Origin of the sequence: Christensenella timonensis (assembly GCF_900087015.1) — a bacterium.
GTDB classification, from domain to species: domain Bacteria; phylum Bacillota; class Clostridia; order Christensenellales; family Christensenellaceae; genus Christensenella; species Christensenella timonensis.
The window spans coordinates 2,069,165-2,126,835 of sequence record NZ_FLKP01000002.1 but is presented as its reverse complement, the minus strand read 5'-3'; the positions used below and the strand labels follow the sequence as shown (position 1 = coordinate 2,126,835).

Below are 57,671 nucleotides of genomic sequence, written 5' to 3'. Positions count from 1 at the left end.
AGGACGGAGGCGGAGGCGGGCGACCTGCTCTTTTCCATCATCAATGTGCTGCGGCTTTTGAAGGCCAATCCGGAGGTGGCCTTAAACCGTACGTGCGAGAAGTTTATCAAACGCATGGAGGAGATGGAAAAAAAGGCTTGCAAAGGGCTTTATGACCTGGGTGTGGATGAACTGAACAACTTATGGGACGAGGCGAAAAAAATAATTCCCTAATTGCCAAAAAACCTTTAAAATAAGGTTGATTTATGGGTTTGAATGTATTATAATCGTTTTTGTAATCTAACCGGGCGGCTCCCCAGCCGTTGCGGAATATTATTTAAGGAGGGGAAGGTTTTGAATAAGACTGAACTCGTAGCTGCTATCGCGGCAAAAGCTGGTATCTCCAAAAAGGATGCGGACGCTGCTCTGAGCGCATTTTCTGACAGCATCATCGATGAAATCAAAAAAGGCGGAAAGGTACAGATCGTAGGATTTGGTACATTTGAAGCTAGGAAACGTGCTGCAAGAACAGGCATCAATCCGCAGACGAAACAGCAGATCAAGATCGCTGCTTCCACTGTACCGGCTTTCAAAGCTGGCAAAGCTTTCAAAGACGCTGTAAAATAAGTAATAAAACAATAAGGGACGTTCACTGTAAGTGTGAGCGTCTTTTTTGTTTTACAGACAGCGGTGGCGGGGCCGTCAGGAACAAAGCGGTTTTATGAGCCGCAAGGCGAAATAAAACAACTTTGAGCCAAGGGGGTACGCGGGGGAACAGCATGTTCCGCCCGCGAAGGGAGCGGAGCGACCGCAACTAAGCGCGTCTTTTTTGTTTTCAGACAGCGATGGCGGGGCCGTCAGGAACAAACCGGTTTTATGAGCCGGGAGGCGGAATAGCGCCGCAAGGCGAAATGGAGCAGGGAGGGCGAGGAGAAATGGGGGCCACGCGAAAGTTGAACGGAGCGGAGCGCAGTGAGTTTCGTGGGGTAAGAGGAGCGATCGCCTGACCAGCGGAATAGCGCCGCAAGGCGAAATGGAGCAGGGAGGGCGAGGAGCGACGAATGTTAAGAAGCCGTTAACATATATGCCCGTTGGTTGAATATTTTTGAAAAAATGGTATAATACGCAGAGTAGAACACGATGCCGGACACGATACGCCTGTTATGGGCGTGCTCAATCCGGCGCCAAGCATAGGAATGGGGAAATGCATTGAGACTGGATAAATATTTAAAAGTATCGCGGCTGATAAAGCGCAGGACGGTCGCGCAGTCGGCGTGCGAGGGCTCGCGCGTGCTGGTCAACGGCAAAGTGCAAAAGAGCAGCTATGGCGTGAAGATCGGCGACGAGATCACGATAGAATTTGGTTCAAAACCATTGAAGGTTCGCGTTTTGGCGATTGTGGAAACGACGAAAAAGCAAGAGGCAGACGGAATGTACGAGGTAATAGAATAGGGATGAAGATTTGTGCTGTGATCCTTGCCGCGGGCAGCGGAAGAAGGATGGAACTCGATACCAACAAGGTATTCATCAAGTTTGAAGAGCAGAGCGCCGTGATCCGGTGCCTGAAAACCTTTGGGGCGACGGAGTTGTTTTCCGATATCATCGTGGCGTGCAAGGCGCAGGAGCGCGACATCGTCAAGCGCAAGATCGAAAAGTATATCGGGGGCGGCGAAACGGTCATGATCTGCGACGGCGGCGCGGAACGCCAATATTCCGTGCGCAACGCGCTGGAATTTGTGCCCGGCGATGCGGATATCGTGGTCGTGCATGACGCGGCGCGCTGCTTTGTCACGGAGCGCATCATCCGCGACTGCGTTTCGAGCGCGATCCGCCACGGCAGCGGCGTGGCCGCGGTCAAGGCGACGGACACCATCAAGCGCGCAAAAAAGGGCGTCGTCACGGAGACGCTGCCGCGCGAGGAACTGGTATGCGTACAGACGCCGCAGGCGTTCCGCGCAGACCTGCTGAAGCAGGCTTATCAAAAAGCGGAGCAAGACGGCTTTTTAGGTACGGATGATGCGTCGTTAGTGGAGCGCCTGGGGAAAAAGGTGCATGTGGTGACGGGATCGCCGGACAACATCAAGCTGACGACGCGCAAGGATGTGGATCACGGCAGGCAGATCGTGAGAAACCAGGAATCTTCCGACCTGCGCATTGGCAACGGGTTTGATATGCACCAGTTCGCGCAGGGCAGGAAGCTCGTGCTGGGCGGCGTTACTATCCCCAGCGATATTGGGCTGGATGGGCATTCGGACGCGGACGTGCTGGTGCACGCCATCATGGACGCGCTTTTAGGGGCGGCGCGCCTGGGTGATATCGGCGGGCTTTTCCCGGATACCGACCCGCAATATAAGGACATTTATTCGATCGACCTGCTGCGCGGGATCGGCGATTTGCTGCGCAAGTACGGGTATAAGATCATCAATATCGACAGCACAATCATTATGCAAAAGCCGAAAGTCAGCGCGTACCGCGAACAGATGATGGACAACATCGCAGCGGCGCTCGATATGACGCGCGAATATGTGAACGTCAAGGCGACGACCACGGAATATCTGGGCGCAGTCGGAAGGGGAGAGGGCGCGGCGGCACAGGCCGTGTGTATTTTGCAAAAACAGAGAAGATAGTATGAAGAGAAGAAAACACAGGGGAATGAGCACGATCCGTAGGCCGATGGGCGTGGATCGCGTCAGGAGGAGCAACGCCTGGTCTATGTGGCGGTACATCGTCCTGATCGGGATCGCGGCGGCGGTCGTCCTTGTCATGATCTTTTTTGGGTTCCCGCTCATCGAAGACCTGTTGAAGGGGGTCGACCCATCCCTGCGCTACCAGCCCAAGGTGGAAGCGGAGTTTAACTTGGAAGAATCGAAGGTGGAGACGGGCACGGCCGCACCCGGCGAGATTTATATCAACGCGTTTACGGACAGCGACGCGCAGCAGTACAAGGTGCGTATCAAAAACGAGCCGTTTATCGACGGGGACAATATCATTTTCACCACGCAATTTTCACAGCAGGGCACGCTGGCCCTGGATACGGTGCTCATCTACAACACGCAGACGCAGGAAATCACCAAGCTGCCCAATGTGGAAAAGAAATACGACAGGCTCTTATCGCCCCTGCTGTCAGGGAATTACGCCGTATGGGTGGACTGCCTTGATAAGGGCGGCGGACGTATCGTGGGCTACGATATCGCGGCGCAGCAGCAGTTTTTGATCAAGGAATTCGCGTATGCGCAGCCGCAGATCTCCATTGCGGGCGACCTGATCGCCTTTATGCAGTGGGCGGGCGACACGACGCAGCGCCTGTATGTCTACAACCTGAAAACGCGCGAACCGGCGACGGTAAGGCTTTACGAGAATACGGCGGCAGGCAACAGCGCGGCAAGCATTTCCGCAAACGACCTTGTGTGGGCGGAATACGATACGCAGGGGAACGGGACGCTAAAGCGCATTGTTTTTGCGGACGGCGCTTCCAAAACGGAAAATTACGATTTCGGCAACCAGGTGTTCGAGCCAAAGACGAACGGCAAGGACATCGTGTTTGCCACGGCGAAGGACATCATCAGCGGGTCGCTCATGCTTTCCACGAACGGCAACGCCCCGGTGAAGATCGCGGAAAACGTGGTCAATTACGCGCTGGGCGATAATTTCGTCGCTTATACGAAGGACATGAAGGTAACGGTTTGCTATACGGATGCGCAGATGACGCAGACCATGACGGGGGAAACGTCGAAAAACCTGCTCGCGTGCGCAAACTTAAACGGCATCTGTTATTACGATACGACGGATACCGAGATCGCGGACGAGGCGGTGCTTTACGCCTACATGGAAAGCGCGCATACGCAGGCGCAGGACGGGGGAGCAAATGGTTAAGGCAAAGACGCAGTTCGTATGCTCGGAGTGCGGGTATACGAGCGGGAAATGGTCGGGGAAGTGCCCGTCGTGCAACGAATGGAACACGCTGGTCGAGGAAGTGGTGCAGGCAGCCCCCGCGGGCAAGGGCAAGGTCATTTGTGCACCGGCCAGGATCGTCACCTTTGACAAGATACCGCTGGAAAGCGAAAAGCGCTTTTCCACGGGCATCGGCGAATTTGACCGCGTCCTCGGCGGCGGCGTGGTGCCGGGCGGCGTATGCCTTGCGGGCGGCGAGCCGGGTATCGGAAAATCCACCTTGTTTTTGCAGGTGGCAAAGCTTTTGTGCGCGTACGGCAACGTGCTTTATGTCTCGGGAGAGGAATCCCCCGCGCAGATCAAGATGCGCGCGCAGCGCCTTGGTGTGGCGGATCACATTTACCTGATGGCGGAAACAGAGGTGGGCAGCATCTTAGCGGGCGTGGAGGAGCTAAAGCCCAAATTTTTGATCCTCGATTCGATCCAGACGCTATACGACGCGAACCTTTCCTCTGCGCCGGGCAGCGTGGCGCAGGTGCGCGGGTGTGCTTCGCGCATTACGCAGGCGGCGAAGCGCATGGGTATCGCTACGTTCATCATCGGCCATGTAACCAAGGAGGGCGCCATCGCGGGGCCGCGCGTTTTGGAGCACCTCGTGGACACGGTGCTTTATTTTGAAGGGGAACGCACCTCGAACCTGCGCATTTTGCGCGCGGTGAAAAACAGGTTTGGCTCCACGGACGAAATCGGTGTTTTCGAGATGCGCGATATGGGTATGATGGAAGTAAAGAACCCGACGATGCTCTTTGAGGGGGATTTTGCGGACGACTTATCGGGCGTCTCCATCTTTGCGGCCACGCAGGGCACGCGCCCCATGCTTTTGGAGATACAGGCGCTGTGCGCGCATACGCAGCTTAACATCCCGCGCAGGCTGTGTTCGGGCCTCGACAACAACCGCCTGTATATGATCTGCGCGGTGCTGGAGAAAAAGATCGGCTTAAAGCTTTACAACGAGGATATTTTCGTGAATGTGGCGGGCGGCATCAAAGTAAAGGAATATGCCGCGGACATGGCGATGGCGATGTCCATCGTCTCCTCCCTTAGGAACCTGCCCATTCCGCGGGACACGGCGTTCATCGGCGAGATCGGGCTTTCGGGCGAGATCCGCCACGTTTCCCAGCTTTCGCGGCGCGTGAATGAATGCGCGAAGATGGGCGTTAGGCGCGTATTTGTGCCGAAATACAGCATCGAAGCCGGCATGGACAGAAATATCAAGGTGGAGGGGGTAGGGACGCTTTCGGATGTGCTTGCGAGGGCCTTTTAGGAATTTTTAAGGTTTTGTTCATACGCAAGACATATTTTAATGATAAATTAATAAAAGGGTAAAGCGCGCCCGATCCGGCGGAGCGACGCCGGCGCATGCAAGAGCGAGTTTTTGCGGAGCAAAACCCGAGCGGTTTGCGTGTCGCCAGGAACGATCGGCGGTAACAAAAGCTGATAGAAAGCTTGCGCGCGGGGCTGCAAAAGCGCGCTGTTGATATTAATACAATTGAATAAGGAAAGGAGAAAGCAACATGTTTTACAAGCTGATGAGACTATTCATCATTGTACTGGGCTTTTTGATCGGGCCGGGGCTTGTGCTGCTGGGCGTGACCTTATATAATTACTTCGCGCAGGCCGACCTGTTCTCGAATTTCCAAACGTGGGTGCCGTTCGCTGCATATATTGCCAGTGGAATCATATCCGGAATCATATTTTCAGTTTTATCCCGCAGGATGGCGCAGGCGTTTGAGAGGAATACCAAAAGCATCGAGCAGAGGCTGGAGGCAACGCCCACGACCACGCTTTTTGCGGGGACGGTCGGGCTCATCGCGGGCCTTGTGGTGGCGGCGCTGATATCCGTCATCATCGGCCTCATACCCATTGCCTGGATATCCATCCCGCTGACGATCCTCGTTTACCTGCTGTTCGGCTCGATCGGCCTTTCGATCGGCGTGCGGCGCAGGGTGGACATCGCGGGGCTGATCCGGGGCAAAAAGCCGGCAGGCGGCAAAGCGCCGGACAAAAGGGGAGGCATCCCTCCCAAGATCCTCGATACCAGCGTGATCATCGACGGGCGCATTTTGGATATTTGCAAGACGGGGATGTTCGAGGGGGATATCGTGGTGCCGGAGTTCGTGTTGAAGGAGCTGCAAAAGATCGCCGATTCGGCGGATTCCATGAAGCGTACGCGCGGGCGGCGCGGCCTCGATATCCTCGGCGACATGCAGAAGGAGCTCAAAACGCGGGTCAAGGTGACGGACGTCGACTATGAGGACGTACCGGAGGTGGATATCAAGCTGCTGAAGCTCGCAAGGGACATAGGCGGCACGGTGGTGACCAACGATTATAACTTAAACAAGGTAGCGGCGGTGCAGGATGTGCCGGTGTTCAACATCAACGAGCTGGCGAACGCTGTCAAGCCGATTCTGATGGCGGGCGAGGAAATGAGCGTGACCATCGTCAAGGACGGCAAGGAACAAAGCCAGGGCATCGCTTACCTCGACGACGGGACGATGATCGTCGTGGAAGGCGCAAAGGGCATGAGCGACAAAACGTTGCAGGTTATCGTTACCAGCGTATTGCAGACGGCGGCAGGGCGGATGATCTTTGCGAAAATCAAATGAACGGGAAAAAAACAGGGTGCGGGACACAGCGCCCTGTTTTTACTTGAACAAAGTGAGCGCGCGGCCACGCACGCTTTCGTTATGTTCGTCAGGAATAAATCGGTTTTGCAGGAATCCCTGCCCGCGAAGCGAACAAAGTGAGCGCAAATAAGTGTTGACATCTTGATTTTGCTATGATAATATAGTAAACTGCATTAGCATAGTTGTACTGTGGAGTATTGTCCCGTCGCGCGCCCTTTTGGACGCGGGGAAAATCCGCTCCGGAAGCGGATTTTTGAGGGAACGGCCGTGCAAATGCGCCTTTGCTTGTATAATCAATTTTAATATAGGAGTTGTTGTTAAGTATGCAGGAAGTTAAGTTTGGAACAAATAAGAGGATGAGCTTTTCCAAGATCAAAGAAGTTCTAGACATGCCGGACTTAATCGAAATCCAGAAAAACTCTTACAAACGCTTTTTGGAAGAGGGACTGGGCGAAGTACTGCAGGACATCTCCCCTATTACCGACTATTCTGAAAACCTGGTGCTTGAATTCGTGGATTACAAGATCCTCGATACCCCCAAGTATGATGTGGAAGAATGTAAAGAGCGGGACGTTAACTACGCCGCTCCTCTTAAGGTGCAGGTGCGCCTTTTGAACAAGGAAACAGGGGAAGTCAAAGAGCAGGAAGTTTTCATGGGCGATTTCCCGCTGATGACCGAGAAGGGGACGTTCATCATCAACGGTGCGGAGCGCGTCATCGTTTCGCAGCTTGTCCGCAGCCCCGGCGTATATTACGGCGAGAGCAAGGACAAAACAGGCAAGGATCTTTTCAGCTCTACCGTGATCCCCAACAGGGGCGCGTGGCTTGAATACGAAACGGACTCCAACGACTGCATGTTTATCCGTGTGGACAGGACGAGGAAACTTCCCGTCACGGTTTTCCTGCGCGCGATGGGCCTTTCCAAGGACGCGGACCTGCGGGAATTTTTCGGCGACGATGAAAATATCGAAGCCACGATCAAAAAGGATAATACCACGACGCAGGAGGAGGGCCTTCTGGAAATCTACAAGCGCCTGCGTCCGGGCGAACCGCCGACGGTGGAAAGCGCGAACATGCTGATCGGGTCTTTGTTCTTCGACCCCAAGCGTTATGACCTCGCGCGCGTCGGGCGGTATAAGTTCAATAAGAAGCTTTCGCTTGCGCAGCGTATCAAAGACCAGGTAGCGGCTTCCGACGTGATCAATGAAAGCACGGGCGAGCTGCTTGTTTCCGCAGGCGAGGCGATCAGCGCGAAAAAAGCAAAAGAGATCGAAAACGCGGGCGTGAGCGTCGTGGAGCTTTCCGTGGGCGAAAACGTGCTGCGCGTACATGGCAATAACTTTGTGGATGCAAAGGGCTACCTTGATTTTGACCCGGCGCAGGTCGGCATCAACGAAAAGGTATATTACCCGGCGCTGAAAGAGATATTGGATGAGTGCGGCAAGGATAAGGCGCTCCTCAAGGAAAAACTGGAGCAGAGCATTTCCGTGCTGATCCCGAGGCACATCATCGTGGACGATATGCTTGCCTCGGTGAGCTATTTCTTAGGGCTCAAATATGGCGTCGGCGTGACGGACGACATCGACCACCTGGGCAACAGGCGCTTGCGCTCGGTAGGCGAGCTGCTGCAAAACCAGCTGCGCGTGGGCCTGACGCGCCTTGAGCGGGTCGTGCGCGAGCGGATGTCCATCCAGGATATGGATGTGGCGACGCCAAGCAACCTGATCAATATCCGTCCGGTGACGGCTTCCATCAAGGAGTTCTTCGGTTCCTCGCAGCTTTCGCAGTTCATGGACCAGACGAACCCGCTTGCAGAGCTGACGCACAAGAGAAGGCTGTCGGCGCTGGGGCCGGGCGGCCTGAACCGTGACCGCGCGAGCTTTGACGTGCGCGACGTACACCACTCGCATTACGGCCGTATGTGCCCGATCGAGACGCCGGAAGGGCCGAACATCGGCCTCATCGGTTCCCTTTCCACCTATGCGCGTATCAACGAATATGGATTTATCGAAACGCCTTTCCGCATGATCGACAAGAAAGCGGGCCGCGTTACGGAAAAGGTACAATATATGACGGCGGACCAGGAAGAAGACCTGATCGTCGCGCAGGCCAACGAGCCTTTGGCGGACGACGGCGTGTTCGTAAACGAACGCGTTATGTGCCGTGTGCGCGACCAGATCGTCGAGGTTTCCCGAAATGAAGTAGACCTGATGGACGTTTCGCCCAAGCAGCTGGTATCCGTCGCTACGTCGCTTATCCCGTTTTTGGAAAACGACGACGCGAACCGTGCGCTGATGGGCTCGAACATGCAGAGGCAGGCGGTGCCGCTTTTGATCCCCGAATCCCCGGTCGTGGGAACGGGCATGGAGTACAAGGCGGCTTACGACTCGGGCGTGTTGTCCATTGCCAAAAAGTCGGGCGTTGCGAAGAGCGTAACGGCGGACAAGATCGTGATCGCCAACGACGACGGGACACAGTCCGAATTCAACCTGATCAAATTTGCGCGTTCCAACCAGGGCACGTGCATCAACCAGCTGCCCATCGTGTATGAAGGACAGCAGATCGAGGCCGGGCAGGTGCTGGCGGACGGGCCGTCTACAGACCACGGCGAGCTGGGCCTCGGCAAAAACGTGCTCGTAGGCTTTATGACGTGGGAAGGCTACAATTACGAGGACGCGATGCTATTGTCCGAGCGCCTTGTCAAGGACGACGTATTTACCTCCATCCACGTGGAGGAATACGAAGCGGAAGCACGCGACACGAAACTAGGGCCGGAAGAGATCACGCGCGACATCCCCAACGTGGGGGAGGAAGCTTTGAAAGACCTCGATTCGCGCGGCATCGTACGCATTGGCGCGGAAGTGCGGAGCGGCGACATCCTCGTCGGCAAGGTTACGCCCAAGGGCGAAACGGAGCTGACGGCGGAAGAACGCCTGCTGCGTGCGATCTTCGGTGAGAAAGCGCGCGAGGTGCGCGATACTTCCCTGCGCGTACCGCACGGCGAAGGCGGCGTGGTCGTGGACGTAAAGATCTTCACGCGTGAAAACAAGGATGAACTGACGGCGGGCGTCAACAAGCTCGTACGCGTTTATATCGCACAGAAAAGAAAGATATCCGTGGGCGACAAAATGGCCGGACGCCACGGCAACAAGGGCGTTATCTCGCGTATCCTCCCGATGGAAGATATGCCGTTCCTGCCGGACGGTACGCCTCTTGATATCGTACTCAATCCGCTGGGCGTACCTTCCCGTATGAACATCGGGCAGGTACTGGAGGTACACCTCGGCATGGCGGCGCGCGCGATGGGCTACAAAGTCGCAACGCCGGTATTCGACGGCGCCAGCGAGGAGGACATCGAGGAGCTGCTTGCAAAGAGCGGCCTTACGCCGGACGGAAAAACAGTGCTTTATGACGGGCGCAGCGGCGAGCCTTTTGAAAACCGCGTGACCGTCGGTTATATGTATATCCTAAAGCTGCACCACTTGGTGGACGACAAGATCCACGCGCGTTCCACCGGCCCTTACTCGCTGGTCACGCAGCAGCCCCTGGGCGGGAAAGCGCAGTTCGGCGGACAGCGCTTCGGCGAGATGGAAGTGTGGGCCCTCGAGGCTTACGGCGCGGCGAATACCCTGCAGGAGATTTTGACCGTGAAATCGGACGACGTGGTCGGGCGTGTGAAAACGTACGAATCCATCGTCAAGGGCGAGAACATCCCCGAGCCGGGCGTGCCCGAATCGTTCAAGGTACTGATCAAGGAAATGCAGAGCTTAGGGCTCGATATCAAGGTGCTTTCCGAAGACCGCGGCGAGATTAAGATCAAGGAGACCGACGAAGACGACGGTATGCTGATCGACATCAACATTGCGGGGGCGGAGGACTTGCCAACTGAAGAAGGCGACTTTGAAGCGGGCGATATGGTGATCGAGGATTTGGGCGACCTTTCCATCGACGAGCTCGACCTGCCGGATATCGCGGAGCTTGAGGACGAGGAGATCGACTTTGACGATTTCGCGGACGACGTGATCCCGGACATGGAAGAGATCGAGGATGATATCGACCTCACGGAAGACCTCAATATCGATACGGACAGTTTAAAAGACGACGATATGGAGTAATTGGTTTAGTTAAGTAAATTTTTGGATAGAGCAGAGAGGAGAGGAGTTACCTTTGTTTGAACTCAATACATTTGATTCGATCCAGATAGGCCTCGCGTCCCCGGAAAAGATTCGCGAATGGTCTCATGGCGAGGTAAAGAAGCCGGAAACGATCAACTACCGTACGCTGAAACCGGAAAAAGACGGGTTGTTCTGCGAACGTATTTTCGGGCCGACGAAGGACTGGGAATGCCATTGCGGAAGGTACAAGAGGATCCGTTACAAGGGGATCGTGTGCGAGAAGTGCGGCGTCGAGGTGACGCGCGCAAAGGTGCGCCGCGAGCGCATGGGCCACATCGAGCTGGCTGCGCCCGTTTCGCATATCTGGTATTTCAAGGGAATACCGTCGCGTATGGGCCTGCTTTTGGATATGTCCCCGCGTTCGCTGGAAAAGGTGCTGTATTTCGCGGCGTTCGTCGTGACCGACCCCGGTGAGACAGGGCTTGAATACAAGCAGCTTTTGACGGACAAGGAATACCGCGAAGCGCAGAGCAGGTTCGGCGAGGATGCTTTTTCCGCCGGCATGGGCGCCGAAGCGGTCAAGGTACTCTTAAAACAGGTAGACCTGGAAGCGGAAACGCTGCAATTGCGCGAAGAGCTCAAAACGTGCACAGGCCAAAAGCGTGTGCGCGCGATCAAGCGCTTAGAGGTCGTGGAAGCGTTCCGCCAGTCCGGCAACAAGCCGGAATGGATCATCATGGACGTTGTCCCGGTGATCCCGCCCGAGCTGCGCCCCATGGTACAGCTTGACGGCGGCAGGTTCGCGACGTCCGACTTAAACGATTTGTACCGCCGCGTGATCAACCGCAACAACCGCCTGAACAGGCTGCTGCAGCTTCGCGCGCCGGATATCATTGTCAGGAACGAAAAGCGCATGCTGCAGGAAGCGGTAGACGCGCTCATCGATAACGGCAGGCGCGGCCGCCCCGTAACGGGCCCGGGCAACAGGCCGCTTAAATCCCTCTCCGACATGCTGCGCGGCAAGCAGGGGCGTTTCCGCCAGAACTTACTGGGAAAACGTGTCGACTATTCCGGCCGAAGCGTTATCGTGGTAGGGCCGGAGCTGCAAATGTACCAGTGCGGCCTGCCCAAAGAAATGGCGCTCGAGCTGTTTAAGCCGTTCGTCATGAAAAAGCTGGTGGAAGAAGGCTTTGCGCACAACATCAAATCCGCCAAGCGTATGGTGGAAAAGGTACGCCCCGAGGTTTGGGATGTACTCGAAGAAGTGATCAAGGGGCATCCGGTTTTATTGAACCGCGCGCCTACGCTGCACAGGCTGGGCATCCAGGCGTTTGAGCCGATCTTAGTCGAGGGCCGCGCGATCAAGCTTCATCCGCTGGCCTGTACGGCGTACAACGCGGACTTTGACGGCGACCAGATGGCCGTGCACGTTCCGCTTTCCGTGGAAGCGCAGAGCGAAGCGCGTTTCCTGATGCTCGCGGCGAACAATATCCTAAAGCCGCAGGACGGGAAGCCGGTCGTTTCCCCGACGCAGGACATGGTCATCGGGTCTTATTACCTGACCATCCACCGCGAAGGCGCAAAGGGCGAGGGCAGTATTTTTGCTTCCCCGGAAGAAGCGGTGCTGGCTTACAACACAGGAAACATCGATTTGCAGGCGATGGTCAAGATCCGCGTCACCAAAGAGGTGAACGGGGAGATGAAAACGGGCATCATTGAAACGACCACGGGCCGCGTGATCTTCAACAACGCGATCCCGCAGGACTTAGGTTTCATGGACCGCTCCAAGAGCGAAAACGAATTGAAATTTGAAGTAGATACACTGATCGACAAGAAACAGTTAGGAAAGCTCGTCGACCTGTGCTTCTTAAAGCTGGGGCCGACCAAGACTTCGCATGTCCTGGACGCGATCAAGAAGCAGGGCTTCCATTATTCGACGATCGGCGCGATCACGGTTTCCGTTTCGGACATCAAGATCCCCGGTGCGAAAAAGGAATTGCTGGAAGCTGCGGAAGAAAAGGTCGTTTCCATCGAAAAGCAGTATAAGCGCGGGTTACTTACCGACAAGGAAAGAAAAGACAGCACGGTCAAGGTCTGGGAGAACACGACGAACCAGGTAACGGACGCCCTGATGAAGAGCCTCGATAAGTTCAACCCCATCTACATGATGGCGAACTCCGGGGCCCGTGGTTCCACGAACCAGATCAGGCAGCTGGCCGGTATGCGCGGGCTGATGGCCGACCCGAACGGTGAGATCATCGAGATCCCGATCAGGGCGAACTTCCGCGAGGGCCTGACCGTTCTGGAATACTTTATCTCCTCGCACGGCGCGAGGAAGGGGCTTGCCGACACCGCCCTGCGGACGGCTGACTCGGGTTACCTGACGCGCCGCTTAGTCGACGTATCGCATAACGTGATCGTGCGCGAGGTGGACTGTTTTGAGAATTTGGGAGAGCAGGTACAGGGCGTGCCCATGAGAAAGCTCACCAACTCCAACGGCAAGGAAGTGATCGAGCCGCTTGAAGACCGTATCCGCGGGCGCTTTACTTCGCAGGAGGTAAAGGATAAAAAGGGCAACGTGATTATCGGCGCCAACGAGATGATCACGCCGGCGATCGCAAAACAGATCGTGGACGCGGGCATCGAAGAAGTCAATATCCGTACCGTGTTTACCTGCAAGAGCGAGCACGGCGTATGCGCGAAGTGCTACGGCGCGAACATGGCGACAGGCGCCCTTGTGGACATCGGAGAAGCGGTAGGCGTTATCGCGGCGCAGTCCATCGGCGAGCCGGGTACGCAGCTTACCATGAGAACGTTCCATACCGGCGGCGTTGCCGGCGGCGACATCACGCAGGGCCTGCCCCGCGTCGAGGAGCTGTTCGAGGCGAGAAAGCCGCGCGGGCTGGCGGTCATTTCAGAGATCGCAGGCGTGGTGACCATCAACGACACGCGCAAAAAGCGCGAGATCACCGTTTCCAACGATTCGGGCGAGGCAAAGACATACCTCATCCCGTACGGTTCGCGCGTGACGGTGGAGGACGGACAGGAAATCGAGGCGGGCGACGAGCTTACAGAAGGCTCCATCAACCCGAACGATATCTTGAAGATCAAGGGCGTGAAGGGCGTACAGGAATACCTCTTGAAAGAGGTACAGATGGTATACCGGTTGCAGGGCGTTGAGATTTCCGACAAGCATCTGGAGATCATCGTGCGCCAGATGCTCAAGAAGTGCAAGATCGAGGATTCGGGCGATACGGCGATGCTCCCGGGCGAGATGGTGGATATCTTCGCGTTCGAGAAGGAAAACGAACAGATGATCCGGGAGGGCAAGGAGCCGGCGACCGCGTCGCGCGTGCTGCTCGGTATCACCAAGGCTTCGCTTTCCACGAACAGCTTCCTCTCGGCGGCTTCCTTCCAGGAGACGACGAGGGTGCTTACGGAAGCGGCCATCAAGGGCAAGGTCGATCCGCTCTTAGGGCTTAAGGAGAACATCATCATCGGTAAGCTGATTCCGGCGGGTACGGGTATGAAGCGTTATAAGAATATCGACGTGATTTCCAACGTGATAAACGAAGATATTTCTTCCCAGATCGATATCGATATCGCGGACACGGAGCTTTCATAGGAAAAGATCGGATTGCAGGCGGAAGGGGGGAAAACCCTTTCGCCTGTTTTGTAAATGATGGGAGAGTTTTTTGATGAGCGAAAACAACAATAACAATTTGAGCGACGAGCAGCGTGAATACAGGAAAAAGTGTGTGATCGCGGATAGCGACCTGTGCAACTGGCTGGACAGGAAGGGCTGCTACCACTGCTATATCAGCACCCTGAAAAGCGACGAGGACAAAAAGGCCGCGATGGAACGCTGGGAAACGACGCTTTCGTACATCCCGGAAAACATCGACGACCTGCACATGGGCGACGATTGCGTGTTCTGTAAGCAGAAGCCGGCATACGAGATCGACGGATACGCTTCCTTTGAGATGGCGCATCCCGAGCCGTACTCTGCCAAGGGCATGTTCTTCGGCATCGGCAAGAAGGTGCGCACGCCCGTCGGTTCGCTGGTGACTTTGCAAGCGGGCATCTGCGACGACTGCAAAAAGGCTTTCCGCAAAATGGACTTTTTGCACCTGGGCATTTTCTTCGGCTTTTTGGCGGCGGCGTTCGTGCTGCTGCTGATTCCCGGATTTGCGGAGCCCATGGCGAACCTGTTCGCCCTGCTGCCCGTATTGTTCGTGGCGCTGATGGCGCTCGCGGGGTATTTCCTCGGCAAGCAGATAGGCATGAATGCGATCAGGAAGGCGGCCAAAACAGTGCATGTGGACGTGGCGGAGATACCGCTCGTGCGGCAGATGCTGGGCAGGGGCTGGTTCTTTTTCCAGCTCACCAACGGCATGCCGCGGCTCTATTTTAAAAAGACGAAAACGTATACGCGCCTGCGCAAACCGTGCGGGGGCAAGGACGGCGAGGACGATCTGCCCCTTGACAACATGAATATTTGAGTGGTATTATATTTAGGCGCGCTTTTTGCGTTAAAAAGAGGTGTGCGTAAATGTATGAAGAGCTAAAAAACGCCGAAAACAGGGTCGTAGGCTTAAAACAGCTGCTGCGGAGCCTGGAGGAGGGAGCCGTCCTGACGGTGTACCTCGCGGACGATGCGGAGGAGCATGTCAAAGAGCGGGTACTCCATGCGATCGGCGAAATGGAAGTCCACATCGTGAATGTGGAAACGATGAAAGAGCTTGGCGAGGTGTGCGGGATCGACGTGCGCGCCGCCTGCGCGGCTATCATTGAAAACTAGTTCCCTTCAGGGTTGCGGGGAATTTTGGCTATATCCATGCGGCATATGGACTGTGTTGCAGGGAAAGTTCCGTGCAAGTGCCTGATGCGCAGGTATTTGGGGGAACAGGAATAATAATTGATACGAAATGAAAGGAAGGTGCGTGTATGCCTACCATAAACCAACTGGTTAAAAAAGGCAGGAAGTCTCAGGAAGCAACGTCTAACTCGCCTATTTTGAAGCAGTGTCCCCAGAAGAGGGGCGTATGCATGGCGGTCAGGACGATGACGCCTAAAAAACCGAATTCTGCCCTTCGGAAAATTGCAAGGGTTCGCCTTGTCAATGGTATGGAGGGTACGGCTTACATCCCGGGGATCGGCCATAACCTGCAGGAGCACAGCGTTGTCCTGATCAGGGGCGGAAGGGTCAAAGACCTGCCGGGCGTAAGATACCATATCATCCGCGGCGCTCTCGATACGGCGGGCGTTGCAGACCGTAAACAGGCGCGTTCGTGCTACGGCGCGAAAATGCCGAAAAAATAAGCTGCATTTTCTGTTGCCTACCGGTATCGTTTACCGTCAGGCGGAACGATAATTTGCTTCCCGAGCCTGCGTGCTACGCTTGCAAAGGCGTCGGAATCAAATCATGCGCCCCTTCTGACGGAGTAGGATGCCCGCAATAGCACCAGGCATGGTGTTGCCCGGCGTATGCGAGTTAGACGGCGCAAAGCGCGTCTGTTGTTTGAGCAAGTAGACGGGCAAGATATGGCGGGTGCGGCAGGAGTGAAAGCAGTTAACCAAGTAATTATTCTAGTGATTTTAAGGAGGGCTTTTCAATGCCTAGACGTGGTGGAGTACCCAAACGTGAGGTAATAGCGGATCCTATGTATAACAGCACAGTTGTGACCAAGCTGATCAACCAGATCATGGTGGACGGCAAGAGGGGGACTGCGCAGCGGATTTGCTACGACGCGTTTGATATTATCAAGGAAAAAACAGGAAAGGATGCTGTTGAAGTATTCAATTCCTGCATGGAAAACGTAATGCCTGTTTTGGAAGTTAAGGCGCGGCGCGTGGGCGGCGCGACATACCAGGTTCCGATGGAAGTGCGCCCGGAACGCCGCCAGACGCTGGCGATCCGCTGGCTGGCGCTTTTCTCGAACAAGCGCTCTGAGCGTACGATGCGCGAAAGGCTTGCGGCAGAGATCATGGACGCTGCAAACAGCACAGGCGCGAGCGTGAAGAAGCGGGAAGATATGCACAAGATGGCGGAAGCGAACAAGGCGTTCGCGCACTATCGCTGGTAAGCATATACTGAAAATTCATGGGATAGTCGGGAAGCGGTTTTAGGGGAGATTTTGCCTTTAAAACCGCTCACTCCGTAAATCGGGCCTTGAAAATGGGGCCACAGGGAAACGCGGACGGAGCAAAATGGGACTGCTGCGTTATCAGGGACAAATTGCTTTTTTGTCACATGCGCGAACACCCGGCAGCGTGTATTGAAAAACATGTACTGTAAAAAGTGTGTGAACCATTGGTAAACATACTGTGAAATGCGCTTTTGGGCGCTTTTGGGAGTGTATCATATATGCTGTGTGAGCCAAGTAAGCAATAAAGTTTGAAATAAGTTTTTATCGAAGGGAAAGGAGATACAATGTCTGGAAAATTTCCGCTTGAGAAAGTAAGAAACATTGGTATTATGGCGCATATCGACGCCGGTAAAACGACTGCCACCGAACGTATTCTTTTTTATACGGGCAGGACATACAAGATCGGCGATACCCATGACGGCAACGCAGTCATGGACTGGATGGAACAGGAACAGGAAAGAGGTATCACGATCACTTCCGCTGCGACAACGACGCAGTGGGAAGGGCACCAGATCAACATCATCGACACGCCCGGACACGTTGACTTCACGGTCGAGGTCGAGCGTTCGCTGCGCGTGCTGGACGGCGCTGTCGCAGTATTCTGCGCGAAGGGCGGCGTAGAGCCGCAGTCCGAAACGGTTTGGCGGCAGGCTGAAGGCTATGGCGTCCCGCGTATGGCGTTTGTCAACAAGATGGATATTATGGGGGCCGATTTTTACAACGTTGTCGACATGATCAGGGAAAGGCTGGGCGCGAACCCCGTTCCGCTGCAGCTGCCCATCGGCGTGGAGGATACGTTCAAGGGAATCGTCGACCTCGTGGAAATGAAAGCGGTCGTCTATCCGGAAGACGATCCGACGGGTACGAAATTCTCTGTGGAAGAGATCCCGGCGGACATGAAGGAAATGGCGGACGAATACCGCGAAAAGCTGATCGAAGCGGTCGCCGACCATGATGAATCCATCATGGAAAAATATTTCGCGGGCGAAGATATTTCCAAGGAAGAGATCATCAAGGTGCTGCGCAAAGGCACGCTTGCGGGTACGATCATCCCCGTATGCTGCGGCAGCGCGTACAGGAATAAAGGCGTGCAGCCCCTGCTCGACAAGATCGTTGAGCTGATGCCCTCGCCGCTCGACGTTCCGGCCATCAAAGGCATCAAGCCGGGTACGGACGAGGAGATCGAGCGTGCAGCGGACGTGAACGGGCCGTTCTCGGCGCTGGCGTTCAAGATCATGGCCGACCCGTTTGTCGGAAAGCTCGCGTTTTTCCGCGTATACTCCGGCAAGCTGCGCAGCGGTTCTTACGTACTCAATTCCACGAAGGGCAAGCGCGAGAGGATCGGGCGAATCCTGCGTATGCACGCGAACCACCGCGAGGAAGTAGACGAGGTGGAAGCAGGCGATATTGCAGCGGCAGTCGGTTTCAAAGATGTCGGGACAGGCGACACGCTGTGCGACGACAAGCAGCAGATTATTCTGGAGAATATGGTGTTCCCCGACCCGGTCATCCAGGTCGCGATCGAACCCAAGACCAAAGCGGGACAGGAGAAAATGTCTACCGCGCTGCAGAAGCTGGCGGAAGAGGATCCGACGTTCCGCGCTTATACGGACGAGGAAACGGGCCAGACGATCATCGCGGGCATGGGCGAACTCCACCTGGAGATCATCGTAGACCGTATGCTGCGTGAGTTCAAGGTCGAAGCTTCGGTCGGTAAGCCGCAGGTTTCCTACCGCGAAACGATGACAAAGCCGGTCGACGTGGAAGGCAAGTATGTCCGCCAGTCCGGCGGTAAGGGCCAGTACGGGCATTGTAAGATCCACGTGGAGCCGCTCGAGCCGGGCAGCGGTTATATATTTGAAAGCAAAATCGTCGGCGGTTCGATCCCCAAGGAATATATCCCTTCGATCGACGCCGGTATCCAGGAAGCGGCAAAGAGCGGCCTTATCGGCGGGTTTGAAGTTATGGATTTCAAGGTCACGCTGCTTGACGGTTCGTACCACGAAGTCGACTCCTCTGAAATGGCCTTCAAGATCGCAGGTTCCATGGCGATCAAGGAAGCGTTCGCCAAGGGCGGCAGCATCCTTTTGGAGCCGATGATGAAAGTCGAAGTCGTTGTGCCGGAAGAATACCTCGGCGACGTTATGGGCAACGTAAACTCGCGCCGTGGGCGTATCGAAGGAACGGAAGCGCGCGGCGGCGGACAGATCATCCGGGCGATGGTTCCGTTATCAGAGATGTTCGGGTATGCGACAGACCTTCGCTCGCGGACGCAGGGACGCGGCAACTTCACGATGCAGTTCGACCATTATGAACCGGTGCCCAAGAGCATGGTGGAGAAGATCACAGGCGAAAAGAAATGATACAGTGGCCGATACAATCCACTGAAAAATGAAAAATAACAAGGAATAAGGAGAACAAAGCAATGGCAAAGGGTAAGTTTGAAAGAACAAAACCGCATGTAAACATCGGAACGATCGGTCACGTAGACCATGGGAAAACAACGCTGACGGCGGCGATCACGACAGTGCTGGCGAAGTCGGGGAAAGCGGAAGCAACAAAATATGACGAGATCGACAAAGCGCCGGAAGAAAAAGAGCGTGGGATCACGATCAACACATCGCACGTGGAATACGAGACAGACACGCGGCATTATGCGCACGTGGACTGCCCGGGACACGCGGACTATGTGAAGAACATGATCACGGGAGCGGCGCAGATGGACGGGGCGATCCTGGTGGTATCGGCTGCAGACGGCCCGATGCCGCAGACGAGGGAGCATATCCTTCTCGCGAGGCAGGTAGGGGTACCGTACATCATCGTATACATGAACAAGACAGACCAGGTAGACGATCCGGAGCTTTTGGAGCTGGTGGAAATGGAAATTAGGGAGCTGCTTACGGAGTACGACTTCCCGGGGGACGATACGCCGATCATCAAGGGAAGCGCTCTTAAGGCGCTGGAAGCGGCGCAGGCGAGCGACGATATCGCAAACGACCCGAACTGCCAGAGCATCTTCGAGCTGATGGAAGCGGTAGACAGTTACATTCCGGAGCCGGAGCGCGACGTAGACAAGCCGTTCCTGATGCCTGTAGAGGACGTATTCTCAATCACAGGGCGCGGAACGGTAGCGACGGGCAGGGTCGAGCGCGGCAAGATCAAGGTACAGGATACGGTAGAGATCGTAGGTTTGACGGACGAGAAGAGAAGCGTAGTCGTAACGGGAGTGGAGATGTTCCGCAAGCTTTTGGATGAAGCGATCACGGGGGACAACATCGGGGTACTGCTGCGCGGGGTACAGAGGAACGAGATCGAGCGCGGGCAGGTACTGAGCGCGCCGGGATCGATCCATCCGCACAAGCACTTCAACAGCAGCGTATACGTACTGAAGAAGGAAGAAGGAGGGCGGCACACGCCGTTCTTCAACGGATACCGCCCGCAGTTTTATTTCAGGACGACGGACGTAACGGGGATCATCGAGCTGCCGGCAGGGACGGAGATGGTAATGCCCGGGGACAACATCGAGATGGAGATCAAGCTGATCACGCCGATCGCGATCGAGGAAGGACTGCGCTTTGCAATCCGCGAGGGCGGACGCACGGTAGGGTCTGGAGTGGTATCGGGCGTTATCGACTAAGCATTGGCACACAAAAGACAAGTAAAAGGGCAGGCCGCATGGCCTGCTCTTTTTTGTGCGCGCGCAAATATTACTGATTTGAAACATTTTTAATATTTTTGCCATAGGTATGGGATTTTTAACGAAAAAATATATTGCTTTCCTGTAAAATATAAGTATAATGGAAATGGATAGTGCGACGGTTTTGCCGCATGGCCAGTCCGCAATATAATATTTTAGCAAACCTGCCGAAAGGCAGGGACGCAAAGCCACGGATCTAAGCGTTTTCGTAGGATGGCCGGGTTGCAACATGTTATGGCGATGCCACAACGCAACAAATCATGCCTGCTAACGCGGGTATTTTTCATTTCCGGGCTGGCCAAAGGGCAGCCGTGCAATATAACGGGACATACCCTTAATATCAAAACGACGGCAGCCGCTGGTTTGCCGGTTATAGGTGGGAAAAATGAAGAAAAAAGTGATCGCTGCAATCCTTGCGGCAGGGCTTGTGCTCGGGATGTTCGGGATATCGAGCGCACAGCCTGCAAACGATTTTACAAACGAAAGCATACAAGAGAACCAGGAAACTGCGCCGGAGGAAAGCGCGGCAGACGGGCAGCAGCCCGCTGCAATGGCACTGACGGCTGACGGCGCAATGCAGGTTTCAAATGAAGAAGAACTGAGAAGTGCGGCCGAAAGCGGCGGCAGCATCCTTGTGACGCAGGATATAACGCTGGAAGCGCCGGTAACGGTTCCCGCAGGCGCGAACGTGGAGCTGGATTTGGGCGGGCATACCATTACGGCGGAATTTGCCAATCCCCTGGTAAACGAAGGAACCATGAGCGTGCACGATTCCGTGGGCGGCGCTGCGGTCAGCGCGCCGCGGGGATGCCTGCGCAATCTCGGAAGCCTTTCCATATACGGCGGACATTATACCACGACCGATGATACGGGCGGCAGCGCGCTTTTTAACGGCGCGGGCGCGACGATGGCGGTCAAAAGCTGCGTGGTCGACGCGGCCTCTTTCGCGATTGGAAATGCGGGCGACTGCACGATCGACGGCGGACAGCTGCATTCCACCTCTTCCAACGCGACGCCGAACTGGGCGTATTGCATCAAGAGCACGGGCGCGGGAGCCAGGCTGGTCATAAATAACGCGACGGTAACGGGGATCCAGGGTGGCGTTGCGGCGGTGCAGGGGACTGTCGAGATCAACGGCGGGAATTTTTCCACGGAGCAGGGGAACTCCCGTTCCTTTTACGCCTTGTACGTGGCGGGCGAGGACGGCGAAGTGAACGGGGACGTTTACGGCGGGACTTTCTTAAGCCCCCGGCAGGCGGTATATATTGGCAACGATAACACGAACGGCGACGGCGGCATCAACGCAAGCGCGTGCCTACGCATTCACGGAGGAACGTTTGAGGGAGGTAACAGCGCGCTTTTTAAATCGCAAAATACAGGGACAACCTTTATTTCGGGCGGCACCTTCCGGGACGGCACGGGAGACTCGAACATTGCCGATTATGTGATAGACGGCTACGAGGCGGTGCGCGGCGAGGACGGCAGCGTGTCCGTGGAGCAGAAGCAAACGCCTGTGCGCAACGAAACGACGGGCGAGATGTTTGAGACGCTGCAAAAGGCGATCGACGCGGCAACCGAAGGAGACACGATCCGTATCCAGGCGAATGTGGGCGTCTATGACGAGGCGGTCACGCTCAATAAGGCTGTGACGCTCGAAGGGCCGGGGGACGGCAGCACGGTTCTCACGGGCGGGATCACGCTGGCGGGGCCGTTTGGGGACGATACGAGAACAGTCATCAGGGGATTGAAGTTTGAAAAGAGCGGCATTTACGCGATCGCGTGGGGCAACGAGCCGAACCTCAATAACCTGACGATCGAGAACAACACGTTCGAGAATATCAGCGATTGGTCGGCGGCGATCAACTTCAACCTGGACAACAAGAGCGCGCCCAAAAATTTAACGATTGCGGACAATACCATAAGCAATGTGACGGCGGCAAACGGTTCGGGAATCTGGGTATCCGCGACGGCGGGAACGACGCGCATCACGGGTAACAGGATCAGCAATACGACGCTCAACAGCATCCAGATCACCGGCATGGCGGGCGGGGACGTGACGATCTCCGGCAACATCCTGCAAAACTGGGACTGCGACGTTGCGGGCGGCGGGCGCGCGATGCGCCTGACGGCAAACGGCAACGCCAGCATGAGTGTGACGGGAAACAGCATGTCGCGCACGCTGGCGGCGGGCGAGGACGGCGCGCAGGCCATCAAAATAACGGAGCTTACCGGAACGCTGGATGCGTCAAAGAATTACTGGAACGCGGCAAAGCCGGACTTTTCGGAGGTGCTCCGCGCGTATCAGGCAGGCGGCGAGGCGGCAGGCAGCGCGCAGCTTGTTACGATGCCTTATTATGCGGATGCGGAACTGACGAAACTCGTGGAATACGGCGTGAAGAACGCGCGCAGCGGCGAGACGTATGAGACGCTGCAAAAGGCGGTTAACAAGGCGCTTGCGGGAGATACGCTGCTGCTGGGCGACGACGTTTCTTTTGGCACGACGACGCAGACGGGCTATGACGAGGATGGGATTGGATACGGGACGTACGGCTCGTTTGGCAAATCGCTTACCATCCGCGGCGAGGGAGCAGCGCGCACGATCACCGCGACGTCCATCATTACGGTGAACAACGGGGCGCAGGTGACGCTGGAGAATGTGACGGTGGACGGCGAAAACAGGATCGGGACGAGCGGGATCAACGTCCAAGGCAGCGCGGCGCTTACGCTGAATGAAGGAGCGGTGGTCAGAGGCTGCGCGACTTCTTCGGGGCGAAGCGCGGTCGGCGTCGGCAGCGTGGGCGGCACGGGCGGCGCGGGAAAGCTCGTGATGAACGAAGGCTCGCTGATCACGCAGAACATAAACTCCGGCGTTTGGCTGGAAGCGGATGGAATATTGGAAATGAACGGCGGCGCTATCTCAGGAAACAACTGCCAGCCGACGGCGCTAAGCAAGCAGGCATACGGGCTTGTGATCAGCGGCGGGAAAGCCGTGATGAACGGCGGGGAAATATCCGCAAACGGCGCGTCGATCGCGGGCGGCGGCGTATCCATGAGCAAAAGCGGCAGTACGCTTACCGTTAACGGCGGCGTTATTGCAAACAATACGAAAAACGGCAGCATTTATGTGACGGCAACGGACTGCACGGTCACCCTGCACGACGCGGTGGTCACGGGCAACGCTGTGGGCGCCTATGGCAGCGTGGGCGGTAGTTCGTCGGCGACGAACCTGAAAGTGAATATTTCCGGAAATACGCAGATCACCGGCAACAAATATGGAAGTACGGCATGTAACCTCAAGACATCGGCGAATATGGCGGTCGACATCACGGGACTGGAGGAAGGCGCTATGGTCGGCATAACGCCGCAGGGCAAGGCGGCGGGCTATGAGATAGCGGGCGCGAACGATATACAGTCTGTCAGGACGGCGTGCTTTGCGCTTGACAGCGCGCTCAATGCAAACGTGTCGCTGGTGCGTATCGGCAACAAGCTGCTGACGGGCTACGCGACCACGACCAGCGCGGCAGGGCTTTCAGGAAACCAGTTTGAGTATACGGGGACGGCCCCGGCACTACAAATGAAGGATTTATCGGTCGTGGCGGCAAACGGCGCGGCGGTGCAGAATCCAATAGTTGGGTTCGTATATTACGCGGACGATAACGGCGCGGCAGGCTCGCGCCTTGCCGCGGCGCCGACGGCATCCGGGACATATTGGGCGTGGGCGGTATATGAAGGGGATGCCGCCAGATTTTACGGTGTGAGCGAGGGCGCGGAAGCGTACCAGTACCGGATCGTGATACCGGTCGCGAACGTGAGCCTGAACAAGGCGGATATCTCGCTGGAAATGAACGCCAAGGGACAGCTCAGCGCGTCCGTGTCGCCCGCGGATGCGTACGACAAGAGCATTGTATGGGCTTCGTCCGATGAATCTGTAGTGAAGGTGGATAAGGGTTTGCTTACGCCGGTGGCGCCGGGTACGGCGACGGTCACGGCGGCAGCACACAATGGCAAGAGCGCGTCGTGCATGGTGACAATAACAGCGCAGCCCGCGCCCGTGCTTCCGGATACGGAGGGCAAAACACAGATCGTGGTCGAGCCGGAGGTGCAGGACAATACCGTGGACGCCGGCGCGGTAAAGGACGCGCTTGCAAGCGCGCAGCCGGATGAGGCTGTGGTGGTCAGGGTGGAAGTAAAAGACGCGGACGAGGCACAGGACGTGCGGGTGAGCGCGGACGTGGTGGCCTTAGCGGCGAAGAGCGCGGCGGAGGGCACGGGCGCCAAGACGGTCGTCTTTTCCATGACGGACGCAGGCGGGAATATCGTATCGGCGGTGACGTTTGACCTTGTGGGCGGCGTGGCTGCCGGCCCGTTGGCGGATATCAACTTAGGACATACGAACATGGTGAGCCCGGATGTGGAGGACGGGGCAAAGCAGGCGATATCGGAGGATGCGGTCGTGTTGTTCATCAACCTGGCGCACGACGGGCAGTTCCCCTGCCCTGTCACAAGGATGGACCAGGTCGGCGGCAGTTTTCGGCCGGGCGATACGGTATACCTGTACTGGGTGAGCCCGACGGACGGGCTTTTGGAGGAACAGGAGCTTACGGTGGATGAAAACGGATATATCACGTATACGATCACGCACGCCTCGCCGTATCTGGTCACCAACCGTAGGAGTATGGCGGGCCAACCGCAGGAACCGGGCGACCCGAACGGCACGCAAGCGCCGGGGACGGACGATCCGGGTAACAGCGGAGGGACGCAGGGAACGGACAACGGGAACGGCCGCCCGGCTGCCGGCAATGACGGCGCAGGGCCGGTGGGCGCGGCGGCGGATGGGCCCAAAGCCACAACAGCGCCGAGGACGGATGACGGGCAGGATCTGGCTCCGTACCTGTGGCTGGCCGCATTGATGGGCGGCGCGGCCGCGATCGGCGCGGGCGTTCGTTGCCGGCGCAGGAAAGAAGAACGGGAATAACAGGAAAACAGGAGAGGACGCTTGCAAGCGCCCTCTTTTTTATACGAGGCGTTTATGGTAGGATAAAAGGAAGGGCGCGGAGGCGCGCGCACAAGAAAAAACCGCGTATCCGATTGACGATGCGCCCAAAGTACAGTAACATGAAATAAGAAACTTTGAAAAGCAGGTAAACCAAATGGACAAATTATACATCGTTGTGCCGTGCTATAACGAAGAAGCGGTGCTGCATGAAACGACAAAACGGCTGACGGACAAGCTCACGCGTATGATCGGGGCGGGGCTTGTGGCGCAAGACAGCCGTATCATGTACGTAAACGACGGTTCCAAGGACAGGACATGGGAAATCATCGAGGAGCTGCACAGGGAAAATCCGTATGTGCTGGGCGTGAAATTATCGCGCAACCGCGGACACCAAAACGCGCTGCTGGCGGGCCTTATGACGGCCAAGGACATGTGCGACGTGACGATATCCATGGACGCAGACCTGCAGGACGACATCGAAGTGCTGGACGAATTTATGCGCAAATACCAGGAAGGCTGCGACATCGTGTACGGCGTGCGCAGCAACCGCGACACAGATACGGGCTTTAAACGCAATACGGCGCAGGCATTTTACAAGATCCTGAAATTTTTCGGCGTGGACGCGGTGTACAACCACGCGGATTACCGGCTGATGTCAAGGCGCGCGCTCGAAGGACTGAGCGAATTCGGTGAGGTGAACCTCTTTTTGCGCGGCATCGTGCCGCAGATCGGCTATAAGACGGCGGCCGTGGAATATTCGCGCGGCGAGCGTTTTGCGGGGGAATCGAAATATCCGTTGAAAAAAATGGTCAGCTTTGCCTTCGACGGCATCACCTCGTTTTCCATCAAGCCCATCCGCATGATCACGGTGGTGGGGCTGGTGATCTTTGTGGTGAGCCTGGTCATGCTCATCTATTCGCTGGTCGTGAACGCGCTGGGGAATACGGCGACCGGCTGGACGAGCATGATCATGTCCATCTGGCTTTTGGGCGGCTTGCAGCTGCTGGCTATCGGCATCATCGGCGAATACGTCGGCAAGGCGTATATGGAGACGAAGAAGCGTCCGAAGTACATCATCGAGACGGTGCTCAGGGACGATTGAACGGTCGCGCAGGGCCTGCGTTTATTCAGGCCGCATCCGTCATGTGATGCCGGCCTACTTGCTCAGACAGCCAACCTCGCTGCGCGATGTTAAACTCGCATACGTCCGGCATCACGATATCGGATGCTGTCGGCATGTGTCGGGCGTGATTGATCCGCAGCCGTGGTGCGGTGTTTGCTTCCGACGTCTTTGCAAGCGTAGCGCGCAGACTCGGAATGCAAATAGCCACCTAAGGCTGTGGTAAGTTTCGTTTATGCAGAGCGCGCCGGGCGGCGGCGATAAGAGCAGGGGTGAGGCGTGCAAAGCATTCAAAAATAGTCAGCGGAAAAGCCCCGAAAACCGTTGACAGGAGCGCGTTTTGATGATATCATATTAAAGTATCTTTGATAAAAGGCAGAGAGTGCCTTTTTTTAGATTGTCTAAAAACAAAACCGGAGGTTTTAACAATGCGCGATAAGATTACGCTCGCTTGCACGGAATGCAAACAGAGGAACTACGACACGATGAAGAACAAGAAGAACAACCCTGACAGGGTGGAGCTTTCCAAATACTGCAAGTTCTGCAAAAAGCATACGGTGCACAAGGAAACGAAGTAAAGAAGTAAATTTTGAGGGGTTAAGGCAATGGCGAAAACCAAGTTGTTGGGCGAGGAAAGAGAAAAGCACTTAAAAGAGCAGAAGAAGCTCGCCAAGAAAAAAAATAAGAAGCAGAAGCGCAGTCCGGGAAGGTTCTTTAAGGACGTGTGGGGTGAAATCAAAAAAGTAACGTGGCCGTCCAAAAACGATCTTTTCAAGACGACGTTTGCCGTTATTGTTTTCATTGTTATTTTCACCGTTATCGTAGGCCTGATGGACTGGGGCCTTGGGACTGTGTTCCATAACTTCTTCGTAAACTAGGAGCAGCCGATTTATGAATAAGAAAATCACTGAATCAGGGGATATCGCAGAAAATACCCCTGAGGATATGGATATCAATACTGTAAAAGAAGAGGAAGCCGCTTCTGCGGCGCAGGCGGCCGACGAAGCGGCGCACGACGACAAGGAAGAAAAACCGAAATTCTTAAAGCAGGAAAAGACGGATAAACCGTACTGGTACGTCGTTTATACCTATTCCGGCTATGAGAATAAGGTGATGGACAACCTCTTAAAAACAGTAGAGAACCACAACCTGCATGATACGATCATCGACGTGAAAGTCCCCATGGAAGAATCTGTGGAGATCAAGAACGGGAAAAAGCGCCATGTGACGCGTAAAATGTTCCCGGGCTATGTGATGGTCAAAATGTTTTTGACGGACGAATCGTGGTACGTGGTGCGTAATACGCGCGGCGTGACCGGCTTTGTTGGGCCGTCCTCACGGCCGATCCCGTTATCGGACGCGGAGGTGCGCTCCATGGGCATCGAAAACGTGCGCATCGAGCTGGACGTGGAGGTTGGCAACAACGTCATCGTTACCTCAGGGCCGCTCGAAAGCTTTGTGGGCGTGGTCGAGGAAGTCAACGCGGAGCGCCAGAAGGTGCGCGTGCTCGTCTCGATGTTCGGGCGCGATACTTCTGTGGAGCTCGATTTTGTACAGGTTAAGAGGATTTAGTATCGATTTGAAGCAGAACGCATCCGGCATGTAATGCCAGCCTACTTGCTCAAACACCCAACCTCGCTGCGCGATGTTAAACTCGCATACGTCTGGCATCACAATACCGGATGCTATACGAGAATAGATGGCTATGGCTGTGCCTGATCCGGCAGAGTCGCGACGGCGTTTACAAGAGAGAGTTTTTACGGAGTAAAACCCGAGCGGTTTGCATATCGACCGCGACGGCTGGCGGCAGAAAGAATCGATAGGAAACAGTTATTAAGTGGGAGATGTAATCCTTGCATCGCAACCACATTTTATAAGAAAGAAGGATAAAGACTATGGCAAAGAAAATCGCAGGGTATATCAAATTGCAGATACCCGCAGGAAAAGCAACGCCTGCGCCGCCGGTCGGGCCTGCGCTCGGCCAGCACGGCGTAAACATCATGGATTTCACAAAGGCGTTCAACGAGAAGACGGCGCAGCAGGCCGGGCTTATCATCCCGGTCGTGATCACTGTGTACGCAGACCGTTCCTTCAGCTTCATCACCAAGACGCCTCCGGCGGCAGTGCTTATCAAAAAAGCCTGCAAGATCGAGAAGGCTTCCGGCGTGCCGAACAAGCAGAAGGTCGCAACGATCACGCGCGCGCAGCTTGAAGAGATCGCAACGCTCAAAATGCCCGACCTTAACGCAGCGTCGCTTGACGCGGCAGTCAGCATGATTGCGGGAACCGCAAGAAGCATGGGCGTAGAAGTGGAGGGCTAAGCGATGAAAAAGGGAAAGAAATATTTAGACAGCGTAAAGAGCTTTGACAGGATGACACTGTTTGACCCGGAAGAAGCAGTGAAAATCTGCAAGGAGACCGCAAAGGCAAACTTCGACGAAACGATCGAGCTTTCCGTGAGGCTGGGCGTTGACCCGCGTCACGCAGACCAGCAGGTTCGCGGTGCGGTCGTGCTGCCGCACGGAACAGGGAAATCCGTTAAGGTGCTGGTGCTCGCAAAGGGCGACAAGGCAAAGGAAGCGGAGGAAGCCGGTGCGGATTTCGTAGGCGCTGAAGAAATGATCGAAAAGATCCAGAAGGAAAGCTGGTTTGATTATGACGTGATCGTCGCGACGCCCGATATGATGGGCGCAATCGGGCGGATCGGTAAGGTTCTCGGGCCGAAGGGCCTGATGCCGAACCCGAAATCCGGCACGGTTACGATGGACATCGCTAAGGCGATTGCAGACATCAAAGCCGGTAAGGTGGAGTACCGCGTCGACAAGACGGCGATCATCCACGTACCGATCGGCAAGAAGAGCTTTGACGAGCAGAAGCTCGGCGAAAACCTGAAGTCGATCATGGACGCGATCGTGAAGGCGAAGCCGTCGGCTGCGAAGGGCACTTACTTAAAGAGCGTGGTGATCGCATCGACGATGGGCCCGGGCGTGAAGATAAACCCGCTGCGCTTCATCTGACACACGTAACCAAAAGGCAGCCAGGCAAAAGCCGGCTGTCTTTTTTGTGCGTTTATATGCGGCGGGAAACGTTTATCTATAGGTATCATTTCATTAAAAGGGAGGGGTATACCAATGGATGAAAAAAGAAAGCTGACAAACGAGGTGGGCGCGCCGGTGCCCGAAAACGAGAATTCGGTGACGGCGGGTTCGCGCGGGCCTGTTATGATGCAGGACGTGTGGCTGATGGAAAAGCTGGCGCACTTTGACCGGGAGGTGATCCCGGAACGCAGGATGCACGCAAAAGGGAGCGGCGCTTACGGCACGTTTACCGCCACGCACGACGTTTCGCAGTGGACGAAGGCGAAGGTCTTTACGCCGGGCAGTAAAACGGATATGTTCGTGCGCTTTTCCACGGTGGCGGGCGAACGCGGCGCCGCGGACGCAGAGCGCGATATTCGCGGGTTTGCGATGAAGTTTTATACCGAGGAGGGCAACTGGGACTTGGTGGGCAACAACACGCCGGTGTTTTTCCTGCGCGACGCGCACAACTTCCCGGGGCTCAACAGGGCGGTCAAGCGCGACCCTAAGACAAATTTACGCAGCGCGCAGAATAACTGGGATTTCTGGACGCTGCTGCCGGAGGCGCTGCACCAGGTGACCATCGTGATGTCCGACCGCGGCATCCCGGCTTCCTACCGCCACATGCACGGGTTTGGGTCGCACACCTACAGTTTGTACAACGATAAGAACGAGCGCGTATGGTGCAAATTCCACCTGCGCACACAGCAGGGTATCAAGAACCTAACCGACGCAGAGGCGGAGGAGCTGATCGGCAAAGACCGGGAGAGCCACGGGCGCGACCTGTTCGAGGCGATCGAGCGCGGGGATTATCCACGCTGGACGATGTATTTCCAGATCATGACGGAGGAGCAGGCCAAAAACCATTACGAAAACCCGTTCGATATCACGAAGGTATGGCCGCATAAGGAGTATCCGCTGCACGAGGTGGGCGTTGTGGAACTGAACCGCAACCCGGAAAACTACTTCGCCGAGGTAGAGCAGGCTGCGTTTTCCCCCGCGCACGTGGTACCGGGCATCGGCTTCTCGCCGGACAAGCTTTTACAGGGGCGGTTGTTCTCTTATGGGGACGCGCACCGCTACCGCCTGGGCGTGAACCACAACCAGATCCCCGTCAACAGGGCGAGGGTGGAGGTCAACGAGTTCCACCGCGACGGGCAGATGCGCGTGGACGGCAATTACGGCGGCACGGTCGCTTATACGCCCAACAGCTATGGCCAGTGGGCGCCGCAGCCGGAGGCCATGGAACCGCCGCTCGACCTTACGGGCGCTATGTATGCCTTTGACCCGGCGGACGACCCGACGGACGACGTATTCAAGGCGCCGGGCAAGCTATACCGCCTGATGAGCGAGGAGCAGCGCAACGTACTCATCGGCAATACGGCACGCAACATCGCGCCGGTGACGGAGAATATCAAGTACCGCCACGCAGCGCATTGTTACCGCGCGGACGAGGAGTACGGTACGCGTATCGCGCAGGCTCTGGGCCTTGACCTGGGCAAGGTGCGCGAGCTTAAGGAGCTTAGCAACGACGAGCTCAATGAGGCGACGATGCCGGGCAGGATGTAAGGACAGGATCAAAAGGGCTTGTACAAACGCGTACAGGCCCTTTTTTGCTGCATTAAGATCGTCTTTGTTCACACACTGGGATCAGCGGCTTTTGAGCGCGTCCCTGATCTCCTCGATCTTCAAAACAATGTCAGGATGCGCATCCAGCGCTTGCTTGGCGGCGCTGCGCCCGGCGTTTAGGTAACGCCAGTTGTCTGAAACGTCTATGTCGCGCATAATGTGGCTTAAGCTGCGCGCCTGCCGTAAGGCGGCGGGGTCATCGTAAAGCAGCATGTTGCCGCCGCCGATATACGTGAAGTTTGGGCGGCTGTCATAATCGTAATCCTCCTCCGGCACGATCTCCGTTTCAAAATCGGCGGGGTCGAGCATATCAATGTAGTAGGGCAGGGCGTCCGGCCCCAGCGTGGTAAGGTAGGTGATATCGGCATTGCCGCCCTGGTTTTTGACGTTTTCCCGCGCGATGAAAGCGTCGACATTGAAAAAGGCCATCACGATGTAGCAGCCGAGGAAGCAGAAAAAGGCACATTTCTTAAGGTTGAGGCGGGAAAGCCACAGGCGGGCGATGCCAAACGCCAGGAAAGCAAGCAGCGCCGCCATGAAGAACTGCGTGAACAGCCGCAGCTGGGAAAAGCCGAAGAACTGTTCGTAAAGCGTCATGCGCGAGAAGGCCGACACGAGCAGTACGAGCGTGCACACGAGCAGCAGCGCCATCAAAATGCGCCGGGCGCTGTTGGCGGCGGAAGAACACGGCGCGCCGAAGCGCAGCAGCAGCAATACCAGCGCGATCACGATGACCGCCACGGCAAGGAGCTGCCAAAAACCGCTGCGCGCATATTCCGCATAGGTGAAGCCTTCCGGCACGCTGCCCGCGAACAGGCAGGCAAACTGGATGGCGCAAAAGGGCAGCAGGACGGCGGAAAGCGCGCCCAATACGAAGAAAGAGGCCGTGAGGTTGAAATAGGCGGGCTGCTTTTGCGCCGGTATGGATTGCGCATAGGCGGCAGGGGGCTGGGCATACGGCTGCCGCGTATCATAGGCGGGAGGAACGGCTTCGGCGTATATGGGGCGCACGGGCGGCTTGGTGCGCGGCCGTGCGGCGAGCGCCCAAAAAAGGCCGGAGGCGAGGGTGAACAGCAGCAGCATGGCGGCGATATTGCCCAAAATGTCGTTCCACCTAAGGCCGCCGAACAGATCCCGGAAGGCCTTGTCAAAGACCGCGTCGCCGGACATGAGCAGCGGGATCACGGCAAGCAGCACGGGGATGGCCACGGCAATGCCGATGAGGATCCCTGTAAAACGGCTTTTGCCGCCGCTTTTGTATTGTGCGAACGCACCCTTCACGCCCCCGAAGGAAAAGGTAAACCAGAGGGCGAGTGAATCACCCACGAAGCAGAAGGAATAAGGGTCGTGCAGCGCCTTTTTCATGCTCAGCATAACCTGTTCGCCTACCAATAAAATGATGAGGATGGCGGAAAGCGTGAGCAGCAGGGGATTGCTGATCAGCACGAAGGGGATGCACAGCAGGGTAATGAGCGCCAGGTGCAGCACGGTCGGTTTGAGGCCGGATGTAAAGCGTTTGCCGAGCGCGATGCCAAGGGAAAGGTAAAAGGCGGCAAGGTAGAGCGGGACGTTCAAACCGAGCGGGATGAGCTTAAACAGGCTGTCGTAGAGCAGGATACAAAAGGAAAGGGCAAGCAGCACGCTTGCAGCCGCCAAACGCGGCGTGGATAGCTTTGTTTGTTCAATCGTCATAATAACCTCCGTTTTTGGGTAAAACAAACCAGCCGTGCCGCACAGGCGGTCAAGGCGGCAAGGGTATGGGTTTACCGCTTATTCGTTATCCGGGATATATTCCAAAAGGTCGGCGGGCTGGCAATCGAGCGCCCGGCACAGGGCGTTGAGCGTCGAAAAGCGCACCGCCTTACATTTGTTATTTTTGAGGATGGACAAATTGGCAAGCGAGATATCCACCCGCTCCGCAAGCTCGTTTAAGCTGATCTTGCGCTTTGCCATCATCACGTCAAGGTTTACCAGTATCGCCATCGCGCCACCTCACACGGTAAGATCCAGCTCTTCGCGGTACTCCGCGGCACGCTGGATCAGGTGGGCAAGCACCTGCGCGCACAGTACGCCCAGCAGCAGAAGCGCAATGCACAGCAGCTTGGAAACGGACGGCTTGAAGCAGGTAATGAAGATAAAGTCCGCAAGCAGCAGGCCAAGGGACAGGGACAAGCGCTTCAGGATGACGACATTGCGCCTGATGAACGGGTTGCCTGCGCGCACGCTTAGGATCAGCTTGCGCAGCTCGTATAAAAACCACAGGGCAAGCGCGCCCGCCGTATAGAAGAAAATAAAACTTTGCACGACATAAACGTCGGCCATGTACTTTGACAAAAACGGCGTAGTCGCAAAGAGGGCGATGATCGCCACCATGCATACGATAATCGCGCCGTTCAATATTTTTGCAGCGGTTTGTCCGTGTTTCATAACAGCCTCCGGTTTCTTCATCTTATCATGGCAAGTATAAACCGGATTTTATTATATGTCAACAAAAATTTATTGATAATCGATAAATTTGTGCGCGGCGGCGTGAGTGGTAAGGGAATGGCGGAACGCGGCAGCCTGCCGGGAATAAAAAGAGGCGGGATATCCCGCCCCTTTTACCTGTTACCTATGCCTCCAGCCGTCCGTCGCTGATGGTGACGATGCGCTTGCTGGCTTTGGCCACGCCCTCGTCGTGGCTGATCATGACGATGGTATTGCCTGCATCGTTGAGCTCGGAAAACAGCTTTAAGATCTCCTTTCCGGTCGCTGAATCGAGCGCGCCCGTCGGTTCGTCAGCCAGCAGCAGGGCGGGCTTTGTCACCAGCGCGCGGGCAATGGCTACGCGCTGCTGCTGGCCGCCGGAAAGCTCGTTGGGACGGTGGCGGATGCGTTCTGTGAGGCCTACAAGGCGAATGCTTTCCTCCGCCTGCGCAATCGCCTCTGCGCGCGACATACCGCGCAGCAGCAGGGGCATGATCACGTTTTGCAGGGCGGTATACTGCGGGATCAGGTGGTATTTCTGGAAGATGAACCCGATCTTTTGGTTGCGCAGTATGGTCAGTTCGCTGTCGCCTTTTTCATGCACCGGCTCACCATCCAGGAAATAGCCGCCCGTATCGAGCGTATCCATACAGCCGATGATGTTCATCAGCGTCGATTTTCCGCTGCCGGACGGGCCGAGTATCGTTAAATATTCGCCCCGTTCCACCTGCAAGCCGATATCCTTTAGGACGTGCAGGCGGCTGTCGCCCACGGCATAGGATTTGTTCACCTTTGACAGTACAAGGAAATGTTCCATTGGCTACTCCATGACTGTGATCGATTCGATGGAACCGTCCCCGTTTTGCATCACCATCAGCACGTTGCCCTCTTTTAAGTCGGACATTTTGAGCTCCTTGCCGATGGAATCGTAGATTTTCAGGCCGGCAGGGATGGTCAGTTCCGTGGTTTCGCCCGTGTATTCCAGCTCCAATTTGGGCGTGTCCTCCGGATGTAACTGGATCATGTTGCCATTTTCGTCTTCGGCAAAGTAACTGGAGCTGATCCCGCCGCCTTCCCCATCGCTTCCGCTTTCTTCATCGCCGCCGGTAACGGCGGCGCTTTTACTGCTGTCGATGGCAATGTCATACCCGTCCGCAGGAACGCCGCCGGTATCCGGCTCCGCGCCCTCCGGGATCACCGAGGTATCGCCGCCTCCCGGCTGCTTTGCGAGGTCGAGCGCCACTGTGTTGCCCACGAGCGATTTGACCTTGCCGTACAACATTTCTATGTTTTTGGTTTCCGCGCCGTCAGGGGGCGTTTGTCCACCGCCCGCGGGGGCGTCTCCTTGCGGGGAAATGGGGGAGGCCTCCGGCGCGGCGGGCGCGCTGCATGCGGCGAGGGAGAAAAGCAGCAGGGCTGCGAAGGTTACCATTAGAAAATTTTTCATGTTTTTGTTTTCCTTTCTTGTGTGTGTATGTTTATTCATAATTCAAAGCGTCGATCGGCTTTAAGCGGGACGCCTTGTATGCGGGGTAAAAACCGAACAAGCTGCCCGTCACCACCGCGAACAGCAGGGCGACGACCTGCCCGTCTATCGTGGGCAGCACAGGGATGTCGGTATAGTCCATCAGCGGCATACAGAGGTAGGAAAGAGCCACGCCAACGAGGCCGCCGAATAGGCTGATGATGACGGATTCAAGCAAAAACTGCGTCATGATGTCCTTTTTGGAGCTGCCGAGGGCTTTCAGGATGCCGATCTCCTTGGTACGCTCCTTGACGGACACGAACAATACGTTCATGATGCCGATCCCGCCCACGATGAACACGATCGTCGCCACGGAGATCAGCAGCACGTTCATGGTACGGGCGGATTCCATTGCCGCGTCGATGCGGCTGCCCGCGTCTTCGAGCATGTAAACGCTGCCGTCCTCTAAGATATAGTCGAGCGTGCCCTGCATCTGCTTCATGGCGGCCTGTACGTGGTTGATGTTGTCCGCCATGGCGACGACCTGGGGGAGGGTAAAATCGTCGCCCAAAAAGCGCTCGCCCGTAGTGAAGGGGATGAAGATCGTATCGTCGGGGTTCACGCCCTGCATCCCGTCGCCCTTGCGCTCCAATACGCCGATGACCTTGTATTGCTGTTCGCCGACCTTGATCGTTTGGCCGACCGCGTCCTCCGGGCCTTTGAAGTATTTTTGCGCCAAAGCGTCGCCGATCACAGCCACACGGGCCTCGCTTTCCACGTCCGCGTCCGAGATGTTTTCCCCTTGCGCGACGGCAAGGTTGTTGATCTTCTCGTAGTTTTCGAGCACGCCTGTTACCTGGGAGGACGCTTTCTGGCTACCTAAGACGGCGTCGGCGTAATAGCTGGCGCGCAGTGTGATATCCTGCAGATAGCTGTTTTCCTGCAGCATTTGTTCCATATTTTCGCGCGTCAGCTTGGGGATGGGCTTCATGCCCATATCTGAACCAAACATCTTGCTGTAATCCGGATTGACGTAGATGGTCTCGGCGGAAAGGCCCTGGAACTGCCCGGCGATCTCCGCTTCGCCGCCCTTGCCGATGGCGATGACCATAACGATGGTGACGGCGCCTACGATGATACCCAGCGAGGTCAGGAGCACCTTGAATTTATTTTGCATCAGGTTGATCCATACGATGCGCAGCGTTTCTATGAACCTCATAGCGTCAACCTTCCACGATCACGACGTCGCCGTCCGAAAGGCCGCCGGTGACCTCGCTTACCTTGCCGTCCGAAAACCCTGTCTGTATTTCCACGTCGCGCAGGGTGCCGTCGTCGTTTCTCATCTTCACGTATTGCTTGCCGTCGCACACGGCGATCGCTTTATTGGAGAGCTGCAACACGTCCTTTTGCTGTTTCAAGATCATCGTCGCGTTGGCGCTCATGCCGTCCAGCATTTCCGCGTCGCTTGGGTCGACGGAGATGACGACGTTATAGGAAACGGGGTTGCTGTCCTTGATGGGAACGAGGCTGCGCGAAAGCACTTTGCCCGTGAACTGCCTGTCGCCAAAGGCATCCAGCGTAAATTCAACATTTTGTCCCTCTTCGATCTTGCCAATGTCTGACTGGGAGATGGGGACGGTGACTGTTTTCTGGTTGGGGTCGCCGATAGCGGCAACGGGGGAATCGGGCTTTGTTTCCGCGCCTACCGCCGCGTCGAGGGAGAGGACAACGCCGTCCGTGCTTGCGTAAAGGTATGGATCGTCCTTGATCCGCTGCAGCTGGCCGGCTTTCTTTTGCGCGGCTTCCACATCCAGCTTTGCAAGGTCGATGGCGTCTTGCAGGCTGCCGGAATTTTCTCCCGCGATCTTTTTGTCGATCGCATCCGCTTTGGCCTGCGCTTCCTCCTGCTTATTTTTTGCGTCTTCTAAGGAAGAGCGGTTTTGCTGCGCGCTTTCGAGCTCCTGTTTGACGGCTTCCAGCTCGGACGAGAGGGCTTCGCGCCTGGCATTGAGCTCCGCGGCCTGCGGGTCGCCCTCGGACAGTGCGGCGATCTGCGCGTCAATTTCACCGATTTGCGCGGCCAGCGAATCGGCTTTTTGCCGGAGCGAATCGACCGTGCTGTTTGCCTGTGCGAGCTGGTTGCCCGTTTCGGCGCTGCCGGACTCCTGTGAGGCGGCCTCTTTTTGCGCGTTCAGTTCGCCTAAGGTCTTGGCGCTTTTGGCCTGTTTTAAGGCGATGCGCGCTTTTTCAAGCTCGATTTGTGCGGCCTCTAAAGCGTCGTTTAACTTTTCCTCATCCGCCATGGCGAGTTTATCGCCCGCTTTGACGCTTTGCCCCTGTTTTACCAATACTTCACCAATGGTGACGGCTTCGCTGAAATTCTGGGGCGTAGCATTGTAATGCAGCACGCCCTGTCCGCTGATCCCGGCGGTGATATCGCCGCGGGTGACGGGGTATTCGCGCTGGATGGTTTCTGGCAGGTCGCTTCCGGCGGCGCTGCTTACGCCGAAGTAGCTTGCAATCCCGATCCCGGCGATGACGACCACTAAAGCGACAATCATTTTTTTAGATGGTTTTTTGACTTTCATAGTATCCTCCAAAAGGTTTTCTTTGCTTATCATACAAGGGGGAGGATTAAGAAACGGTTAAGAAGGGTATGAAAAAACGCACCCTGCCACTGGACGGAGTGCGTTTTTTGGCGTCAGGATTATTCGGCGGGAATGCGGGGGAGGGTAACGGTGAAGACCGTGCCCGTTTTTTTCCCGGGGGCGGCGGCGACCGTGCCGCCATGGCGCCTAATGATATCCTTTGCGATGGCGAGGCCAAGCCCCGCGCCGCCTATTTTGCGCGAACGGGAATCGTCCGCGCGATAGAATGGATCGAAGATGTGTTCCAGCTTTTCCTGCGGAATGCCGATGCCCGTATCCGTTATGGTAAAGGTATAGCCCTTATCACCGGCGGACGAGGCGATATCGATCTTTCCGCCGTCCACGTTATACTTTACCGCGTTTTCGATCAGGTTGGAGAAGGCGCGCGTGAGCATGACGCTGTTGCCCGTCGTCACAAGCCCGCCCGGTTCGATGTGTACGCTGAGCTTTTTTTCCGCGATGCGCGGGGCGAGCTGCGCCGTGATATCCGAAAACAAGGAATCGAAATCCACCGCGTCGCTGAAATCGTAATCGCGCTGCGAGGAGATGGCGAACAGGTCGTCCACCAGGCGGATCATGCGGGAGGTCTGCTTTTGGACGACGCGGATCGTCCGCCGGTATTCTTCGGCAGTGGGGTCGCCTGATAATTGCAGCACGTCGATATTCGCCTTGATCGCCGCCAACGGCGTTTTCAGCTCGTGCGCCGCGTCGGATGCAAAGCGCTTCCGGCCGGAAAACGCTTTGGCGAGGCGGGAGAGCATCGTGTTGAAGGAATGGGCGAGGCTGCTGATCTCGTCGCGGGCTTTTCCTTCGTCTACGCGCAGGGAGAGCTCGTGCTCGGTGATGCCCTCGATCCGGGCGCTTAAGTCGCGCACGGGCTTTAGCGCCCGGCCGAGCAGGAAGTAGGTGAGCAGGCCGCCGCCGAGGATGATGGCCAGCATGATCCATAAACTGATGCTGTTGAACTGGGCGGTCGACGAACTCATGACCGTCATGGCAGCCATTTGGTCTGGCGTATACAGCTCGTAGCCCCCGGCCTCGTCGGGGACGTCGGCGCTTGCCGCCTGCGACGCGGTAACGGAGCTATCAATGTTTCCGGACACCTCAAGTTCCTTGAAGTCTATATCGGAATCCAAATAGGGGACGACATACGAAAATTGCGCGTTATAGATGGTGGAAAGGGTAAAGATGACGGACACCCCCACCAAAAGCAGCATGGTAAACAGCGTCAGCCGCATGCGCAGCGATAGTTTTTTCACAGGTTCATCCTCCGCAGTTTCTTGTCGATATTCTGTACCGGTTTTAGGATGCAGTAACCCGCGCCGCGCATATTCGTGACCAGCTCTTCTTCGGTATAGGCGGCGAGTTTTTTACGCAGGGTGCTTACGTGCACCTTGATGGCGTTGGAAAAAAGGCTGCTGTCGGAAAACCACACATGCTCGATCAGCTCTTCCGCGCTGATCGCCTTGCCCCGGTGCAGCAATAAATATTCCAGGATGGCGTACTCCTTGGGGGTGAGGTCGATGGTTTCGCCTGCGTCCGTATACAAAAGGTGCGCGCACGTATCGAGGGAAAATTTACTGAATTTGAGGATCACGTTGTTTTGCGTAAAGCTGCGGCGCAGCAGGCTGCGCACGCGCGCTTCCAGCTCGCCGAAATCAAAGGGCTTCACCAGGTAATCGTTCGCGCCGAGGTCGAGGCCCTCGATACGCTGTGCGTAGTCGCTGCGCGCGGACAGGATGAGAACCTTTTGACGCAGGTCGTTTTCACGGATGTGGCTCAATATCTCCAGGCCGTCCATGCCGGGCAGGTTTAAATCCAGGATGATGAGGTCGTAGTCGTTGATGAACGCGAGCTCGCAGCCCTCCGTTCCGTCCGCGGCAATGTCCACCGCATAGCCTTTTTTTTCAAAGCCCGCCTTGAGCGCGCGCAGCAAATCTTCTTCGTCTTCTATGATCAACAGTTTCATAAGATGCTTCCTTTCCATAGTCTTCTTCTATGATAGACGAGTATAGCAAAGGAACGGTTAAGATTCGGTTAAATTTGTATGAACGTCAAAAGCCCCGTACCAAATATAATACGGGGCGGGGCAGGGCTGCTTTATCAATGAAACGCAGCGGCAGCGATGAGCCCTAAGGGGATCAGGATGAACGAGAAGATCACGCCCAGGATCGCCAGCACGATACACACCACGCCGATCGCTTTCCCGGCGCGCGCGTTCTTATCTTTGGGGTCGACCTTGATGATCTTGCTGCCCGTCGCAACGGCGACGATCGCCAGCACAAAGCCGATGAACGAGAGAAATCCGACATGGAGCGTCGGGATCCACGCGAGGATATCGCAGATGAGCGCGGCAAGGCCTAATAACAATGAAACCATAAAGGGATACCTCCGTCGTATTATTTCCCCGTATTGATAAACCGCGGGGGGCGTTTGAAACAGGGGAGACGCGTTGCCGGCAAGTATTTACGCTGCAATGCAACCAAGACCGCAGCCGCCATGTAATGCCAGCCTACTTGCTCAGACACCCAACTGCGCTGCGCGCCGTTAAACTCGCATACGGCCGGCATCACGATGGCGGATGCTATTCGCCTGTTATGGGCGTAATTGATCCACAGGCGTGATGCGGTGTTTGCAGGAGTGAGTTTTTGCGAAGCAAAACCCGAGCGAGCTGCAAATAGCCGCAACGACCGGCGGTAACAAGTATTGGATCGGACGCGACATACATACAAGAGCCGCGGGCGATGAAAGCGCGCCTAATGTTTCGCCTTGGCGCACACGCTTTCGTAGTCGAACATTTCGTCCATCTCGAGGATCTCGTTGACCATCAGCGCGCGGATGTAGTCGCTGTCACGGGAAATGGAGTGGATATAATAGCCGTTTTTCAAATAAAACGCGACCGTGGAGCGCATTTTTGACGCGGTGTGCAGCGTGATGGCGCGCACGCCCATGGACAGGCATTCGATGCGCACCTTTTCCAAAAGCAGGCCGCCGATACCTAAATTCTGCGCCTCCGGGTCGATGGAAAAACGGCTCAAATAGGCGATGCCCTCCGTTAAGATCTCAAAGCGCACGCTGCCCACCATTTCGCCGTCGATGCGGGCGACGTATACGTTTTTGTTCCTGATGTCGGAAACGACGTCGCCGAGCGTCTCGTACAGCGCGGCAACGCTCTCGCGCTTGCGGATTTCGTTGGCGTACAGGTCAAACGCGCGCTTGGTGATTTCCAATACCTCGGGCGCGTCGCTTTCCGCCGCTTTGACAAGGGTGATTTGATCCATCATAGTTTGCGCCCCCCTTTACTTATATTCGTTTAAGGGAATAATGCTCAGCTTATCGTCCGACTGGAGCACCTTGAGCATGGAGCCCAAAGTATCCATCGACGTGATGCACGGCACGTTGAAGCCGACCGCCGTACGCCGCAGCATGAAGCCGCTGCGCGTTTTCTGTTTGCCGCGCGTGGGCGTATTGACGATGAGCGTGAACGCACCGGCCTTGATGAGGCCTAAGACCTTCTCGTTGGGAACGAGCTCCACATCGAACCCATGTTCTAAGAAATACTGGTGCGTGCCCGGTGTGGCGCACAGCGTAAAGCCGCATTCCTTCATCTGTTTGGCAACGCCCAGCGCTTCTTCCTTGTCGCGGTTTGCGACGCTTATGAGGATTTTTCCTTCCTTGTCGGGGATCGTGCTGCCCGAGGCGAGGAACGCTTTTTTGAGCGCTTTTAAGAACGTGCGGTCTGTGCCCATGACTTCGCCCGTGGACTTCATTTCAGGCCCGAGGAAGGTGTCTACCGTCGCTAATTTCTGGAAGGAGAACACCGGCGCTTTGACTGTGACGAGTTTGGATTCCTTGTGCAGACCCGTCGCGTAGCCCATATCCTTTAAGCTTTCGCCCAGCATGACGTGCGTCGCCAGCTTTACCATGTTGACGCCCGTGACCTTGGAAAGGATGGGCACCGTGCGGCTGGCGCGCGGGTTGACCTCGATGACGTACACGTTTTCCTTTTCGTCCATGACGAACTGGATGTTGAACAGCCCTTTGATATTGAGGGCGCGCCCCAGGGCGATGCCGTAGTCCGCAACCTTTTGCTTGGCCTCTTTTGAGATGGTCTGCGTCGGGTATACGGCGAAGCTGTCGCCCGAATGTACGCCCGCGCGCTCGAGGTGCTCCATGATCCCGACCACGAGCACGTCCGTGCCGTCGCACACCGCGTCCAGCTCGATCTCCTTGCCGACCACGTATTTATCGATGAGCACCGGCTTGTCCGGCGACACTTCCGCCGCCATCGTCATGTATTCCGTGAGCTCCGCGTCGTTGTATACGATCTCCATCGCGCGCCCGCCCAGCACATAAGACGGTCGTACGAGCACGGGGTAGCCGATGTCCGCAGCCGCCTCGAGCGCGTGCTCTAAGGAAAACGTCGTATCTCCTTTGGGCAGCGGGATATTCAGTTCCTCGAGGACATGCAGGAACTTGTCGCGGTCTTCCGCGCGGTCGATGTCCTCGACGGACGTGCCCAGCACGCGCTTGCCCGTGTTGCAGATGGGTTCCGCCAGATTGATTGCCGTCTGGCCGCCGAACTGCACGATCACGCCCTCCGGCTTTTCCTTATCGATAATATCCAGCACGCACTCCTTTGTCAGGGGCTCGAAATACAGCTTGTCCGACGTATCGAAGTCGGTGGACACCGTTTCCGGGTTGGAATTGATGATGATGGACTCGTAACCCATTTCCTTTAGGGTATTGACCGAATGCACCGAACAGTAGTCGAACTCGATGCCCTGGCCGATGCGGATGGGGCCGGAGCCTAAGACGATGACTTTCTTTTTGTCCGTGCGCTCCACCTCGTCCTCGTTATCGTAGGTGGAGTAATAATACGGCGTGACCGCCTTGAATTCGCCCGCGCACGTATCGACCTTTTTGAAGGACGGATGGATGCCCAGCGCGCCGCGCATGAACGTGATCTGGGATTCGTGCGCGCCGATACAGTCCGCGATGTAGCCGTCGCCGAAGCCCACCTTTTTGCACCTGCGTAAAACGTGCTCCGGCAGGTCTTCGATGGTGTAGCTCCTGAGCCGCTTGGAAAGGTCTACGATGTTTTTCAGCTTATTGATGAAGAACTTGTCGATCTTCGTCACCTCGTGCAGCTTATCGACCGTATAGCCGCGCTCCAGCGCCTTTGACAGCACGAAGATACGCTCGTCGTCCGCGTTCTTGAGCGAATCGTCCAGCTCCTTTAATGTCCAGTCGTCGATGTTTTTCATGCCGAGGTTGTAATTTAATTTCACGTCGAGGCAGTCGATCGCTTTTAAGAGCGATTCTTCGATGTTGCGGCCGATGGCCATGACCTCGCCCGTGGCCTTCATCTGCGTTCCCAAAAGCCTGTCCGCGCCTGTGAACTTGTCGAAAGGCCAGCGCGGCACTTTGGTGACCACGTAGTCGAGGGCAGGCTCGAAGCAGGCGTACGTTTTGCCGGTGACGTTGTTTTTGATTTCGTCCAGGTTGTAGCCGACGGCGATCTTGGCCGCGACGCGCGCGATGGGGTAGCCCGTGGCCTTACTGGCAAGCGCGGACGAACGCGATACGCGCGGGTTGACCTCGATGACCACGTAATCGTAAGAATCCGGGTCGAGCGCGTACTGGATGTTGCAGCCGCCGCGGATATCGAGGGCGCGGATGATTTTGAGCGCCGAGGTGCGCAGCATCTGGTATTCGCGGTCGGTAAGCGTCTGGGAGGGCGCGACGACGATGCTGTCGCCCGTGTGGATGCCCACCGGGTCGATGTTTTCCATATTACATACGATGATGCAATTGTCCGCATTGTCGCGGATGACCTCGTATTCGATCTCCTTCCAGCCCGCGACGCTCTGCTCTAAGAGCACCTGGTGGATGAGGCTCATTTTCAGGCCGCGCGCGGTGATGTCCATCAGCTCGTCCATATTGTGCGCAACGCCGCCGCCCGTGCCGCCTAAGGTATAGGCCGGGCGTACGATCAGCGGGAAGGGGCATTCGTGGCTGAACGCTTCCGCTTCCTCAAGCGAGGTGACGATGGTCGAATGCGTCGTCTTTTGGCCGTTTTTGACCATCAGGTCTTTGAACAGCTCGCGGTCTTCGGCAAGCTTGATGGACGTAAGCTGCGTCCCCAACAAGCGGATGCCCAACTTGGGCAGGATGCCGCTCTGGTCTAATTCGATCGCCATGTTAAGGCCGGTCTGGCCGCCCAGCGTAGCGATGATGCCCTGCGGTTTTTCTTTCTTTAGGATGCGGATGACGGTATCGAGCGTGATCGGCTCGATATACACCTTGTCCGCCATATTAAGGTCTGTCATGATGGTGGCGGGGTTGGAATTGATGAGCACGACCTCGTAGCCTTCCTCTTTTAAGGCTTTGCAGGCCTGCGTGCCGCTGTAGTCGAACTCCGCGGCCTGCCCGATGATGATGGGGCCGGAGCCAATGACGAGGATTTTCTCAATATCGGTTAGTTTTGGCATTTCATACATACTCCTTACTTGTGGCGCCCGCGTAGCAATCGGGCGCGTATAAACTTTTTATAAAAAACAGGCAACGGATTGCCTGTTTCAGGTCACTTTAATGCGGCGGTGAGAGCGCCTATCAAATTGTCCACATCCGCTTTTTCAATGACAAATGGGGGAACGAAACGCAGCGTGTTGCCGCCCGCCGTGCCGATGACAAACCCCTCTTTTAAAAGCTTTAGCTGTATGTCGTGCGCGCGATACGCTTCGCTTAATTGCGCGCCCAGCATGAGGCCGAAGCCGCGCACATCCAAAATGGATTGCGGGAGCCGCCGCATGAGGGCGGCAAGCTTTCCTTTAAAATAGGAACCCGTTTGCGTGATCTGCGCAAGCAGCGCATCGTCTATTTTCGCTGTTACATAAAGACCGGCCGCGCACGCGAGCGGGTTGCCGCCGAACGTGGAGCCGTGGTCGCCGGAGCCAAACGCTGCCGCCAGCTTCTCGCTGGCAAGGCACGCGCCGATGGGCACGCCGTTTCCGAGCGCCTTTGCAAGCGTGGTGATGTCCGCCTTGATCCCGTAATGCTCCTGCGCCAAAAGCTTGCCCGTGCGCCCCATGCCCGTTTGTACCTCGTCGATGATGAGGGGAACGCCGTGCTCGTCGCACAAGGCGCGCACAGCCGCAACAAATGCCTGGTCTAAGGGGAACACGCCGCTTTCGCCCTGTATTACTTCCAGTATTACACCGCAAATATCCCCTGATATAGCGGCTTTCGCGGCCTTAACATCGTTTGCGGCGATATAAGTAAAATCATAGGGCATCGGGCGGAAGGGCGCGTGGAATTTTTCCTGCCCGGTCGCCGCCAATGTGGCGAGCGTCCGTCCGTGAAAGCTCTGCTTTAGGGCCACGAAGCGGTCTGACGCGCTTCCTTTGTGATAGGTGTATTTTTTGGCGAGCTTTAAGGCGCATTCGTTTGCCTCCGCGCCGCTGTTGCCGAAAAACACCCGCGCGTAGCCCGTTTTTTCGCACAGCATTTGCGCGAGGCGGGCCTGCGGTTCGTTGTAAAAATAATTGCACGTATGGATCAGCGTATCTATCTGCGCTTTTAAAGCGTTTTTGAAACCCTCGTCCGAATAGCCGAGGCAGTTTACAGCGATACCGGCGAGAAAATCCAAATATTCGCTGCCGTTTTCATCATAGAGCTTCGCGCCTTTGCCGTGCGTGAATACGGCGGGCATACGCTCGCCGAACACTTCCATATAATACTTACTGTCCAGTTGTTTTAATTCTTCGTAGTCCATGGTTCTCCTAACATATAGCGCTCACTTCGTTCGCTTCGCGGGCAGGGATTCTGCAATCCCTCCCGCGTGCCCTCCCTGCTAGAGGTTGTTTTGCCACGGCTCCCGCCTCGCAAAACCGGTTTATTTCTGACGATCATAAGTAGCAAGCGCGTCACCATTATTCGCTTGTTATGTGCGCGCTCGATCCGGCGGGAACGTATGCTTGAAGGGAGCAAAGCGCGCGGCCTTGGAATACAAGCGTTACCCGGTTACCATCGTGCCGATACCGGAATCGGTAAAGATTTCCAGGATGATCGGGTGGGGGATCGTGCCGTTTAAGATATGCGCGCGCTTGACGCCGTGGTCTATGGCGCTTAGGCAGCCGCTTACCTTGGGCAGCATGCCGCCCGTGATTTTTCCGTCCTCGATCATATTCAGTATATCCGTTTTGGACGCTACATACAAGAGCGATTCGGGATCATTTTCGTTGGTGCGGATGCCGTCCGTATCCGTCAGGAAGATCAGTTTCTCCGCCTCCAGCGCCGTCGCGATCTCGCCTGCGACCGTATCGGCGTTGATGTTGTAGCTTTCGCCGGCGTCGCCCGTCGCAACAGGCGCGATGACAGGGATATACTGGTCGTGCGCAAGCGTTTTTAAAAGCGTCGTATTGATGGAGGTGATCTTGCCTACGTTGCCGAGGTCGATACCGTTTTTCGGCGGCGCCTTGACCGCCTTTAAGATGTTGCCGTCGATGCCGCAAAGGCCGATGGCGGACGCGCCCATGCCGTTCAGCTTGGCGACGATCTCCTTGTTGATTTTGCCTGTCAGCACCATCTGCACGACCTGCATCGTCTGATCGTCCGTGACGCGCAGGCCGTCGATGAATTTCGGTTCGATCTTCAAAGCTTTCAGCATGTTGTTGATGTCAGGGCCGCCGCCGTGCACCAAAATCGGGTTCATGCCCACGAATTTTAAAAGGGTGACGTCCTCAAGTATTTTCTGCGTGAGGTCTTCGTTTAGCATGGCCGCGCCGCCGTACTTGATGACGATCGTTTTGCCGAACAGGCGCTGGATGTAGGGCAGCGCTTCCACGAGCATGTTGGCCCGGTTTAAATATTGTTCCATTTTCATATCTTCCATTTTGTTCTCCTTATTAACAATGCTGAATCTATGAGTCTGCGCGCGTCGCCCGCTCGCGGTATGGATTGAGCGTACGTTCCCGCCGCGGCTGCGGATCGATTGATCCGGCGGAGTCGCGCCGGCGTTTGCAAGAGAGAGTTTTTGCAACGCAAAACCCGAGCGGTTTGCAAATGGCCGCGACGATCGGCGGTAATCAAACGATTGTTTCCGACGTCTTTGCAAGCGCAGCGCGCAGACTCGGAATACAAATGCCCGCCCACGGCTGTGGTAAGCTTTGCACCGTAAGGCGATATGGAGCGGCGAAGGCGGCAGGGGGAAACCTATAAGTACCAGGCCACTTGCGGCAGGCCGGTCGCCTCGGCAAGGCCGTTCATGATGTTGAAATTCTGGATCGCCTGCCCTGCCGCGCCCTTTATGAGGTTATCCGTGCACGACACGACGACGATGCGGCCCGTGCGGGGCGAAAATTCGTAGCCGATCATGCAGTTGTTGGAGCCGACCACATATTTCAGTTCCGGCAGCTTGCCCTGCGGCAGTACGTGCGTAAAGGGTTTGTCGCCGTAGGCGTCCGTATAAGCCTGCGCGACGGACGCTTCGTCCGCGCCATGCGAAAGCTCCGCGTAAATGGTGGCGAGGATGCCGCGCTTTACGGGCAGCAGGTGGGGCGTGAACAGCAGCTTGATCCCGCTTCCCGAAAGCTTTGAGAGTTGTTCCTCGATCTCTGACGTATGGCGGTGGTTCACCGCCGAATAGGCCTTGAAGTTGCCCGCCGTTTCGCAATAGGAAAAGGCGAGGGATTCTTTCCTGCCCGCGCCCGTCACGCCGGATTTTGCGTCGATGACGATCCCTTCCTTTTTAATGAGCCCGTTTTTCAGAAGCGGCGCCAGCGCCAGGATGCTTGTCGTCGTATAACAGCCCGGGTTTGCGGTGAAGGCAGTCTTTTCAATTTCCTTCTTATAGTATTCGGGCAGGCCGTAGACAGCCTGCGCGTTTTCTTTTTTGGCCGTGTGGGGCAGGGAATACCATTTCTCGTAGACGTCCGTATCGTCGTAGCGGAAATCGCCGGATAAGTCGATCACTTTTAGCCCCGCCGCCAAAAGGGCGGGCGCGGCGGCAAGCGACTGGCCGTGCGGCAAGCATAAAAATGCATAATCCGAATGGGAAGCGACCGCCTCGATATCGAGGCCCGTTAGGGCGAGCGTTTTTGCGGGAATGAAGTTTGCGTATATCTCGTCCAGCGTTTTGCCCGCGAAGTTTTTGGATACCGCTACCGTTATGTTGGCGTGGGGATGCTGCGCGAGCAGGCGGATGAGCTCTGCGCCCACATATCCTGTTGCGCCGATGATGCTTACGTTTATCATGGTTTTCATGCTCCTTGTGTTTGATTCTACATAATTATACATTGCAATGAATAATTATGCAATAAGAATTTTTAGGGAGAGGAAAAGTTTTTTGGCAAGCGATACGGGATTGTGTTCTTTTCCGGCATATGGTATCATAACAATAAATCATCAAAGCATTTATGGTGCCGGGAAACCGGATAATAGGGAAAGCGTATGCCGCTGCAGCCCACCGCTGCCGTGTGACGGAGCGCTTGCGCAGGTCAGCCACTGGTGAAAACCGGGAAGGCGCGCAAGCTGCGATGAAGTCAAGCCGGAAGACCTGCCATGAATCGGGAAGTTTTTTTCTTCGGCGGGAAGAACAAAAGCGCGTAATGCCTTTTTGCATCAGCCGAAAAGGCGTTTTTTTATGCAATCAAACGCCCGTGCGTGACGCCAATGTGCTTGATGATAACAATAGAAAGGAAGTTTGTATATGAACAAGAAAATCATCTCATTATTGGTATGCGTGCTGCTTATGGCCGCTGTATTCGTGGGGTGCGCCCCGCTTGAGGCCGCGCCGTCCGTAAGTGTGGAGGCAACGCAGGAAGCGCCCCCTGCGCCGTCCGCGTCGGCGGAGCAGGGGGCACAGAGCGCACCCGCGGCGGCGGGCGTCAGCGTAACGGACATGGCGGGCAACGAAGTGACCGTTGCAAAGGCGGACAAGATCGTTTCCTTAACGCCTGCGGGTACGGAGATCGTGTGCGCGCTGGGCGCGTCCAAACAATTGGCGGGCATCGACGCTTATTCCAATTACCCGGAGATCACGCAGAGCATTGAGGTCGTAGGGGACTTCAATGGCCCGGATGTGGAAAAGGTCGCGGCATTGGAGCCGGACGTCGTGCTGGCGGGAACGGGCTTGCAGGAAGGCGCGATAGGCAAGCTAAACGAGCTGGGCATCACGGTGGTGGTCGTGGAAGCGACTGCCTTTGAGGATATTGCAAAGTCCATCGAGCTGGTGGGCGAAATCGTGGGGGCGCAGGATGTGGCGGCGCAGCTGGTTTCTGACATCGACACGGCGGTGAAAGACGCACAGGACAATAAGCCGGCGGAGGAAAAGACGGTTTATTACGCGATGAGCTATGGCGATATGGGCAACTGGACGAGCGGCCCCGGCAGCTTTATCAACACGATGATCGAGCTCGCCGGCGGCAAGTGCATCACGGAAGGCCAGGGCGCGCCGTGGATCGAATATTCGCTGGAGGAGCTCGCTGCGGCAGACCCGGACATCATCCTTTTGGACAGCAGCATGGGCAGCACGGAGGATCTTGGGCAGGTCGCAGGCTATAAAGACCTGACCGCCGTCAAAAACGGCAATGTGTACGCGATCGACGCGGACGTATTCACGCGTCCCGGCCCGCGCATCGGCGAAGCTGTCCGTGAGATCAGCGGGATCTTGAACAAGTAACGGGGGATACCGATGGTCAAAAAGCCTGTAAAATTCCAGGTGATCTTACTGGCGCTCATCTTAGGCGGCATTGCCGCCTTTGTGTGCGCCTTTTTTGTGGGGAGCTCGGGCTTCTCGTTTGCGGAGTTTGTGAAAGTCCTCGACGGCACGGCCCCGGACGCGGTGTACAACATCTTTATGAATATTCGCCTGCCGCGCGCAATCGGCGCCTTTTTGGTGGGTGCGGCGCTCGCGGTTTCGGGCTGCTGTTTGCAGGGGGTGTTCAAAAACCCGATGGCGGATTCCTTTGTACTGGGCGTTTCCTCCGGCGCGGCGTTGGGGGCGACAATCGCCATGACTTTCCTTTCGGCGGCGACGGTGTTCGGCACGGGAACGATCGCCGTATGTAGCTTTGCGGGCGCGCTTATCGCTGTGTTTGTGGTGTACAACATTTCGCGCATACGCGGCAAGGTATCCACCTTTTCGCTGCTGTTGTCCGGTTTTTCCATGAGCGCCTTGTTTTCGGCCGTCATTTACCTGATCATGCTCTTAAACCGCGATAAGATGGAAAGCGTCGTCATGTGGAACATGGGCAGCTTGGCAAGCATGTCGTGGGAAAAGATCACCATCGCGCTGCCGGCGATCCTCGTGTGCTCTACACTGCTGATGTTTTACGCAAAGCCTTTGAACATCATGCTCAACGGGGACGAGGTTTCTCGCAGCCTGGGCGTGGATACGCATAAAACGCGCCGGAACATGCTCGTTTTAACGTCGCTGCTGTCCGCGGTCGCGGTTTCGGTAAGCGGAATTATCGGATTTGTGGGCCTGATGGTACCGCACCTTTTGCGCATGGTGTGCGGGCCGGACAATAAAAAACTCCTGCCGCTCTGTTTTGTGGGCGGGGGCGCGTATTTGCTCGTGTGCGACATCATCGCGCGCATTATACTTTCCGGGCAGGAAATGCCGGTGGGCATCGTGACGTCCATACTGGGCGTGCCGTTCTTTGTTTTTTTGCTGCGGCGCGGCAGGAGGGGGGTATAGGCAATGGGGATCGAGATCAAAAACGTGGAGCTTGCCATAGAAGATACGCCCATCCTGCACGATATTTCCCTGGCGCTTCAAAGCGGCATGGTGGGCGTGCTGGGGCCGAACGGCGCGGGAAAAACGACGCTGCTGCGCGTTATTTCCGGCTACTTAAAGCCGCAGCGGGGAACGGTTTTACTGGACGGTGTGGACACGTGTTCGATGGGCGCGAAAGCGCTTGCCAAAAAGATGGCGCTCGTGCCGCAGAATTACGCGCTGGAATACGATTTTACCGTGCTGGAAACCGTGCTGATGGGGCGAAACCCGCACAAGAAAACCTTTGAAAGCGACACGCCGGAGGATATTGCCCTTGCGCGCGAGTGCATCGCCAAGACGGGCATCGCGCACCTTGAAAACCGCTCGGTCATGGGGCTTTCGGGCGGGGAGTGGCAGCGCATGATCATTGCGCGCGCGCTGTGCCAGGAGTCGAGCATCCTGCTTTTGGACGAGCCGGTCGCAAGCCTCGATATCAAGCACCAGGTGGGCATCCTTTCGCTTGTGCGCTCGCTTGTGAAAAGCAGGGGGATGCTGTGCGCGATCGTGCTGCACGACCTAAACCTTGCGCGGCACTATTGCGACGAGATCGTGCTGTTAGAAGGCGGGCGCGTATCGGCGTACGGCGCGGCGGGAGACGTACTCACAAAAGAGGCGCTGGAGGCTGTTTACGATACGAAGCTCAACATGATCGAAACCGCGGACGGGGAAACGTATATCCTGCCGCAGATGGAGTAGGGCGGACGGCACAGGTTCCTTTTGGAAGCAAACAGCGCATCGCGGCTGCGGACCGATTGATCCGACGGAGTCGCGCCGGCGTTTGCAAGAGCGAGTTTTTGCAAAGCAAAACCCGAGCGGCTTGCAAATGGCCGCGACGAGCGGCGGGAACGTATGCCTGTAAGGAGTAAAGCGGCGACGAGCGACGGAATAACGGGGCCCCCGCGGAACTCGAACGGAGCGAAGCGCAGTGAGTTTCGTGGGGCAAGAGGAGCGAGCGCCCGAGGAGCGGAGAACGCCCGACAGGGCGGCTCGGAACGAAAAGGGCGACGAGCGACGAGCCCTTGCATCTCGCGCGGCACAATGATAAAATAATATGGTTACGATATTTTATTCAAAGGAGCTTTGCAATGGGAAAACAAAACGATGGGTTCGTTGAGCATATCACGCCGCAAAACGAGGATTTTTCGCGCTGGTATACGGACGTGATCAAGATGGCGGATATGGTGGATTATTCCGAGGTCAAGGGCTGCATGGTCATCAAGCAGTACGGCTACGGGATCTGGGAGCTGATGCAGCAGCAGATGGACGAGCGCTTCAAGGCGACCGGACACAAAAACGCGTACTTCCCATTGCTCATTCCAAAGCATTTACTGGAAAAGGAAGCGGAGCACGTCGAGGGGTTCGCGCCGGAGGTGGCGTGGGTCACCAAGGGCGGCATGGAAGAATTGGCGGAGCCGCTGTGCATCCGCCCGACGTCTGAGACGATCATCTGCTCGATGTATTCCAAATGGGTGCAGAGCTACCGCGACCTGCCGGTGCTTTTAAACCAGTGGTGCAACGTGCTGCGCTGGGAAAAGAGCACGCGCCCGTTTTTGCGCACGTCTGAATTTTTGTGGCAGGAGGGGCACACCGTACATGCCACGCAGGAGGAAGCGGAAGCGGAGACGGAAAGGATGCTCGGCGTATACCGCGAGTTCATGGAAAACGTGCTGGCAATCCCGGTGATCGCGGGGCGCAAAAGCGAAAAGGAAAAGTTTGCGGGCGCAGACCATACGTACACCGTGGAAGCGATGATGCTCGACGGCAAGGCGCTTCAGATGGGCACGTCGCATAATTTGGGACAGAATTTTGCCAAAGGGTTCGACATCCAGTTTTTGGATAAGGACGGGCAATTGAAATACGCATGGCAAACCTCGTGGGGAACGTCCACGCGCATGATCGGCGGGCTGATCATGGTGCACGGCGACGAGCGCGGGTTGAAATTACCGCCGCGCGTTGCGCCCATCCAGTGCGTGATCGTGCCTGTTGCGGCGCACAAGGAAGGCGTGATGGAAAAGGCGGAGGAGCTGGCGGCGCGGCTCAAGGAGGCGGGCATCCGCACAGAGCTTGACGACCGCGACCAGAGCCCGGGCTGGAAGTTTAACGAATGGGAACTGAAGGGCGTGCCCGTGCGTCTCGAGATCGGGCCGCGGGATTTGGAAGCGGGACAGTGCATGCTCGCGCGCAGGGACACGTACGAAAAAGAGGCGTATCCGCTTGAGGGCATTGCATTGACGGTGGAGGAGCTGCTTCAAAAGATACAGGTCAATATGCTGGAGACGGCGCGCAAGTACCGCGAGGAACATACGTTCGACGCGCATAATTGGGAAGAGTTCATCGAAGGCGTGGAAACGGGACACGGTTTTGTACGCGCGATGTGGTGCGGGCAGACGGAGTGCGAGGAGGCCATCAAGGAAAAGACGGGCATCACCACGCGCTGTATGCCGTTCGACGGGCAAAAAAACTTAGGCGACGTATGCGTCCACTGCGGCAAGCCCGCAAAGCAGATGATGTATTTCGCGAAATCCTATTGAGGAGGCTGTTATGGCGGAGGTTCGGTACTTTTCTAAATCGGGCAATACGAAGGTGATCGCCGAGGCGGTCGCGGTAGCGGCGGGTACGGAGGCAAAGGATATCAGCGTGCCCGTTGAAGCAGGGGCAGGCGTCCTCTTTTTGGGCGGCGCGGTCTATGCGTTCCACATCGCGGGCAAGTTGAAGAAGTTTATTAAGACGCTTCCGCCGCAGCTGAGCGGAAAGGTCGCAGTGTTCAGCACGGCCGGAAACCCGGGCGGCGCTTCGCACCTGATCAAAAAACAGCTTGTGAAACGCGGGATTACGCCTATCGAGCGGGAGTTCCACTGCGTAGGCGAAAAGGTGAAGGACGAGGCGATGCAAAAACAGGCGGCGGACTTTGCGCGGGAGATAGTGGGGCAATAGGCAGGCGAAGGAACGCCGTTGTGTCCGAAAAAGTCCGGCAGATGTCCGCCAAAGTCCGGGTCGGGCGTGGTATGATGGGATCGTAAAAAAATATGGGAAGGAGCACAGGGATGTGCTTCTTTTTTTATGGAAAGGAAAAGGAAAAAATGGGAAAAGAACAGCACAGCGAGCGGGATGCACGGATACGCAGGCAGGAAGAGGAGCGGGCGCGGCAGAAGCGCGAGGCGGAGCGGCGCAGGAAAGAAGAGGAACGCCGGAGAAAAGAAGAGGAAGAACGTAAACGGCAGGAAGAAGAGGAACGTAAGCGCAGGCAGCAAGAAGCGGAGGAGCGGGCAAAGCAGGCGGCGCTGGAAGCAGCGCAATCCGGGTGGCAGCCGCCGCAGGGGGAGGACAAAAAGGCGTCGACGCAGGCTGCACAGTTTGGGTGGCAGCCGCCGCAGGGGGACGACAAAAAGGCGTCGACGCAGGCTGCGCAATTTGGGTGGCAGCCGCCGCAGGGGGACGACAAAAAGGCGTCGACGGAGGCAGCACAGTTTGGGTGGCAGCCGCCGCAGATGCAAAAGCAGGAAGGGGAGAAGGAAGGCGCGCCACAGGCGCAGGGCAAGCCATACGCGCGGACGCTGATGGACAATGTGCTGGCGCACGAGGGAGATACGGGCGACCCGTTTTTGATGGAACTGAACCGTGACAGCTGGGAGCAGGAATACAGGGAAGGCAGGATAAAGGCGTTCAAGGAGGCCGTGGGGCAGTTGGCGGGGCAGCTGATGTCGGGCGAGGTAAAACCGGCGGAAGGGACAGGCAAGCAGGGAAACTGGACGGATGGAGACCTGTCGGATCCGTTTTTGCAGGGGCTGTTTGGGGAGGAAGAACTGAAAAACGAGTTTGTGCAAGGGCAGATGGAACAGTTTATGCCCGCGCTGGAGAGGCGGATCGCGCAGCTGCGGGGCAAGGTGAGCGGGCAGACGGAGGAGGAGCCGCAGCAAAAAGATACGGCGTATGGAACGAATATGGTGTATACTATGGATAAAGACGGCAAAACGGCGTCGACGGAGGCAGCGCAATCCGGGTGGCAGCCGCCGCAAGGGAACGACAAAACGGCGTCGACGCAGGCTGCACAGTTTGGGTGGCAGCCGCCACAGGGGAATGACAAAACGGCGTCGACGGAGACCGCGCAATTTGGGTGGCAACCGCCGCAGGGGAACGACAAAACGGCGTCGCTGGAGGGAGCGCAGTCCGGGTGGCAGCCGCCGCAGGGGAACGACAAAAAAGCGTCGACGCAGGCCGCGCAGTTCGGGTGGCAGCCGCCGCAAGAGCCGAAAAATTCAAACGAAATAGACTGGACACAGGAATATGACGCGCAGCCGCAGGCAGAGCCGCCACAGCCGCCTCCGCCGCAGCCAAAGCCTGAAGGGACGATTTCCAACGAAGCGAATAATAAGACGCAATATACGGATTGGGAAAAATTGCTTAACGATCCGGTCAGCAAAATACTTGCGCCGGTGATCAGTAAGATAGAATCAACATTACAAGGCGCATTGGGAAAAGGCGTTAAGCCTGACGGAACCCCCATTTACAAATACCCGGACTGGACTGATGAAGATATCCGTACATGGTATGAGTCGGCGGGAAGCGTGAATGAGAAGCTGGAAGAAATCAGTTCGCAGATCAGCGGCGTGAAAGACAACCCGGATATCGAAGGGATCGGCGAAGCCGTCTATCTGAGCGAAGATGATGCGGCAAAGGCGTTTGCGGAGATCGCCAAGAACAAGCCGGATTGGGATACAAACGAATATGCGGCGATGATGGTGACGGTAAAAATGCCGCAGACCGACCCGACGGGCAGGATGTATGTGGCGGAACGGACGCTGCTGCTGCCTGTAACGGAAGGGGGAAAGAGCAACGTGATCATGCCTGTGATGGAACAATACCTCAAATTTGCGGGCGTGGTAACATCCGAAGCGGGAATACCTGTTACCGGCGTTTCGTTCATCCACAGCCATCCGGCTCACGGGGGAGGGATTGTGGACGAATTTTCCAATGGGGACAGGATCGTAGGGATGCTGCCGGGTGTTGCGAACATGTACCGTGTGAATGGTGACAGCGGACAGATTTGGCGGTACAACGAATGGGAAGAGCAGATGTACGGAGGGGATTATTGGGATATTAATAAGACCAAAGATTCTGGCGGCTATTTGTACAATAAGACATACAACGGGATCAAAATCAATTAAAGGAGAACACGGATGAAAGAGAAAACGCGCAAGGGGCTTATCATAGCGGGATCGGTCATAGGGGGGATCGCGGCGGCGATCGCTGTGCTGGTGGTGTTGAGCGGCATGGGCGTGATCGAATTTTTGCGTCCGAACCTGATTTTTGATACCTATAAGGGAAAGCCGGTCTACCGGGAATTGGGCGCCGAGGAGGACAGCAGATGGGCGGACATCGTGATCGACGGGGAACTGTATACGCACCGGAACCAAACGCCGTGGCGGGCAAAGGCGGTGGGGGAAGTGATCGGGTATGGCAACTATATGGGGGGCGCGACGCTGCGTGCCTTAAGGGACGACCCGAACAGGGATTATTTGCAGTTGGATACGCAGTGGGGGACAGGAATATACAGCGAGCTTTACCGCCGCGCTTCGATCGACCCGCCGCCGGTAGACGAGCAAACGGTGGATGAGATCAGATTTTATAAAGACGAAGCGGATTATCATGATAGATATAAGGAAAAGTCTGAAATGGAATTTCTGAATTCGACGCGCGACAAAGCAGAGATCAAGCAATTGATTGATGAAATGATCAGGCGTGATGACGAAACTATCGATATAGGGGTGACCGAAAGGTACCTCGGAGTATTGCAATTTTTAAGTGATGAGTATCCGATGCTGGAGTGTTCATTTGTTGTGGTGTCGCTTAGAGAAGGTGGATATAGACTGTTTTCCGCGGTTAGTGACGATGGGGTGGTTTTTACCAAAAATAATGGAGGTATGGTTACAATATCTCCGGAAGCCATCGAGCCGCTGCTCGGGCGGCAGGAGTAAACAGCGATGAAAGAGAAAACGCGCAAGGGGCTTATCATAGCGGGATCGGTCATAGGGGGGATCGCGGCGGCGATCGCTGTGCTGGTGGTGTTGAGCGGCATGGGCGTGATCGAATTTTTGCGTCCGAACCTGATTTTTGATACCTATAAGGGAAAGCCGGTCTACCGGGAATTGGGCGCCGAGGAGGACAGCAGATGGGCGGACATCGTGATCGACGGGGAACTGTATACGCACCGGAACCAAACGCCGTGGCGGGCAAAGGCGGGGGGGGAAGGGATCGGGGATGGCAACTATATGGGGGGCGCGACGCTGCGGGCCTTAAGGGACGACCCGAACAGGGATTATTTGCAGTTGGATACGCAGGGGGGGACAGGAATATACAGCGAGCTTTACCGCCGCGCTTCGATCGACCCGCCGCCGGTAGACGAGCAAACGGTGGATGAGATCAGATTTTATAAAGACGAAGCGGATTATCATGATAGATATAAGGAAAAGTCTGAAATGGAATTTCTGAATTCGACGCGCGACAAAGCAGAGATCAAGCAATTGATTGATGAAATGATCAGGCGTGATGACGAAACTATCGATATAGGGGTGACCGAAAGGTACCTCGGAGTATTGCAATTTTTAAGTGATGAGTATCCGATGCTGGAGTGTTCATTTGTTGTGGTGTCGCTTAGAGAAGGTGGATATAGACTGTTTTCCGCGGTTAGTGACGATGGGGTGGTTTTTACCAAAAATAATGGAGGTATGGTTACAATATCTCCGGAAGCCATCGAGCCGCTGCTCGGGCGGCAGGAGTAAACAGCGATGAAAGAGAAAACGCGCAAGGGGCTTATCATAGCGGGATCGGTCATAGGGGGGATCGCGGCGGCGATCGCTGTGCTGGTGGTGTTGAGCGGCATGGGCGTGATCGAATTTTTGCGTCCGAACCTGATCTTTGATACCTATAAGGGAAAGCCGGTCTACCGGGAGCTGGGCGCCGAGGAGGACAGC

47 protein-coding genes, 1 pseudogene and 2 riboswitches (2 of these 50 running past the window's edge) are annotated in these 57,671 nt (G+C 56.2%); of the genes and pseudogenes, 33 read left to right on the top strand and 15 right to left on the bottom strand.

The features are described from left to right. The 23 genes and pseudogenes from mazG to BN6471_RS11395 form a co-directional block, all read left to right on the top strand. Positions 1–213, top strand: partial view of a nucleoside triphosphate pyrophosphohydrolase gene (mazG, locus tag BN6471_RS11505; protein WP_066649204.1) — the 3' end only. 1,203 nt of this gene lie to the left of the window's left edge; 213 of the gene's 1,416 nt are visible here — the last part of the coding sequence; the start codon falls outside the window, past its left edge; it ends in the stop codon at positions 211–213. Positions 214–333: 120 nt separating this feature from the next. Continuing rightward, on the top strand, positions 334–606 hold the full coding sequence (locus BN6471_RS11500) for an HU family DNA-binding protein (RefSeq protein ID WP_066649201.1): 273 nt from the start codon (positions 334–336) through the stop codon (positions 604–606). Positions 607–1,188: 582 nt separating this feature from the next. Beyond that, positions 1,189–1,431 carry an RNA-binding S4 domain-containing protein gene (locus BN6471_RS11495; protein WP_066649198.1) on the top strand — a complete coding sequence of 81 codons (243 nt, stop codon included), beginning with the start codon at positions 1,189–1,191 and terminating at the stop codon, positions 1,429–1,431. A 2-nt stretch (positions 1,432–1,433) separates the two neighbouring features. Then, positions 1,434–2,606, top strand: a complete 1,173-nt coding sequence (locus tag BN6471_RS11490; protein ID WP_066649197.1) for a bifunctional 2-C-methyl-D-erythritol 4-phosphate cytidylyltransferase/2-C-methyl-D-erythritol 2,4-cyclodiphosphate synthase — start codon at positions 1,434–1,436, stop codon at positions 2,604–2,606. Between the two features lies 1 nt (position 2,607). Beyond that, the gene (locus BN6471_RS11485) at positions 2,608–3,852 is read left to right on the top strand and encodes a hypothetical protein (RefSeq protein WP_147554027.1); all 1,245 of its coding nucleotides are present in this window, start codon (positions 2,608–2,610) and stop codon (positions 3,850–3,852) included. Further along, entirely contained in the window at positions 3,845–5,194 is a 1,350-nt protein-coding gene (radA, locus tag BN6471_RS11480; protein ID WP_066649194.1) for a DNA repair protein RadA, read from the top strand. Before BN6471_RS11485 ends, radA begins: the two co-directional genes overlap by 8 nt. Before the next feature lie 250 nt (positions 5,195–5,444). Further along, positions 5,445–6,536: a PIN/TRAM domain-containing protein gene (locus BN6471_RS11475; protein ID WP_066649193.1), complete on the top strand. Its 1,092-nt coding sequence runs from the start codon at positions 5,445–5,447 to the stop codon at positions 6,534–6,536. 344 nt (positions 6,537–6,880) lie between these two features. Continuing rightward, positions 6,881–10,672 (top strand): DNA-directed RNA polymerase subunit beta, encoded by a 3,792-nt coding sequence (rpoB, locus tag BN6471_RS11470; protein WP_066649192.1) that lies wholly within the window; start codon positions 6,881–6,883, stop codon positions 10,670–10,672. Positions 10,673–10,724: 52 nt separating this feature from the next. Next, entirely contained in the window at positions 10,725–14,297 is a 3,573-nt protein-coding gene (gene rpoC / locus BN6471_RS11465; protein ID WP_066649191.1) for a DNA-directed RNA polymerase subunit beta', read from the top strand. Between the two features lie 73 nt (positions 14,298–14,370). Next, a complete protein-coding gene (locus tag BN6471_RS11460) occupies positions 14,371–15,174 on the top strand; it encodes a hypothetical protein (protein ID WP_066649189.1) in 804 nt (267 codons plus the stop codon). Positions 15,175–15,224: 50 nt separating this feature from the next. Continuing rightward, positions 15,225–15,473, top strand: coding sequence for a ribosomal L7Ae/L30e/S12e/Gadd45 family protein (locus BN6471_RS11455; protein WP_066649187.1), 249 nt, complete (start codon positions 15,225–15,227; stop codon positions 15,471–15,473). A 146-nt stretch (positions 15,474–15,619) separates the two neighbouring features. Next, a complete protein-coding gene (gene rpsL / locus BN6471_RS11450; RefSeq protein ID WP_066649184.1) occupies positions 15,620–15,994 on the top strand; it encodes a 30S ribosomal protein S12 in 375 nt (124 codons plus the stop codon). A gap of 293 nt (positions 15,995–16,287) precedes the next feature. Further along, complete coding sequence (gene rpsG / locus BN6471_RS11445; protein WP_066649180.1) at positions 16,288–16,758, top strand: 30S ribosomal protein S7; 471 nt, start codon at positions 16,288–16,290, stop codon at positions 16,756–16,758. A 347-nt stretch (positions 16,759–17,105) separates the two neighbouring features. Further along, positions 17,106–19,184 carry an elongation factor G gene (fusA, locus tag BN6471_RS11440; protein ID WP_066649176.1) on the top strand — a complete coding sequence of 693 codons (2,079 nt, stop codon included), beginning with the start codon at positions 17,106–17,108 and terminating at the stop codon, positions 19,182–19,184. Between the two features lie 62 nt (positions 19,185–19,246). Continuing rightward, complete coding sequence (gene tuf, locus BN6471_RS11435) at positions 19,247–20,458, top strand: elongation factor Tu (protein WP_066649174.1); 1,212 nt, start codon at positions 19,247–19,249, stop codon at positions 20,456–20,458. A 207-nt stretch (positions 20,459–20,665) separates the two neighbouring features. Further along, positions 20,666–20,748: riboswitch (cyclic di-GMP riboswitch) on the top strand. A 155-nt stretch (positions 20,749–20,903) separates the two neighbouring features. Further along, a complete protein-coding gene (locus BN6471_RS13245; RefSeq protein WP_066649172.1) occupies positions 20,904–25,493 on the top strand; it encodes an Ig-like domain-containing protein in 4,590 nt (1,529 codons plus the stop codon). Between the two features lie 175 nt (positions 25,494–25,668). Beyond that, positions 25,669–26,616, top strand: coding sequence for a glycosyltransferase family 2 protein (locus BN6471_RS11425; RefSeq protein WP_066649170.1), 948 nt, complete (start codon positions 25,669–25,671; stop codon positions 26,614–26,616). Between the two features lie 446 nt (positions 26,617–27,062). Then, on the top strand, positions 27,063–27,212 hold the full coding sequence (gene rpmG, locus BN6471_RS11420) for a 50S ribosomal protein L33 (RefSeq protein ID WP_066649167.1): 150 nt from the start codon (positions 27,063–27,065) through the stop codon (positions 27,210–27,212). 27 nt (positions 27,213–27,239) lie between these two features. Further along, positions 27,240–27,512: a preprotein translocase subunit SecE gene (secE, locus tag BN6471_RS11415; RefSeq protein ID WP_082903463.1), complete on the top strand. Its 273-nt coding sequence runs from the start codon at positions 27,240–27,242 to the stop codon at positions 27,510–27,512. A gap of 190 nt (positions 27,513–27,702) precedes the next feature. Then, a pseudogene (gene nusG, locus BN6471_RS11410) lies at positions 27,703–28,206 on the top strand (transcription termination/antitermination protein NusG); the annotation flags it as partial. 323 nt (positions 28,207–28,529) lie between these two features. Continuing rightward, positions 28,530–28,955: a 50S ribosomal protein L11 gene (gene rplK, locus BN6471_RS11405; RefSeq protein WP_066649164.1), complete on the top strand. Its 426-nt coding sequence runs from the start codon at positions 28,530–28,532 to the stop codon at positions 28,953–28,955. 3 nt (positions 28,956–28,958) lie between these two features. Then, complete coding sequence (gene rplA, locus BN6471_RS11400) at positions 28,959–29,651, top strand: 50S ribosomal protein L1 (RefSeq protein ID WP_066649160.1); 693 nt, start codon at positions 28,959–28,961, stop codon at positions 29,649–29,651. Between the two features lie 114 nt (positions 29,652–29,765). Beyond that, positions 29,766–31,280, top strand: a complete 1,515-nt coding sequence (locus tag BN6471_RS11395; RefSeq protein WP_066649157.1) for a catalase — start codon at positions 29,766–29,768, stop codon at positions 31,278–31,280. A gap of 81 nt (positions 31,281–31,361) precedes the next feature. On the opposite strand, the gene BN6471_RS11390 is transcribed toward BN6471_RS11395, so the two are convergent. The 14 genes from BN6471_RS11390 to argB form a co-directional block, all read right to left on the bottom strand. Continuing rightward, a complete protein-coding gene (locus BN6471_RS11390; RefSeq protein ID WP_066649155.1) occupies positions 31,362–33,032 on the bottom strand; it encodes a DUF4153 domain-containing protein in 1,671 nt (556 codons plus the stop codon). 78 nt (positions 33,033–33,110) lie between these two features. Next, positions 33,111–33,323 carry a helix-turn-helix domain-containing protein gene (locus BN6471_RS11385; RefSeq protein ID WP_066649152.1) on the bottom strand — a complete coding sequence of 71 codons (213 nt, stop codon included), beginning with the start codon at positions 33,321–33,323 and terminating at the stop codon, positions 33,111–33,113. A gap of 9 nt (positions 33,324–33,332) precedes the next feature. Next, positions 33,333–33,767, bottom strand: a complete 435-nt coding sequence (locus BN6471_RS11380) for a DUF2975 domain-containing protein (protein WP_066649148.1) — start codon at positions 33,765–33,767, stop codon at positions 33,333–33,335. 184 nt (positions 33,768–33,951) lie between these two features. After that, positions 33,952–34,623, bottom strand: coding sequence for an ABC transporter ATP-binding protein (locus BN6471_RS11375; RefSeq protein WP_066649145.1), 672 nt, complete (start codon positions 34,621–34,623; stop codon positions 33,952–33,954). 3 nt (positions 34,624–34,626) lie between these two features. Further along, the gene (locus BN6471_RS11370) at positions 34,627–35,253 is read right to left on the bottom strand and encodes a hypothetical protein (RefSeq protein ID WP_066649142.1); all 627 of its coding nucleotides are present in this window, start codon (positions 35,251–35,253) and stop codon (positions 34,627–34,629) included. 31 nt (positions 35,254–35,284) lie between these two features. Further along, positions 35,285–36,490 carry an ABC transporter permease gene (locus BN6471_RS11365; protein ID WP_066649140.1) on the bottom strand — a complete coding sequence of 402 codons (1,206 nt, stop codon included), beginning with the start codon at positions 36,488–36,490 and terminating at the stop codon, positions 35,285–35,287. Between the two features lie 4 nt (positions 36,491–36,494). Further along, positions 36,495–37,859, bottom strand: coding sequence for an HlyD family efflux transporter periplasmic adaptor subunit (locus tag BN6471_RS11360; protein WP_066649138.1), 1,365 nt, complete (start codon positions 37,857–37,859; stop codon positions 36,495–36,497). 119 nt (positions 37,860–37,978) lie between these two features. After that, positions 37,979–39,178: a sensor histidine kinase gene (locus BN6471_RS11355; RefSeq protein WP_082903460.1), complete on the bottom strand. Its 1,200-nt coding sequence runs from the start codon at positions 39,176–39,178 to the stop codon at positions 37,979–37,981. Continuing rightward, positions 39,175–39,888, bottom strand: a complete 714-nt coding sequence (locus tag BN6471_RS11350) for a response regulator transcription factor (RefSeq protein ID WP_066649133.1) — start codon at positions 39,886–39,888, stop codon at positions 39,175–39,177. Before BN6471_RS11350 ends, BN6471_RS11355 begins: the two co-directional genes overlap by 4 nt. Positions 39,889–40,022: 134 nt before the next feature. Beyond that, the gene (locus BN6471_RS11345; protein WP_066649132.1) at positions 40,023–40,298 is read right to left on the bottom strand and encodes a hypothetical protein; all 276 of its coding nucleotides are present in this window, start codon (positions 40,296–40,298) and stop codon (positions 40,023–40,025) included. A gap of 377 nt (positions 40,299–40,675) precedes the next feature. After that, complete coding sequence (locus BN6471_RS11340; RefSeq protein WP_082903459.1) at positions 40,676–41,203, bottom strand: GNAT family N-acetyltransferase; 528 nt, start codon at positions 41,201–41,203, stop codon at positions 40,676–40,678. Positions 41,204–41,218: 15 nt separating this feature from the next. Next, positions 41,219–44,413 (bottom strand): carbamoyl-phosphate synthase (glutamine-hydrolyzing) large subunit, encoded by a 3,195-nt coding sequence (gene carB / locus BN6471_RS11335; protein ID WP_066649130.1) that lies wholly within the window; start codon positions 44,411–44,413, stop codon positions 41,219–41,221. 92 nt (positions 44,414–44,505) lie between these two features. Continuing rightward, a complete protein-coding gene (locus BN6471_RS11330) occupies positions 44,506–45,696 on the bottom strand; it encodes an aspartate aminotransferase family protein (RefSeq protein WP_066649126.1) in 1,191 nt (396 codons plus the stop codon). Between the two features lie 240 nt (positions 45,697–45,936). After that, positions 45,937–46,815 carry an acetylglutamate kinase gene (argB, locus tag BN6471_RS11325; RefSeq protein WP_147554026.1) on the bottom strand — a complete coding sequence of 293 codons (879 nt, stop codon included), beginning with the start codon at positions 46,813–46,815 and terminating at the stop codon, positions 45,937–45,939. 125 nt (positions 46,816–46,940) lie between these two features. Here argB and BN6471_RS12960 point away from each other — a divergent pair, with 125 nt between their 5' ends. After that, a complete protein-coding gene (locus tag BN6471_RS12960) occupies positions 46,941–47,141 on the top strand; it encodes a hypothetical protein (RefSeq protein ID WP_147554025.1) in 201 nt (66 codons plus the stop codon). Here BN6471_RS12960 and argC read toward each other — a convergent pair. Then, positions 47,136–48,176, bottom strand: a complete 1,041-nt coding sequence (argC, locus tag BN6471_RS11320) for an N-acetyl-gamma-glutamyl-phosphate reductase (RefSeq protein WP_066649123.1) — start codon at positions 48,174–48,176, stop codon at positions 47,136–47,138. The genes BN6471_RS12960 and argC overlap by 6 nt on opposite strands. A 145-nt stretch (positions 48,177–48,321) precedes the next feature. Next, positions 48,322–48,499, top strand: a riboswitch (cobalamin riboswitch). Between the two features lie 131 nt (positions 48,500–48,630). Between argC and BN6471_RS11315 the strand changes: the two genes are divergently transcribed. The 9 genes from BN6471_RS11315 to BN6471_RS11275 all read left to right on the top strand — a co-directional run. After that, a complete protein-coding gene (locus BN6471_RS11315; protein ID WP_066649120.1) occupies positions 48,631–49,602 on the top strand; it encodes an ABC transporter substrate-binding protein in 972 nt (323 codons plus the stop codon). Positions 49,603–49,614: 12 nt separating this feature from the next. Continuing rightward, positions 49,615–50,622 carry a FecCD family ABC transporter permease gene (locus tag BN6471_RS12705; protein ID WP_066649114.1) on the top strand — a complete coding sequence of 336 codons (1,008 nt, stop codon included), beginning with the start codon at positions 49,615–49,617 and terminating at the stop codon, positions 50,620–50,622. 3 nt (positions 50,623–50,625) lie between these two features. Then, the gene (locus tag BN6471_RS12700) at positions 50,626–51,396 is read left to right on the top strand and encodes an ABC transporter ATP-binding protein (protein WP_066649111.1); all 771 of its coding nucleotides are present in this window, start codon (positions 50,626–50,628) and stop codon (positions 51,394–51,396) included. Positions 51,397–51,785: 389 nt separating this feature from the next. Beyond that, positions 51,786–53,231, top strand: a complete 1,446-nt coding sequence (proS, locus tag BN6471_RS11300; protein ID WP_066649108.1) for a proline--tRNA ligase — start codon at positions 51,786–51,788, stop codon at positions 53,229–53,231. Between the two features lie 10 nt (positions 53,232–53,241). Then, positions 53,242–53,634 (top strand): flavodoxin family protein, encoded by a 393-nt coding sequence (locus BN6471_RS11295; protein WP_066649103.1) that lies wholly within the window; start codon positions 53,242–53,244, stop codon positions 53,632–53,634. A 146-nt stretch (positions 53,635–53,780) separates the two neighbouring features. Continuing rightward, the gene (locus BN6471_RS11290) at positions 53,781–55,865 is read left to right on the top strand and encodes a hypothetical protein (protein ID WP_147554024.1); all 2,085 of its coding nucleotides are present in this window, start codon (positions 53,781–53,783) and stop codon (positions 55,863–55,865) included. A 12-nt stretch (positions 55,866–55,877) separates the two neighbouring features. Further along, positions 55,878–56,675: a hypothetical protein gene (locus BN6471_RS11285; RefSeq protein ID WP_066649090.1), complete on the top strand. Its 798-nt coding sequence runs from the start codon at positions 55,878–55,880 to the stop codon at positions 56,673–56,675. 6 nt (positions 56,676–56,681) lie between these two features. Beyond that, positions 56,682–57,479 (top strand): hypothetical protein, encoded by a 798-nt coding sequence (locus BN6471_RS11280; protein WP_066649089.1) that lies wholly within the window; start codon positions 56,682–56,684, stop codon positions 57,477–57,479. A 6-nt stretch (positions 57,480–57,485) separates the two neighbouring features. Then, positions 57,486–57,671 carry the 5' end (the start) of a hypothetical protein gene (locus BN6471_RS11275; protein WP_066649087.1) on the top strand. The gene runs 612 nt beyond the window's last position, so 186 of the gene's 798 nt are visible here — the first part of the coding sequence; it begins with the start codon at positions 57,486–57,488; its stop codon lies off the right edge, out of view.

Coding starts and splice junctions, on each gene's coding strand:
- BN6471_RS11490 (WP_066649197.1), top strand. CDS start 1,434: ATGAAGATTTGTGCTGTGATCCTTGCCGCGGGCAGCGGAAGAAGGATG.
- BN6471_RS11485 (WP_147554027.1), top strand. CDS start 2,608: ATGAAGAGAAGAAAACACAGGGGAATGAGCACGATCCGTAGGCCGATG.
- radA (WP_066649194.1), top strand. CDS start 3,845: ATGGTTAAGGCAAAGACGCAGTTCGTATGCTCGGAGTGCGGGTATACG.
- BN6471_RS11475 (WP_066649193.1), top strand. CDS start 5,445: ATGTTTTACAAGCTGATGAGACTATTCATCATTGTACTGGGCTTTTTG.
- rpoB (WP_066649192.1), top strand. CDS start 6,881: ATGCAGGAAGTTAAGTTTGGAACAAATAAGAGGATGAGCTTTTCCAAG.
- BN6471_RS11460 (WP_066649189.1), top strand. CDS start 14,371: ATGAGCGAAAACAACAATAACAATTTGAGCGACGAGCAGCGTGAATAC.
- BN6471_RS11455 (WP_066649187.1), top strand. CDS start 15,225: ATGTATGAAGAGCTAAAAAACGCCGAAAACAGGGTCGTAGGCTTAAAA.
- rpsL (WP_066649184.1), top strand. CDS start 15,620: ATGCCTACCATAAACCAACTGGTTAAAAAAGGCAGGAAGTCTCAGGAA.
- rpsG (WP_066649180.1), top strand. CDS start 16,288: ATGCCTAGACGTGGTGGAGTACCCAAACGTGAGGTAATAGCGGATCCT.
- fusA (WP_066649176.1), top strand. CDS start 17,106: ATGTCTGGAAAATTTCCGCTTGAGAAAGTAAGAAACATTGGTATTATG.
- tuf (WP_066649174.1), top strand. CDS start 19,247: ATGGCAAAGGGTAAGTTTGAAAGAACAAAACCGCATGTAAACATCGGA.
- BN6471_RS13245 (WP_066649172.1), top strand. CDS start 20,904: ATGAAGAAAAAAGTGATCGCTGCAATCCTTGCGGCAGGGCTTGTGCTC.
- BN6471_RS11425 (WP_066649170.1), top strand. CDS start 25,669: ATGGACAAATTATACATCGTTGTGCCGTGCTATAACGAAGAAGCGGTG.
- rpmG (WP_066649167.1), top strand. CDS start 27,063: ATGCGCGATAAGATTACGCTCGCTTGCACGGAATGCAAACAGAGGAAC.
- secE (WP_082903463.1), top strand. CDS start 27,240: ATGGCGAAAACCAAGTTGTTGGGCGAGGAAAGAGAAAAGCACTTAAAA.
- rplK (WP_066649164.1), top strand. CDS start 28,530: ATGGCAAAGAAAATCGCAGGGTATATCAAATTGCAGATACCCGCAGGA.
- rplA (WP_066649160.1), top strand. CDS start 28,959: ATGAAAAAGGGAAAGAAATATTTAGACAGCGTAAAGAGCTTTGACAGG.
- BN6471_RS11395 (WP_066649157.1), top strand. CDS start 29,766: ATGGATGAAAAAAGAAAGCTGACAAACGAGGTGGGCGCGCCGGTGCCC.
- BN6471_RS11390 (WP_066649155.1), bottom strand. CDS start 33,032: ATGACGATTGAACAAACAAAGCTATCCACGCCGCGTTTGGCGGCTGCA.
- BN6471_RS11385 (WP_066649152.1), bottom strand. CDS start 33,323: ATGGCGATACTGGTAAACCTTGACGTGATGATGGCAAAGCGCAAGATC.
- BN6471_RS11380 (WP_066649148.1), bottom strand. CDS start 33,767: ATGAAACACGGACAAACCGCTGCAAAAATATTGAACGGCGCGATTATC.
- BN6471_RS11375 (WP_066649145.1), bottom strand. CDS start 34,623: ATGGAACATTTCCTTGTACTGTCAAAGGTGAACAAATCCTATGCCGTG.
- BN6471_RS11370 (WP_066649142.1), bottom strand. CDS start 35,253: ATGAAAAATTTTCTAATGGTAACCTTCGCAGCCCTGCTGCTTTTCTCC.
- BN6471_RS11365 (WP_066649140.1), bottom strand. CDS start 36,490: ATGAGGTTCATAGAAACGCTGCGCATCGTATGGATCAACCTGATGCAA.
- BN6471_RS11360 (WP_066649138.1), bottom strand. CDS start 37,859: ATGAAAGTCAAAAAACCATCTAAAAAAATGATTGTCGCTTTAGTGGTC.
- BN6471_RS11350 (WP_066649133.1), bottom strand. CDS start 39,888: ATGAAACTGTTGATCATAGAAGACGAAGAAGATTTGCTGCGCGCGCTC.
- BN6471_RS11345 (WP_066649132.1), bottom strand. CDS start 40,298: ATGGTTTCATTGTTATTAGGCCTTGCCGCGCTCATCTGCGATATCCTC.
- BN6471_RS11340 (WP_082903459.1), bottom strand. CDS start 41,203: ATGATGGATCAAATCACCCTTGTCAAAGCGGCGGAAAGCGACGCGCCC.
- carB (WP_066649130.1), bottom strand. CDS start 44,413: ATGCCAAAACTAACCGATATTGAGAAAATCCTCGTCATTGGCTCCGGC.
- BN6471_RS11330 (WP_066649126.1), bottom strand. CDS start 45,696: ATGGACTACGAAGAATTAAAACAACTGGACAGTAAGTATTATATGGAA.
- argB (WP_147554026.1), bottom strand. CDS start 46,815: ATGGAAGATATGAAAATGGAACAATATTTAAACCGGGCCAACATGCTC.
- argC (WP_066649123.1), bottom strand. CDS start 48,176: ATGATAAACGTAAGCATCATCGGCGCAACAGGATATGTGGGCGCAGAG.
- BN6471_RS11315 (WP_066649120.1), top strand. CDS start 48,631: ATGAACAAGAAAATCATCTCATTATTGGTATGCGTGCTGCTTATGGCC.
- BN6471_RS12705 (WP_066649114.1), top strand. CDS start 49,615: ATGGTCAAAAAGCCTGTAAAATTCCAGGTGATCTTACTGGCGCTCATC.
- BN6471_RS12700 (WP_066649111.1), top strand. CDS start 50,626: ATGGGGATCGAGATCAAAAACGTGGAGCTTGCCATAGAAGATACGCCC.
- proS (WP_066649108.1), top strand. CDS start 51,786: ATGGGAAAACAAAACGATGGGTTCGTTGAGCATATCACGCCGCAAAAC.
- BN6471_RS11295 (WP_066649103.1), top strand. CDS start 53,242: ATGGCGGAGGTTCGGTACTTTTCTAAATCGGGCAATACGAAGGTGATC.
- BN6471_RS11290 (WP_147554024.1), top strand. CDS start 53,781: ATGGGAAAAGAACAGCACAGCGAGCGGGATGCACGGATACGCAGGCAG.
- BN6471_RS11285 (WP_066649090.1), top strand. CDS start 55,878: ATGAAAGAGAAAACGCGCAAGGGGCTTATCATAGCGGGATCGGTCATA.
- BN6471_RS11280 (WP_066649089.1), top strand. CDS start 56,682: ATGAAAGAGAAAACGCGCAAGGGGCTTATCATAGCGGGATCGGTCATA.